Here is a 57,350-nt window from a genome sequence, read left to right as displayed (position 1 = left end):
CATGAGAAAACTGAATCTTTATTATGTTACTTTGACAAATTATGACAAAACCTTCCAAAATGTACGTGTAGTTTTTGACGAAAACGTTCTTCAGGAAACTATGGGTGAAGTTTTAGAAAGAAACGGCAAAACTCAAATCAGAATCGCCGAAACAGAGAAATATCCTCACGTTACATTTTTCTTTTCAGGAGGAAGGGAGGAAGAGTTTAAAGGCGAAAAAAGATTGCTTTGCCCGAGCCCGAAAGACGTTCCTACTTATGATTTAAAACCTGAAATGTCAGCTTATGATATTACAAATGCTATTGTTCCTGAGTTGGAGAATGGGACGGCAGATTTTGTTTGTTTAAATTTCGCCAATACTGATATGGTGGGACATACAGGAGTTTTTGAAGCGGCTGTAAAAGCTGCCGAAACGGTAGATAAATGCATTGAAAAAGTTGCTACCACGGCTTATGAAAATGGATATGCAGTTTTCATTCTCGCTGATCACGGGAATTCTGATGTAATGATCAATCCGGACGGAACCCCGAATACACAGCACTCAACAAATTTAGTTCCTTTCATTGTGATGGATAAAGATCACACTTGGGAATTAAAACCGGGAAAACTAGGTGATGTGGCTCCAACTATTCTAAAAGTAATGGGAATAGAAATACCGGAAATAATGACAGGAGATATTTTAGTTAAATAGTATCAAATAATAATGTTAAAAGAATACCGTTATTCTATCAGATAGCGGTATTTTTTTATGATTTATATCAGGCACAATTATTGTTATGCTTTAAATAATATAATAAATCTTATCTTTGTAAATTAAAATCTAAATTAGTATAATGTATCAAAAGCTTGTAAGGAAAGAAGTAATGGGACTTTTGGAAAAGGAAGTGAGTTCTTTTCTGGATAAATTTTTAACTCCAATTGAAAAGATTTGGCAACCTTCTGACTACCTTCCGGATCCTTCAAGCGCAGATTTTAAATATGATTTAGAAGAAATCCAGACTTTTGCCCGTGAAATGCCGTACGATTTATTCGTAACATTGATTGGTGACTGTATTACGGAAGAAGCTCTTCCATCGTATGAGTCTTGGCTGATGGGAGTAGACGGTGTGAATCAGGAAGAAAAAGTAGGTTGGGCAAACTGGGTAAGAGCCTGGACTGCTGAAGAAAACAGACATGGAGATCTATTGAATAAATATCTTTATCTGTGTGGAAGAGTAAATATGAGAGAAGTTGAAATTACCACTCAATATTTAATCAATGACGGTTTTGATTTAGGAACAAGTATGGATCCTTACAGAAACTTTGTATACACCAGTTTTCAGGAAACAGCTACTAATATTTCTCACAGAAGAGTAGGAACTTTAGCAAAACAATCCGGAAACGGAAAATTAGCAAAAATGTGTGGTGTAATTGCTGCAGACGAGGCGAGACATGCAAAAGCTTACAAACATTTCGTGGCAAAAATCCTTGAAGTAGATCCTTCGGAAATGATTTTGGCGTTCGAAGATATGATGCGTAAAAAGATCGTTATGCCGGCTCATTTAATGAGACAATCGGGGCAAAAAGCAGGAGAACTTTGGGGACATTTCTCAGATGCGGCTCAGAGATGTATGGTATACACAGGTCAGGATTATATCAATATTATGAAAGATTTGTTGGATGAATGGAAGATTGAACACGTGAAAGGTCTTACAGAAAAGGCTGAAAAAGCCCAGGAATACTTAATGAAACTTCCTGCAAGGTTGCAGAAAATCACAGATAGAGTTTCTACTCCGGATTTACAGTTTCAGTTCAAGTGGGTAAAAAGTTAGTTCCATATTATCATTAAATTATAAAAGTAAGAGTGCTGGAGTTTTTTGGCACTCTTTTTATTTCTTATCTTTGCACTTCTAAATCATAAAAGAATGATGAATAATAAAAAAATTGCTGTTGATTTTGACGGAACTATTGTAGATGACGCATATCCGGCAATTGGTAAGGCTAAAATTTTTGCATTCGAAACTCTAAGAAGACTTCAGGCTGAAGGGTATAGATTGATTCTTTGGACGTACAGGCACGGAAAAACATTAGACGAAGCTGTGGAATTCTGCAGACAAAACGGAATCGAGTTTTATGCGGTAAATTCGAGTTTTGAAGGTGAAGTTTTTGATGCTGCCACTCAATCTAGAAAATTAGATGCAGATTGGTTTATTGATGACAGGAATTTGGGAGGATTCCCGGGTTGGGGTGAAATTTACAATATTATTCAGGAAAGAATAGAATTCCGGGTGGAAGGCAAAGAAGTTTTAGCATATTCAAAACTTAAAAAAGAAAAGAAAAAAGGATTATTCTGGTAAGAATAAATCTAACAATATAGCAATGTAGCTGTTTGCCAATTTTTTAAACCGCTACATTGTTAAACTTTTAAATTGTTACATTAATTACATGATTCAATTAAAAACAATCGACGAATTACGTCTGATGAAACAAAGTGCCCAGCTGGTTTCCAGAACATTAGGAATGTTAGCAAAGGAAATTAAACCTGGGATTACCACTTTATACTTAGATAAATTAGCACATGATTTTATTAAAGATCATGGTGCTGAACCTGCATTTTTAGGATATGGAGGTTTTCCGTATTCTTTATGCATCTCTCCGAACGAGCAGGTAGTACATGGTTTTCCAAACAATGATATTTTGAAGGAAGGGGATGTTCTTTCAGTAGATTGCGGAGCTGTTCTAAATGGTTTTGTGGGAGATCATGCCTATACTTTTGAAATCGGAGAAGTAAATTCTGAGACGAAAAAACTATTGAAGGTTGCCAAAGAATCTCTTTACAAAGGGATTGCGCAGTGTATCAGAGGAAAAAGAATCGGAGATATTTCTCACGCGATTCAGGCTCATTGTGAAAAAGAAGGATATGGTGTGGTAAAAGAGCTTGTAGGACACGGTTTAGGAAGACAAATGCACGAAGATCCACAAGTTCCAAACTACGGAAGACAGGGAAGCGGTAAAGTGATTAAAGACGGTTTGGCAATTGCTATCGAACCGATGATTAACCTCGGAACTGACAAGGTGAAATTCCATAACGATGGTTGGACGGTTACGACTTTAGACAATAAACCTTCTGCTCATTTTGAACATGATGTAGCGGTAATCAACGGGAAGCCTGTATTACTTTCTACATTCAAGTATGTTTATGAGGCTTTAGGCATCCAAAGTGATGAAGAAAAGCAATTCCAACTGGATTTTTAATGAAAAAAGTAACTAAACTTTTACTAAATAAAATTCCACGCCCGATACTTATTAAAATGAGTATTTGGGCACGCCCGCTTATTTATCAGTTTTTTAAAGGAGATAAATTTGAAGATCCTATTGATGGCAGATCTTACAGGAAATTTCTTCCTTACGGATATGGAAACCAGCGTGAAAATGCTCTTTCTCCAGGAACATTAAGTCTTGAAAGACATCGTCAGATGTGGCTGTACCTTCAGAATGAAACTGATTTTTTTATTAAAAACTATAAGGTTCTCCATATTGCTCCGGAACAGGAATTTTTGAGAAAGTTTAAGAGAATGAGAAATCTGGATTATATTTCTGCTGATTTATTTTCACCGATTGTGGATATAAAAGCTGATATTCTAAACTTGCCTTTTGCGGATGAAAGTTTTGATATAGTTTTCTGTAATCATGTGTTGGAACACATTGAGGATGATGCAAAAGCAATGAGTGAGTTGTACCGGGTAATGCGTAAAGGTGGATGGGCAATCCTTCAGGTACCGATGAGAAACTCTTTAGAAAAAACATACGAAGATTTTACCATAAAAGATCCCAAAGAACGTCAGAAGCATTTTGGACAGTATGATCATGTCCGTTGGTACGGAATGGATTATTTTGAGCGCCTGAGAAAAGCTGGTTTTATAACAGAACCTAATTTTTATTCCCAAAACTTTACAGAAGAAGAAATCAAAAAATATGGATTAAGAAAAAACGAAATCTTGCCCATAGTTTTCAAAAAATAAAATAAAAATACGCCTGCAAATTCCAGGCGTATTTTTATATAACAGTTTATAATTTTCTATTCCTAATGGGAAACAAATTTTAGCCCGATTACAGAACCTATTAATGTAATGATGAAAAATATTCTCCCAAAGCTAACGGGATCTTTAAAAAAGAAAATGCCTATTAATACTGTTCCTACAGCGCCGATCCCTGTCCATACCGCATAAGCTGTTCCGATAGGTAATGTTTGAGTAGCTTTAATCAATAAAAGCATACTTACCGTCAAAGAAATAAGGAAACCTGTGAACCAATAATACATCACATTTCCCGATGTTTCTTTTACTTTTCCTAAACATGAAGCAAATGCCACTTCAAATAATCCTGCGATAATTAAGATAATCCAATTCATTTTTTTAATAATTTGTGCTGCAAAGGTCAGAATTTATAAACAGGGAAAATTTTACAATTGTTAAAAAATGAATTTATTTTATTTCGGCACGTATTCGGCTTAAACTTACCTGTGTAATTCCTAAATAAGATGCAATATGCCCTAATTGAACTCTTCTTAGAAGATTAGGTTTGTCTTTCAATAAATCTTTATAACGTTCTAAAGAGGTTTTAAACTGTCTTGAAATAATCAATTCTTCTGTTTTTACCAATTCTCTTTCAGCAAATTTTCTCCCCCAATTCGCTATATGAATATCCTCGTTAAATAATTTTCTCAGATTATCCGTTTCTAGTTTATAAAGTTCGCAATCTTCTAATAATTCTATATTTTCATAGCCGGGTTTATCCTCTACATAACTTTTCATGGAGACTATCGTCTCACCTTCGCTTCCAAACCAGAACGTAATGTCATTATCATCTCTGGATGCGTAAGCCCGAACAATACCTTTTTTAATAAAATATACATAAGAAATTATTTTATCTGCTTCCATTAAGCAAAAATTTTTCGGATGAGAAACTTCTGTTATGTATTTTTTTAATTCTGTTTTAGAATTTTCCGGTAAAATGTATATACTGTTAATGATTTGGTCGATATTCATAAATTCATGACTAATCTATTCAAAAATATTGGTTTTAGATATTAAATAAAAGAAATTTATTGTCAATTTTATAAAAAACTGAAATTTTTATCAGGTAAACGTTTAACCAAATCTACTCTAAAAATACATTTAATGATTAATATCTAAGTATTCTTCAACTCATAACAATATTAAGATTGAGCTTAAAGTGTTTATTATAAGATATTTATATTATTTTAATCTTATTTTTTTAAAATCGCGAAAATACTATTATTTTTTAGATACCCAAAAATATCATCCTATTGTTTTGTTTATGTTTTATAGAATATTTTTGTGTCATTAATTAGCTAAATGAAAAGAACTTCTATTAAAGATATAGCAAAAATTGCTGGTGTTTCTGTGGCAACGGTTTCTTATGTTTTAAATAAAAAGGAAGGAAGCAGAATCAGCGACGCTACAAAAAAGAAGATTCTGGAGATAGCTGAAGCGATTAATTATATACCCAACAAAATAGCCAGAAGCCTAAAAACGAATAAAAGTAAGCTCATAGGTTTGATTGTGGCAGATATTTCCAATGATTTTTATTCAAATATCGCCAGAAATATTGAAGATGAAGCGATGAAATTTGGTTACACGCTTCTTATCGGCAGTTCCGATGAAAATCCGGAGAAATTTAAAAAACTAACCGAACTTTTTTCTGAACAGCAGGTAGACGGAATGATTGTAGCACCTGTTGTAGATTCCGATGGTGCAATCAATAAGCTGATAAAGGAAGAATATCCGATTGTTACTATCGATCGGTATCTTAAAAATGTAAATATTCCCGGGGTGATGATCAATAATTCTGAAATTTCAGAATATGTTTGTGATTTTTTGACTGAGAAAAAATGTAATGAAATCATTTATGTAGGATATGATACTAAGTTACCTCATTTGCAAGACAGGCAGGAAGGCTTTGAAAAATGTATCGCTACTAAAAATATTACTGCTAAAAAGTTATTGATAGGGATTCATAATATTACTGAAGATATTTATCAGGGGCTTGATGAAAATTTCAGTAAAAGTAAAAATAAAACAGCAATATATTTTTCAAGTAATAAGCTTGCAGTAGCGGGTTTGAGCTATTTAAACAAAAATAATATAAGAGTTCCGCAAGATGTCTCTGTTATTGCTTTTGATGAAACTGAAGCATATAAGCTTTTTCCTACAGAGATTGATTACGTCCGGCAGCCATTGATGGAAATGGCAAAAGAATCAGTGAAACTACTTGATGCACAAATTAATAATTATGTTCCTAATGGAAAGAAAGTTGCATTTTCTGCTCAATTAATTAATAAAAATTCAGTATAAAAAATTTAATTGATAATTTAAACGTTTAACCTATGATAAAAGAAAATCCATATGTGGTTTGTTTTGGTGAAGTTCTTTGGGATATATTTCCGGAAGAAGCAAGAGCCGGAGGAGCACCATTTAATGCTGCATACAACATTTATAAAACAGGTACTGATGTAAAAATGCTAAGCAGAATAGGAAATGACGAATTTGGACAAAAGCTTTTGAAACTGATTAAAAGTTGGGGAATCACAACTGATTATATTCAGGTTGACAACAAAAATCCTACCAGTAAGGTGATTGCAAAAATTGATATACATAATGAAGCAGCTTATGAAATCATTAATCATGTAGCTTGGGATTATATAGATTTTTTGCCTGAACATGAAGAACTGATAACAAATGCAGAAGCCTTTGTCTTTGGGAGTCTGTCTGCCCGGAACGGAAAAACGAAAGAGACTCTTTTTAAGCTTTTAGAATTTGCAAAACTTAAAATATTCGATGTCAATTTCAGGCCGCCTTTTATTGATATAGACGTGATAAAGCAACTATTACACAAAGCAGATATTGTAAAAATGAATAAGGCAGAAATGAGACAAATAATGGAATTCCTGAGCGAAGAATATTCCAGCGAGGGTGAAAGTGCTGCATTTATTCAGGATCATTTCAATATAAAAGAAATTGTTCTTACAAAGGGGAGCAGGGGAGCGAGATATTTTTTGGGTAATAAAAACTACGGATTAGGCGCAATTTCTATTAAAATTGCTGATACGGTGGGAAGTGGTGATGCGTTTCTTGCAGGATTTATTTCAAAAAGAATTCAGGGGAAAAGTGCTGATGAAATTATGACAGAAGCCATATCTCTGGGTGCATTTATTACTTCAAAATCAGGAGCATGCCCGGAATATGGCTATCAAGAATTTGAGCAGTTTAAATTGATGAATTCTTTATAGATTTAATTTAGTTTTGTTCTTAAATATCTATTCAAGATCTCCTATTTTGGAAGGTTTTTATTGATAAGTTTTTAGATTAATCAGGAAAGACCAATTTTGTTTTAGTAACTTTGCAATTCGTAATAAAATTTTTATGCACAAAGCAGGATTTGTAAATATAGTTGGAAAGCCAAATGCCGGAAAATCTACTTTGCTCAATGAGCTGATGGGAGAGAAACTGGCAATTGTAACACAAAAAGCACAGACAACACGCCACAGGATTTTTGGGATTTATAATGAAGAAGATCTTCAGATTGTATTTTCGGATACACCGGGAGTACTTGATCCGAAGTATGGTTTACAGGAAAAAATGATGGATTTTGTAAAGGATTCTTTACAGGATGCAGATGTTTTTCTGTTCATTGTAGATGTTACAGACAAAGCTGAACCTTCAGAGTTTTTGATAGATAAACTGAATAAAATCCCGGTACCTGTTTTATTGCTTTTAAACAAAGTAGATCAAACCAATCAGGAAGGTTTGGAAAAATTGGTTGAAGACTGGCATAACAGAATTCCAAAGGCTGAAATTCTTCCTATTTCTGCATTGAATGCATTTAATACTGAAATTATTTTACCTAAAATAAAATCTTTACTGCCTGAAAGCCCGCCTTACTACGATAAGGATCAATTCACAGATAAGCCTGAACGGTTTTTTGTCAACGAAACTATTCGTGAGAAAATCCTTCTAAATTATGAAAAAGAAATTCCATATTCTGTAGAAGTTGTAACAGAACAATTTAAAGAAAAAGAAGGAATTATTTTCATAGATTCAATCATTTATGTTGAAAGAGACACCCAGAAAGGTATTATAATAGGACATAAGGGAGAAGCAATCAAGAAAGTAGGAACAGAATCAAGATTGGATCTTGAAAAGTTTTTTGCGAAAAAAATCCACTTAAATTTATTTGTAAAAGTGAAAAAAGACTGGCGGAAAAATGACAGAGATTTAAAGAATTTCGGGTATAGATAGACTAAAAAGTCAATATTCATCGTTGTATTAAAAGATTTTTATTATCTTTAATCAAATTTTCACTGGATGAACTATTTTAATTCAAACTCAAATTCTAATACCGTATTTAAAGACATAATTTTGTTGCTCGTTAGAGTCTTTATTGGTTTTGCTATGTTATCTCACGGGTTTCCTAAACTACAGATGTTATTGGAAGGAGGAAAGATAGAGTTTTTTGATTTCTTAGGATTAGGGCCAAAAATTTCATTGGGGCTTACTGTTTTTGCAGAATTCGCATGTTCTATTTTGCTCATCTTGGGATTATTTACAAGAATAGCTTTAGGATTTCTAATGTTCACAATGATCATTGCAGGATTTGTAATCCATGGAGCTGATCCTTTTTCGAAAAAAGAAATGAGTTTACTTTACTTATCCATTTATCTTCTTCTAATGCTTTTCGGAGCAGGAAAAATTTCAGTAGATTATATGATTGAGAAACGAAAGAGAGCCTCCGAATGGTAAAAAATAAATAATAAAAAAAGACTCGTTCTAATTAGAACGAGTCTTTTTTTATTTAAGATGTGTAAGAATTTCATTGATACTTATCAACTCAATAAAATTTTCATGTACTAAATGATTTTCATATTGCTCATGAGTCCATGTAACATGATACGGAATATGACCTGCATACCCGCCAATTTCTAAAACCGGCATAATATCCGAATTTATGGAATTGCCAAGCATTAAAAAGTTCTCAGGTTTACAGCCCAAGTGCTTCAAGAGCTTTTCATAATCAGAGTTTTTCTTATTGCTCATGATTTCAATATGATGAAAATAATCCTGTAATCCGGAGTTTCTAAGTTTTCGTTCCTGATCTAATAAATCTCCTTTTGTAGCAATTACAAGCCTGTATTTTCCTTTCAGGTTGTCTAAGGTTTCGGTAACGCCATCCAGGAGTATAATGGGTTTTTGTAAAAGCATTTTTCCTAAGTCAACCGTTTTATTTATTAATTCTAATGAAGCTGTATTTTCTGAAATCTTACTAATAGTTTCTATCATACAAAGCATAAAACCTTTTACACCATAGCCATACAAGTGTAAATTTTCCATTTCGGTTTTAAATAATTCCTGAGAAACGGAATGTTGTGGAAGATAATCTTCAAGAAGTTTGCAAAACTCATTTTCAGTTTCCTGAAAGTATGGTTCATTCACCCAAAGAGTATCATCAGCATCGAAGGCAATTGTTGTGATATTATTCATTTTAGTTTCGTAATTTTCTGCTGACAAATTTCAATATAAAAGATAAATGAAAAAAGGACATTTGTCCCGATTAGAATATGGTAAGAACCAATCTGTTATTTTTAAATTATATAGATGAACTTTATGAAAAACAAGAGCGTAGAGAAGATATTATACTGAGAAAATTTTCTAAAGGTGAAAGAATCTTACAGCAAAACGGAGAATCTTCTAAAGTCATGCTTATTAAAGAAGGGATTACTAAATGTTATTTTACAGAAGAAAACGGAAAAGAATATATTATTGAATTTTTAAGTAAAGGTGAAATTGTAGGAGAAATAGAAATTATCAAAAATATTGCCTGTTTATGCAGTGTTGAAGCTATGACTGATACAACTGTTTATGCTTTGTCAAAACCTTACTTTACATCATTAATAAAAAGTAATTTAACTCTAAATAATCTTTTGCTGGACGTTTTTGCAGAACGTATTGTAAACACATCCAGCAGAGCATCTTATCAGCAGCTTTACACGACTGAGCATACGTTACGGCAATTATTAGGATTGCAGTCTCAACAAAATATTGAAATATCAAAAGAAGATATGGCTGCTTATCTGGGAATTACAATCAGAAGTTTAAATAGAGTACTTAAAAGTTTGAATAAATAAGATAAAATCAATCATAAAAAATGGAAGAATTAAAATTCAGAGACGCGAGATCTGAAGATTTAAAAAGAATTGTCGAAATTTATAATTCAACGGTAGCTTCACGAATGGTAACGGCAGACACAGAAGAAGTTTCGATAGACAGCCGACAGGAATGGTTTACGCAACACAATCCTGGCAAAAGACCACTTTGGATGATTGAAGATAGTGGAAACAATATTATTGGTTGGGTGAGTTTTTCGTCATTTTACGGAAGACCGGCTTATGATGGAACTGTTGAAGTAAGCATTTATCTTGATGATAATTGCAGAGGGAAAGGCTATGGGAAAAGGATTCTTCAATATTGTATTGATAATGCCGGAAAGTTTGGCGTAAAAACTTTGTTAGGTTTTATCTTTTTACACAATGAGCCAAGTTTAAAGCTTTTCAGATATTTCGGTTTTGAAAATTGGGGAGTTTTACCTGATGTTGCAGTTTTAGATGGGATAGAGAGAAGTCTTGTTATTTTAGGAAAAAGGATTGTATAATAAATCTTCAAATAAAAAAGCGGTCTAAAAAGACCGCTTTAGATTTATGCATTCTGTTTAATTCTCTTAGCAGACATATTTAAGAATCTTTTGACAAGCATTACTGCGGAAATTGTCAGTCCTAATCCTAAGGCAATCCACATTCCGAAAGCACCCATTTTCAAAGTTACACAAAGGAAATATCCTAAAGGAATCGTGATAATCCAATAAGCGATAAACGTATAAATAGATGGGATTTTCACGTCCTGTAATCCCCTCAGCATACCCAAAGCCGTTACCTGAATTCCGTCAGAAAGTTGAAATAACGCGGCTATAATCATCAACTTTGAAGCTAGGGCAATTACCTCTATTTCTTCTTTTTTAGTAAAGAAGGTCGGAAGGATATTTCGTCCTAAAATAAACACAGTTCCACAAATAATCATGAAAATAAAGGCTATTTTCAGGTTGTTAATTCCTACTTTTCTTAATTCAACAAAATTTTGTTCACCCAATTTTCTTCCAATCATTACCGTAGAAGCAACACTGAAACCTACGCACAAATTAAACGTAAATGAAGCCATACTCAGGGCAATCTGATGAGAAGCAATATCATGGGCAGAAATCAATCCGCAAATAAAAGCAGCACCTGCAAAAGCTGTTACTTCAAAAAACATTTGTAAAGCAGTTGGGAGTCCTAGTCTAATCATTTTATCAAACATTTTCTTTGAAAAAGTCTGAATTTTTAAAGAAAAATCTTTGATATAACGCCTTGTTCTCTTTTCTTTTAAAAGAACAAAATATAGGAAAACAACCATAAAAATTCTGGCAATCAAACTCGCTAAAGCTGAACCCTTTACACCCATTTCCGGAAAAATCCAAAGTCCTTTAATGAAAACATAGTTTAAAACGATATTAATTACGTTAGCAATAATCGTCGCTTTTGTAACCCCGATTGTATAAGATAAACCTTCAGAAACTTCTCTCAAAGTCTGAAAAGCCATAAAAGGAATTATACTTATCGCCATAATTCCCAAGAAGTCAATTGTATCGGGAATGATTTTTGCCGGCTGCCCTGAATGATGGAGTAGAGGTAATCCTAAAAGAAGAGCTCCCATTAAGATAATTCCTACAGTCATATTAATGATAAACCCGTGACTGAAAACAGCGTTTATCGTTTTGTGATCTTCCTGAGAATGTGCCTCTGAAACCAACGGTGGAATAGCAAACGAAAATCCCAATGCCAATACAAACATCGAGAAAAACACAGCATTTCCAAGAGAAACAGACGCCAAAGCATCTGCACCTAAAAGTTTCCCGACAATAATGTTATCAAACAAATTTACCGAAACCTGCCCAACCTGCGTAAGCATCACAGGAAGAGCCAGGGTTAGGCATTCTTTTGTATAATTTTTATTTAAAAAGTTCATAGTAGTTAATATTCATATAGTTTAGTTCAAAAAAAAGATTTGCAGTGAATACTGCAAATCTTTATATATTTAGAATAATAATTAAATTATTTCCTTACAAAACTTGCAACGTCTTCAGCGGAAACAGTATTGCCTCCTAAAATAATTAATCTCTCAACAACGTTTCTTAATTCTCTGATATTCCCAGTCCATGAAAGAGCTTTTAATGCATCAATAGCCTTGTCATCAAATTTTTTTGTCGCATTACCATGCTCATCTGCGATTAATGCGGAAAAATGCTCTACTAAAAGTTTGATATCATCTTTTCTCTCATCCAATGGCGGTACATAGATTTCGATTACAGAAAGTCTGTGATAAAGGTCTTCTCTGAATCTTCCTGCTTCAATTTCCGCCTGCATATTTTTATTAGTTGCTGCAAGTACTCTTACATCCACTTTTATTTCCTTATCACTTCCTACGGGTGATACTTTGCTTTCCTGTAAAGCTCTCAAAACTTTAGCCTGGGCGATAAGACTCATATCTCCAATTTCATCTAAGAAAATAGTTCCCCCGTTTGCCTGCTCAAATTTTCCTTGCTTATCCTTGATTGCTCCCGTAAAAGAACCTTTTACGTGCCCGAAAAGCTCAGATTCAATAAGTTCAGAAGGGATAGCCGCACAGTTTACCTCAATCATCGGACCTCTTGCGCGGTCGCTTTGGTTATGAATAGCATGAGCTACTAACTCTTTTCCTGCACCGTTTGGGCCTGTAATCAAAACTCTTGCGTCAGAAGCCGCAACCTTTTCGATCATATTCTGAATCTTCTGTAAACCGGCTGATTCACCGATCATTTGATACTTTTTATTAACTTTTTTCTTTAATGTTTTATTTTCAGTTTGAAGATTTTTATTTTCTTTCTTCAAAGTCTCTTTCGCTAAAGCATTTTTTACGCTCGTAATCAAACGGTTAATGTCAATAGGTTTAGAAATAAAGTCATATGCACCCTCTCTCAAGCAGGATACCGCTGAATCTATATCTGCGTGTCCCGAAATCATAATGAAAGTACTTTCAGGTTTTAGGGCTAAACTTTGCTTCAAAAGCTCAGTTCCGGAAAGTTTAGGCATCTTAATATCAGAAATCACCAAAGCGAAATCTTCTTTTTCTACCTGTTTATAACCTTCAAGGCCGTCTTCAGCGATAACAAATTCATAGTCAGTAAGTTCATCGGAAAGAATACTGTGTAGTACTCCGGAGATTGCTTTTTCGTCTTCTACAATAAGGATTTTTTGCATAGTTGCAAATTTAGATTTTTTGATTGAATTATTAGCAAAAACTATACCTAAATAATCTATATTGTGTAATCTCTGCTTCCAAAAATTGCAGAGCCTACTCTTACAGAATTAGCACCACATTCTATGGCGATCGGAAAGTCATCACTCATTCCCATGGATAGCGTTTCCAGTTTTTTGAGTTGATTTAATTCATCAAAAACTTTTTTTAATGTTGAAAATTCCTTTTTAACCTGATTTCTGTCGTCAGTAAAAGTTGCCATTCCCATCAAACCGGTGATTTCAACATTAGGAAATTTTCCATCTATATACTTTTGAAAAAGATTTTTTGCTTCTTTTATTTCTAATCCGAATTTACTTTCTTCCTCAGCAATTTTCACCTGAAGTAAAACTTTAATTTTACGGTTATATTTTCCTGCTTCTTTACTAATTTCCAAGATTAGTTTTTCTGAATCTGCACTTTGGATAGTATCGATAAATCCGGCAATATATTTTACTTTATTCGTTTGCAGATGACCAATCAAATGCCATTGAATATCTTTCGGAAGCAGGGGATGTTTTTCCATCAATTCCTGCACTTTATTTTCACCAAAAACTCTTTGACCTAAATCATAAACTTCCTGAATTGCAGAAACGGGATGTGTCTTCGAAACAGCTACCAACTGAACGTTGTCCGGAAGCCTGTTTTTTATATTGTTATAATTTTCCTGAATGCTCATAATTGCAAATTTCTGAATTTTAAAAGCAAAAAACTAATGAAATGGGAATTTATTTGAATCTAAATTCCCACAGATTATGCAGCTTTTCACAGATGATTTAGAAATAAAACATAAACATCCGTAAAAGCCCGTGTAATGTATATAAGAAAAATTAATTCAAAATCTCATTAATTTTAGGATAATCAGAAATTTTTCTAAAAACAAATCGGTTTGTTTTTTGTAATTTTTCAATAAACATATCCAATTCGTTGATAGAATCTGCATCCGTTAAGTATTGATCATGAGTAAGAAAAACAAGATGTCTTGAAGTTTTTTCCAAATCATTAAAGAAAATACTGTCAACCTTTTTCAGCATAGCTTCATGGTTTCCTTTTAAAGCCATTTTATTTGAAGGTTTCCATTCCAAATCCCAGCCAATCACTTTATAACCGGCCATTTTCAATTTGTTGGCTGCTTCAGTTGAGCTTTTTAAATCTGTTTCGTTAATATTTTTAAGTCTCCAGATATTTCTTCCGGGAGTTCTTGCTATTTTATCGTATAATTTTAAGCTGTCTTTCGCGATATCGAAATCACGGACAACAGCATCACCATTTTTATAAAAATCAGTGTATTTGTTGTGTGCATGTGTGAAGCTGTGATTGGCAAGTTCGATCAGCGGATCTTTTCTTAAAAGCTCCAGATCGTCTTTCTGTCTTTTACTTCCATAGGCGTGCTTTCCAACCAAGAAAGCAGTTGCACAAACATTTCTTTTGTTTAAAATTCTGAGAAGATTTTCTGTTCCTTGATTTGGGCCGTCATCGAATGTAAGATAAATAACTCTTTTGTTTGGAGCTGTTTCTTCATCGTCGATTTTGGGAACGATTTTTACGACGGGATGTTCTTTTGGAATCAGCTTATCTGATTCTTTGTTGTCATTTTTACGGTCACAACCATTGAATAAAATTGAAGTTGCACTCACCAATGCAAGCATCCCAAGAAAAGTCTTGTTTCGAGACTTTTCCGCAAAAGTTTTTCTCATAAATTTAAGTGGAATTTTATTGTTAAAAATTGTTAATTTTTCCAAATAATTCTTAACAAAATATATGCCACATTATTTAAAATTTTACTTTTTAAGAATATTTTAAGTAATTTATTTTCAGAACATTCTCATTCTAAAATATTCTTTAAAAACAACGAATTTTTAATTGCAGCTGTTCCCCAAGTATTATTGAAGAAGATAAATGTTTTCTTTTGTTCTTTTTTTATTTTTTCGGCTAAATCATTAAGAAATTCCTCACTGTATTCTGATTTGTAAAGAATGGGTTTTCCATGTAATCGGTAATATAGAATCTCAGAATTATTACCAATCATATCTTCAGGAAGATTTCCGGGAAAGCTTACTCCTGAAAAAATAATATTATTTTCCTTTAAAAGGTTAAAGATTTCTTTTCTCCACCATGATTCGTGACGGAATTCTATGACGTTTAAATAATTAAAATCAATACTGTTAAGAATTAAATCCATATTTTCCTCTGTATTTTTAAAGGAAGGTGGAAATTGATACAGAAAGCCAGAAAGTTTTCCTGTTAAATTAGAATGAATATGATCGCAAAATTCTGAAATTTCTTCTTTGCAATCTTTCAAACGCTTTTCATGAGAAATGGTTTTGGGAATTTTAATAAAAAATTTAAAATCAGCGGGAGTTTCATCCACCCATTTTAACAGTGTTTTTGCCGTCGGTTTTCTGTAAAAGGTAGAGTTTATTTCAACTGAGTTGAATGTTTGAGAATATAATGAAAGAAAGTCCTTACTTTTAGCATCTTGCGGATACAATGATCCTTTCCAATCATTATTATAAAACCCTGAGCATCCTATATAAAGACTTTCTTTTTTCATATTTTTTAGTTTATATTTTTCCTGCAGATTATCCAAATGAGGTAATTTTTTTATTAAAAACTAAACTTAATTACCTGCCAGCTCAATCTGTGAAAAAATTCAAAATGGTTAGCTAATATTGAGATTAACCGAATTCAATCTCAATGAATTTAAAATCACAGATAATGAACTAAAGCTCATCGCAGCTGCTGCGATCATCGGGGATAATAAGATTCCAAAAAAAGGATACAATAATCCTGCCGCAATCGGAATGCCCAAAACGTTATAAATAAAAGCAAAAAACAGATTTTCCTTAATATTTTTCAGAAGCTTTTCACTTAGTAATTTTGCTTTTGCAACGCCTAAAATATCACCCTTCAATAATGTGATTTCAGCACTTTCAATCGCAACATCAGTTCCCGTTCCCATAGCAATCCCGATATTGGCTTGAGCTAAAGCAGGGGAGTCATTGATTCCATCACCGGTCATGGCAACTATTTTTCCCTGTTGTTGAAGTTTTTTAACTTCATTTAATTTATCTTCCGGAAGGCAATTGGCTTTAAAATGTTTAATTCCCAATTCTTCAGCAACAGCTTTTGCAGTATGTTCATTATCTCCGGTCATCATGATGATATCAACCCCTTCATTTATTAATTGTTCAATTGCTTTTTTAGAACTTTCTTTGATTTTATCGGTAAAACTTATAAACCCTAAAACGGTATTTCCTTCAGCAATATAAGAAACCGTATGAGCTTTTGACTGAGCTTCAACAGCTTGTTGTTTTAAGTCTTCAGGAATTGAAATTTGGTTTGATATCAATAGATTTTCATTTCCTAAATAAACTGTTTTTCCATTGATATTTCCTTTTACACCTTTACCCGAAATATTTTCAAATTTTTCAACTTTTTCAGGCAAAATGTTTTCGTCTTTGGCTTTTTTAATAACTGCATTTGACAAAGGATGCTCCGAGTTTTGATTTAAAGAATAGGCTAATTTTAGCATTGAATTTTCATCATTATTAACCGTTTCAATATATTCTACAGATGGTTTTCCTTCTGTCAAAGTACCTGTTTTATCGGTAATTAGAACATTTACTTTATTCATCTGTTCAAGAGCTTCGGCATTTTTAATTAAAATACCATTTTTTGCCCCTTTACCAATTCCTACCATCAAAGACATAGGAGTAGCCAAACCTAAAGCACACGGACAGGCAACAATTAAAACCGCAACAGCATTCACAAATGCGAATAAAGTTTTTTTATCTTCAGGGCCAAAAAACTGCCATAGAACAAAAGTCAGAACAGCAATTAAAATAACAGCCGGAACGAAAACTTTAGCTACTTTATCAGTCAATCTCTGGATAGGTGCTTTACTTCGGCTTGCTTCATTAACCATTTTTATGATTTGCGAAAGCAGGGTTTCATCACCCACTTTTTCAGCTTGCATAATGAAAACCTGATTTCCGTTGATGGTTCCTGAAGAAACTTTATCATCAATATTTTTCTCAACAGGAATCGGCTCACCTGTGATCATACTTTCATCAACAACAGAATTTCCTTCCGTGATTTTTCCGTCAACAGGAATTTTTTCACCCGGTTTTACTTTTAATAAATCCCCGATATTAACTTGGGAAAGTAAAACTTTTTTTTCTTCACCATTTATGATAAGATTGGCTTCATCGGGAGAAAGGCTCATTAATTCTTTAATAGCATTACCCGTTTTCTTATGGGCAGCAGCTTCCATTAACTGGCCTAAAATAACAAGCGTTACAATCACAGAAACAGCTTCAAAATAAAGTGGAATTTCATGATCATGGCCCCTAATCTCATGCGGAATGATTTCCGGAAAAGCTAATGCTGCAATACTGAAAATAAATGCGGCAGCAACCCCTAAGATGATTAAGCTGAACATATTCAAATTCCATGTCTTGAAAGACACCCAGCCTCTTTTCATTAAAAACCACCCCGAATAAAATAGAACAGGAAGAGTTAAGATAAATTCAATAATTCCTTTAATCTGATGAGAAAAAGGAAAATCAGTAAACATTCCGCCCATCGAAAGAATGAAAACAGGAATAGCAAATGCTAAGGAAATAATGAATTTTCTCTTCAAAATATTGTAAGTTTCATCTTCCTCTTCCTCTTGATCGGGAATTCTTACTAAATCCATTCCGCAAATCGGGCAATCTCCGGGCTCGTCACGAATAATTTCAGGATGCATCGGACAAGTATACTTTGCTTTCTTTTTTTCAGGATATTTTACCAAATCCATTCCGCAAACAGGACACCCGACATTGCTATCATAAACTTTATCACCTTCGCAATACATTGGGCAATAGTATTTTCCGGCCATTTCATCCGTAACTTTCGGAGCTTCATGATGATGGCCTAGATTATTGGAATGCTGATGTGTTTGATGATTTGAATTTTTAACCGAATCTTCGGTTATTTTTTCCAGATGCATATGACAAACAGGACAGTCACCTTTTTCATCATAAATCTTGTCACTTTCGCAGAACATCGGGCAATAATAGGCGCCAATGTTATCTTTGAAATTTTCAGGCAAATTGGTTGAAGAGTATGTCGGTATAAAATTGGGATCTTTTGCGTGTTTTTCCTCAATCGGAACCAGATACATATTACAAACCGAACATCTTTTTCCTTGCTGAAAATATACCTTATCACCTTCACATTCCATCGGACAATAATAAACTGAAGACGGAGAAACTCTATTCTGAGGTTTTATGAAAGTCTTTTCAGGGTTATTGGGATCTTCCAGTTTATAGTTTCCAATTTCTTCTAAAGCATTATTTAAAATATTGATGTCTATTTTGTTATCGGAAATAATTGTTGCTGTATTATCTTCAAGATTGATCACAGCTTTTATACCTTCAATACTGTTCAGTTTTTCAGAAATCTTTTTCTGACAACCGGAGCAGGACATTCCGAGTATTATATATTGTTGTTGCATGATCCTTTAATTTATATACAAATTTCCAAAATACAAATGGAAGGCTGTTATAAATTTAAGGATAATGTTTATAGAATTCTGTTTGAGTTTGAGAGTTTGCGCTTACAGTAAAAACTGTAAACACGAATATGACCACATACTTACACCTGATCAAGGGGTTTGCGATTATGAATTTTCAGTTTTTTGAATTCAGTAGGAGTGAAACCTGTGCTGTTTCGGAATTGTGATGATAAATGCTGTACACTTTTATACCCGAGTTTTCCTGCAATTTCTGTTAAGGTAAATTCATTGTAAAGAAGCAATTCCTTTACCTTTTCAATTTTTTGAAGGATAAAAAACTGTTCTAACGTAATATTTTCGTTTTGTGAAAAAGTTTTGGAAAGCGAACTGTAATCTTTGTGAAGTTTTGAAATCAGAAATTCTGACAAAAGGAAATTTTCGTCGATATCAAGTTCACTGATTTTAACAATGATCAGATTTTTAATTTTCTCAATAATCTGATGAGCAGAATCTTTTATTCTTTCAAAACCGGTTTCTAAAAAACGCTTTTCAATGGATTGCAAATCGTTTTCTGAAATTTCCGATTCTGTTTCCACTTCACCAAGATTGATTGATTTAATCCTAATATTTGCTTCATTAAAAATACCTGCAACAGCAGAAATACACCTTCCGCAGACCATATTTTTTACGAAAATTTTTGTCATAAAATCTGATTATTTAACCGGTCTTTTACAAACTCAACTTTTGTCTTGCCATGAGGAGCAGGATTACCGTCTTCATCAAGGTTTACCATAACTATTTTATCTACCGTGATGATGGTTTGATGGGTCATTTTGTTTCTAACTTCACAAGCCAATGTGATAGAGGAAGAACCAAATGCCGAAACCTCAATTCCTATTTCAATAATATCTCCTTGTTTTGCAGAACTTATGAAATTGATTTCTGAAATGAATTTTGTGACAACTTTTGTGTTTTCCAGCTGAATAATAGCATAAAGCGCAGCTTCTTCATCTATCCATTGCAGTAATCTCCCTCCGAAAAGTGAGTGATTAGGATTCAAATCTTCAGGCTTTACCCATTTTCTAGTATGATAATTCATAATTCATTTATTTGTGGTGCAAATTTAGTTTTAAAATCTCGCTTTATCAAAGGTTTTGCATTTACTTATTAAAAGAGAATTATTTATTTTCTCAATTATTTTTCTTTTTTTAAGATTCACTTTTCCCTGTTTTTTTTAATGTTTTTATAGGTTTTAGCTATATTGGTGTCATTATAATGATTTTTTGATTTTAGTGAATATATTATTATGAATTTTTAATTTATTTATCAAATGCTTATATATAATTTGTAAAAAATTAATACTTTTTAACGAAACAATAAAAAGCTTGAAAATTTTGACGAAATAAATTAAAAAAAAGCTTTGTTTTGAAAATTTTAATCGTACCTTGCGTTAGTTTATATTTGGAATCAATATTTGTTCATTAATTTATGTTGTTTTTCTTTTATATACCAAATTTTTATTAATTTTTTAATTTTTATTTAAAATGAACATTTTTGTTTCAAACATCAATTACGCAACTAAAGAGTATGAGTTGCACGATTTATTCGCAGAATTTGGAGACGTAGCATCAGCTAAGATTGTTACTGACAGAGAAACTGGTCGTTCAAGAGGTTTCGGTTTTATCGAAATGGGTGACGATGAGGGTCAACAAGCTATTGAAGCTTTAAACGGAAAAGAATTTAATGGTAAAGAACTTAACGTTTCTGAGGCTAAGCCAAGAGAAGAAAAGCCAAGAAGAAGTTTTGATAACAACAGAAGTGGTGGTGGTTATGGAAACAACAGAGGTGGAAACGGTGGCGGAGGAAGCTACGGTAACAACCGTGGTGGAAACGGCGGCGGAGGAAAACGTTGGTAAAAAATATAAGCGGCTTTTTTAAGCCGCTTTTTTTATGCAAAAAAAATTATTTATTCTCAGTATCATTCAATTACTTTCCCAGATTAAAAATTCTTATATATTTGGCATACTTTTAGAAAACTTTTAACCAATCAAAAATCAATTAAAATGAGAAAATATTTCTTTACATCATTAATGATGTTTTGTGGATTATTTCTTAATGCACAAAACATTTACAACGGTCAGACTATCGAGCAAAACAGAAAATACTGGGCTGATAACAGACAGAATTATTTGATTTTCCAAGGTGATGGTAATTTAGTCTTTTATAACAGAGCAGGAAAACCTCTTTGGGAATCAAAAACTGCAAACAGGGGTACTAGAGCTGTTTTCCAGGATGATGGAAATTTGGTGGTATACACCAATAGAAATGCTGTAGCATTTACTTCCAATACAAACGGGAAAAATGCAAATAGACTGGCAATACAGGATGACGGTAACCTTGTGATTTATAATAATTCGAATCCCGTATGGGCTTCACAAGACGGAAAAGTAAGTAATAATAATGGTAATCGGTGGGGATTCCGAGGAGGAAGTATAAATCCAGGATATGAATTTCGTAGAAATAATAAAGTGTATTCGCCTAACCGTAACTATTATCTAGTATTTCAGAATGATGGCAATTTAGTACTTTCAAGGAATAATGGTCAGGCAATCTGGTCTTCAGCAACTGATAACAGAGGTAGCAGAGCGGAATTTCAAACCGATGGAAATCTGGTTGTATATGATTCCTATAATAAGGCCATTTGGGGAGCAAACAGTAACAACCGCGGAGCTACAAGATTAGAAGTACAAGATGATGGTAACCTTGTTATTTATCAAAACTCTTCTCCAATTTGGAGCTCAGGAACTCAACGATAACAATTTTTAATAGAAAAAGCATTACAAATATGTAATGCTTTTTGTTTATAGAAATAATTTTCATTCCTTTTTCTTTTTTTTCTTCTTGTCTTTACCTTTTTTATCTTTTTTAGGATTTAATATTTCATTAGCATACTCGAATTCGCGTTTTGACTCTTTACTTTTTGTTGGTTTAAGTTCAATCCTAAGGTCAAAATAGCCTTTCAAATCATCCTGAGATATTAATTTTTCATTCAATAAAAATTCTAAGATTTCTTTTCCTGAATTATCAAAAAAATTCTGTGAAAGCTCTTTTAATAAAAATTTCTTGTATTCATCGAAAGGAACAATAACTGTGTATTTGAAGATCCTTCCTTCTTTTTCGGTCGACAAATAACCTTTTTCAACCAATATTTTCAAATATGTAGAAACTGTATTTTGGTGTGGTTTAGGCTCAGGGTGCTGTTCCATTATATCTTTTAAATAAAAGGAATTCAGCTTCCAGAATAATTTCATCAAGTTTTCTTCTGCAGAGGTAAGATGATTTATTTTCATATAAAATTCTTAATGTTGAAATTGTATATTGCAATATAAGTAAATAAAAGATACCGTAAAAGCTATTGCAGCACCCATTAATACTTCTTTTGGAGTATGTCTTTTCAAAACAACCCTTGTAATTCCTACCAAAGCAGCAATTCCCAGCCAGATAATTCCCATTTTCCAGTTTAAAGCAAAGAATAATGCAGCTACAAATATATTAAAAGCCGTATGCATGGAGCTTTTAATGAAAAAATTACTGACTTGTAATGCGAAAAGCAGGATTAAAACAAACAATAATACAAAATCAATATATCCGTTTCTGAAATAATTATAAGCAATATAAGCAATGACACATGTCGCAATGAATATATATAAAGTCTTTCTCTGAATACGATTAGATACATCCATATTGGTATATCGCCCGGTTTTCACATTCCAAACAATCCAAATGATAACAGGAACAATGACTATTAATAAAATAGGAAGAAAGTATATTAAAGAATCTTTCCAAGAATATTGCCTGGCGCTCATATAAACAAAAAATATAAACAGGGAAACCAGAGGATTGAAAAAATCTGATATGATTTTTGAGACTTTATGCACAAGTGAGGGCTGTTTTTGTTCCATATTCTAGTTTGATAATGTAAATATAATACTATAACCAAAAAAACAATTGGTATGTATACAATAAAAACAAAGTTTTTTTTATAATTTTGCTCAACTATTTCATAATAAATAAGCAAAGGCTAACACATGAAAGAATTTTCTAAAGAGGTATACCTGAAGTGGTATGAAGATATGACAATGTGGAGAAGGTTTGAAGACAAATGCCGTTCTCTTTATCTAAAACAAAAAATCAGAGGTTTTTTACATTTGTATAACGGACAGGAAGCTATCCCTGCCGGTTTTACGCATGCAATGGATTTAACTAAAGATAGTATGATTACGGCGTACAGATGTCACATCCATCCAATGGCAATGGGAGTAGACCCTAAAAGAATCATGGCAGAACTTTGCGGTAAAGCAACGGGAACGTCAGGAGGAATGGGTGGTTCTATGCACATTTTCAGCAAGGAACACCGTTTTTATGGAGGTCATGGTATTGTAGGAGGACAAATTCCTTTAGGAGCCGGGATCGCTTTTGCAGATAAATTTTTCGACAGAAAAGCTGTCAACATCTGTTTCTTCGGAGATGGTGCGGCCAGACAGGGATCACTACACGAAACGTTTAACATGGCAATGAACTGGAAGCTCCCTGTAGTTTTTGTTGTTGAGAATAATCAATATGCAATGGGAACTTCTGTTAAAAGAACTGCAAACCACGAGGATATCTATAAACTAGGTTTAGGGTACGAAATGCCTTGTCTTGCTGTAGATGCAATGGACCCTGAAAAAGTAGCTGAAGCTGCTTACGAAGCTATCGAAAGAGCAAGAAGAGGGGACGGGCCTACTTTTATTGAAGCTAGAACTTACCGTTACAGAGGTCACTCAATGTCTGATGCTGAACCTTATAGATCTAAAGAAGAAGTAGCTATCCACAAAAACGATGACCCAATTGAATTGATTAAGCAAAGAATTTTGACTAACAATTGGGCTACCGAAGAAGAATTGGAAGCTATGGATAACAAATCCAGAGATTTTGTTGAAGAATGCATTGAATTTATGGAAAACTCTCCATATCCTGATCCAGATAAAGTTTATGAGTACGTTTATGCTCAGGAAAACTATCCGTTCTTAGATAAATTAGAAAACTAAAAATAATTTGCTGATAGGATGATATGGTGTGTTATTTCTTAACTTTCACTTTTATTATCATCACTTCATCACATTAACAAATTAATAAATTAAATTATGGCAGAAGTTATTACAATGCCGCGTCTTTCCGATACTATGACGGAAGGTAAAGTGGCAAAATGGCATAAAAAAGTAGGAGATAAGGTAAAAGAAGGAGATATTTTAGCTGAAATTGAAACTGATAAAGCAGTTCAGGATTTCGAATCTGAAATAGAAGGTACTCTTTTATACGTAGGTGTAGAAGAGGGTGATGCAGCTGCTGTAGATTCTGTTTTGGCAATCATTGGTAATGAAGGAGAAGATATTTCGGGATTAACCGGCGGGGCAGCAGCTCCGGACGCTGGAGGTTCTGAAGAAAAAAAATCTGAAGAAGAATCAAAAACAGAAAATAATTCTACCAGTGTTGAGCAGGTTTCTGCGGAAGTTCCTGCCGGAGTAGAAATCATTACAATGCCTCGTCTTTCTGATACAATGACGGAAGGTAAGGTGGCAAAATGGCACAAAAACGTTGGAGATACAGTAAAAGAAGGAGATCTTCTTGCGGAGATCGAAACAGATAAAGCGGTTCAGGATTTTGAGTCTGAATTCAATGGAGTATTATTGAAGCAAGGTGTTGAAGAAGGCGGTGCTGCTCCGGTAGATTCAGTTTTAGCAATTATTGGTCCTGCAGGAACAGATGTTTCGGCCGTTGGTGCTCCAAAAGCTGCTCCTCAGTCATCAGAAAAACCTGCCGAACAAAAAACTGAAGCTAAAGCAGAAGAGAAACCTGCTCCTGTGGTAAGTTCGTCATCATCTGACAGGGTTGCAATTTCTCCTTTGGCGAAAAAAATGGCTCAGGATAAAGGTGTTGACATTCACAGTGTTCAGGGTTCGGGAGAGAACGGAAGAATCGTTAAAAAAGATATTGAGAATTATCAGCCATCTGCAAAACCTGCTGCTTCAGCTCCGGCTGCAAGCCCTGCGGCACAAGCTGCATTAAGCTTTGTACAGGGTGAAGATACAGAAACTCCGAATTCACAAGTAAGAAATATCATTGCAAAACGACTTTCTGAAAGTAAATTCTCTGCTCCTCACTATTATCTGATGGTAGAGATTAATATGGATAAAGCAATTGAGGCCAGAAAAGAAATCAATTCTTTACCGGACACTAAAATTTCTTTCAACGATATGATCATTAAAGCAACTGCGGTTGCTCTAAGAAAACATCCTCAGGTAAATTCCAGCTGGGCGGGTGATAAGGTCATTCACAGAGGAAATATCAATGTTGGGGTAGCAGTGGCGATTCCTGACGGATTAGTAGTCCCTGTACTTAAAAATACAGATCAGATGAACTATACTCAAATTTCCGCTGCTGTGAAAGATATGGCTGCAAGAGCGAAGTCTAAAGGTCTTAAAGCAAACGAAATGGAAGGTTCTACATTCTCAATCTCTAATTTGGGTATGTTTGGAATTGAAACATTTACAAGTATCATCAACCAACCAAACTCTGCCATCCTTTCAGTAGGAGCAATTATTGAAAAACCAATCGTAAAAGACGGTCAGATAGTAGTTGGAAACACTATGAAACTTTCATTAGCGTGTGACCACAGAGTAGTAGATGGTGCTACAGGTGCTCAGTTCTTACAAACATTAAAAATATATTTAGAAAATCCATTAACATTGTTACTGTAATTTTTTTCTAAATTATAAAATAAAAAACCTCTCGATTCGGGAGGTTTTTTTGTTTAAACAAATTTATTGGAAGTATACAAAATGTTTACTTTGAAACATTTTGTATCATTATTTAGAATCACTATTTTTGAATCATGATTAAAGCAAGAAATGTCCATAAATTTTATGGGAATTTGGAAGTACTGAAAGGTGTTGATATCAATATAAAAATGGGTGAAGTAGTATCGATCGTCGGAGAATCCGGGGCGGGAAAATCTACGCTTTTACAGATTTTAGGAACATTGGATCAACCTTCAAATTCAGGTAAATACAATACAGAAATCACCATTGCAGGAGAATCTTTCATTAATATGAATGATAAACAGCTTTCTAGATTCAGAAACCAAAATATTGGATTTGTATTTCAGTTTCACCAATTGCTTCCTGAATTTACGGCTATGGAAAACGTTCTGCTGCCTACAAAAATTGCCGGGGCTAATGAAAAAGAAGCTATCGAAAAAGCATATGCGCTATTTGAAGATCTAAAAATAGAACAGAGAATTCACCATAAACCGAACCAGCTATCGGGAGGCGAGGCGCAGAGGGTAGCGGTTGCAAGAGCTTTAATCAATTCCCCGAAAATTATTTTTGCAGATGAGCCGACCGGGAACCTGGATTCAAAAAATGCGGATGATCTACACAGGTTATTTTTTGATTTAAGAGACAAATACAATCAGACTTTTGTCATTGTAACACATAACCCGAATCTTGCAGAAATTACAGACAGAAAACTGGTAATGAAAGACGGAATGATTATCGAATAAAATCAATTCCTGATGATGAAAAATTTTATTTTATTATTTCTTTTTACAATTTCCTGCTTCAGATATCATGCGCAGGAAACGAATAATGATTTGCCACAATCTAAAGTTTTGGAGATTAAAAACTATATAAAAGGGAAAAATTATAATCAGAATGTGGCTGTTTTTATCAATTTTAAAACACATTCAGGAAAATATCGTTATTTCGTTTACGATTTAAAGAATGATAAAATTTTACAGAAAGCAATCGTTGCTCATGGGGAAGGTTCTGTAGTGAAAAATTCAAATACTTTACAATTCAGTAATGTTAACGGTTCTCATCAGTCCTCTTTAGGAAAATATGAAATCCGCGAAAGCTATACAGGAAAATTTGGAAAAGCGTATCGTATGCAGGGACTGGATGTTACAAACAGTAATGCAATGTCAAGGGCGATAGTTCTGCATTCTTACTATTGTGTCCCCGATACAGAAAGTACAGGACAAACGTGTTTGAGTTTTGGCTGCCCGATGCTTTCTCAAAATGCTTTTAATCAGACTGCGAAATTCATTGATCAATCAAAGCAACCCATTATTTTGTATGCTTTTTATTAATGATATCCTAAATTCTAATCCTCTAATCTTAAAATATGTCCATCAAGTTCTTAGCAGAAGACGACAGACCTCGTGAAAAGTTTTTATTAAAGGGTAAAAACTCACTTTCTGATTCTGAATTATTGGCAATTATCATGGGAAGCGGAAATAGGGAAGAAACCGCAGTGGAATTAGCTCGGAAAATATTAGCTTCTGTTGATAATAATTGGCATCAGCTAAGCCTGCTTTCCATTAAAGATTTGATGAAATTTAAAGGAATAGGTGAAGTGAAAGCGATTTCTATTGCAACGGCTCTTGAAATTGGCAGAAGAAGAGCCGGTCAGGAAGTATTAGAAAAGCCTGTTATTTCAGGCAGTAAAAGCGCTTATAACATTCTGAAAAATCATTTGTCAGATTTAAGGACAGAAGAGTTTTGGGCAATTTTATTAAACCAAAGTAATAAAATACTTCATGTTTCCCAACTTACACAGGGCGGAATCAGCCAGTCAATAGTAGATATCCGGATTTTATTTAAAATCGCTTTAGAACATTTTTCAACAGGGATTATTATTGCACACAATCATCCGTCAGGAAACTTAAAACCCAGCAGGGAAGATATTGATATTACCCAACAAGTAAAGGAAGCTGGAAAAATTTTAAACATTCAGCTTTTAGATCATCTCATTATTACACAGGATTCATATTTTAGTTTCTCAGATAAAGGATTATTATGATTAGAAGATTGAAATATCGCGAAATTAATTTCAAAAAATATACTGAATGTTTAGAAAATTCCGAACAGAGAAAATACTCTGCAACGAAGGATTTTTTAGATGTGACCTCAGGGAAGAACTGGGAAATTTTGGTTTTTGGTGATTATGAGGCGGTAATGCCCATTCCTTTTGAAAGAAAGTTTGGATGTATTAAGCTGGTAATTAATCCAAAACTTTGTCAGCAACTGGGAATTTTTTCTAAGAAGGATAATGTCGAAATGAACGATGCCTTTCTAAATTCTTTTGAGAAGAAATACAACATCTGGTATTATGCTTTTAATGCTGAAAATAAATTTTCAAAACTATTAAATCAAAGGCAAAATTTTCTAATTTATCCTGATAACTATGAAAATATAAGACAAAAATATTCTCCAAAAAGAAAAAGAAAACTAAGGCTTGACGAAGAAGTTTTACAGAACTCTGAAGTTCGGGAAGTGAATATGAAAGAAGCAATTCATTTTATTTCTGAAAACACAATCGGTGCTAAAAATGAAAAGGATAAACAACAGTTTTTACAAACGTTTTCAGATTTCGAAAAAGCGCACCGTCTTAACCTTACGGCATTTTTTTACCATAAAACGATTATAAACCTTATTGCAGTGTATTCTGATGTAAAAACGTTGGCTCTTTTGGGAACGTTTAATGCTAAGGAACATATTAAACTTTCCGGTTCGTCAGTAATTATTGATCATATTATTTCTGAAAATATTCAGCATAAAATTTTTGATTTTGAAGGGAGTGATGTTCCTGCTGTTGAAGAGTTCTTCCGGGGGTTTCGCCCGACATTGCAGAAGTATCCCGTGATTTTAAATTCTAAAAAAGATATCATAAAAAAAGCTATGAAAATTTCATAGCTTCCAGTTTATTTATCTGCGAATAAAACTGAATCTTCTTCCAATTTTATTTTAAAATCAAATGGTTTTAGGTCTTGTTGTAAATTTTCTGCGGTGTAAGGTTTATGAATTTCAATGATAATATTTTTTACTTTTTTCAGCCACGAATTATTTTTACTCAATAATTCGATTTCTCCACCTTCAATGTCAATTTTAAGTAAGTCAATTTTATCCAAAGTATGTTTTTTTATTAAACTCTCTACCGTAATTGCTTCTGTTTCAATTCCTTTTTCAGAAACTTTTTGGTTATAGGAAAGCTCGTCATTTCCAAAGTTTACGATTCCGTCTTCAAAATAAGCAGCTGCATTGATACATTGTATGTTTTTGAATGAAGAGGTGTTTTGTTCCAACAGTAAAAAATTCTCCAGAGAAGCTTCTACCGAAATGATTTTGGAATCAGGATATTTCAACGCAAAATAAATAGAAGTCATGCCAATATGAGCCCCTAAATCAACAATTATTTCAGGTTTTTTTTTAATAAGATTTAACGGCTTATCATATGTTTTCTTCCAGAATATTTCATAGAAAATATCAATATCGCCTTTAAATGTTCTTAAGAAAAGAGTGAATTTTTTTCTGTTACTTTTAAAATTATATACAAAAGTTTCATTATTACTTAAATCCAGCTTGTTTTCTTTAAACTTTGAACTGTATCTCTTCGAATTGACAATGAAAGCAACAAGTGTTTTAATATTGTCGCTCATTGTATTGCTGAAAGCCAGTTTTGATATATAATTTTTGAAAGACACGTCTGTTTTTATTTATTAAAATACAAATTAATGGTATTTAAATGTATTGAAGAGCATTTTTAAAGTAAAAAATTAAATTTAAAGTTTAAAAAAGAAGAATTGCTAAAAACTTCTTCAAAAAGTACCAAATTATTAGTAATTTTGCAACCTCAATTATGGCTAGTTTTTCAGAATACCTACCGTATGCTTTTGCATTAATTATCGCAATACCCTTTTTGGTTTTGCTGAGACAGTTCGTACATTCTTACATTAATCTTAAAAATCAGGAAATTAAACTTCTTTCCGTAAAGTCAAATTCTGAGAATAAAGCACAGGCTTATGAAAGAATGACTCTCTTTCTGGAAAGAATCAAGCCTTCCAACCTTATTCAGAGATTTGATAAAGATTTAGCCATCCATGAATTCATTTTTCTTACCGAGAAAACAATCAACGAGGAGTTTGAATATAACTCTTCTCAACAGCTTTACCTGGGAAAAAATTCATGGCAAAATATTATTGATTCTAAATTGGCTTTGATAGACCTGCTTCACAAAACATATGAAGGGTTAGGGAGTAATGCCAATCTTGAAGAGTTTAAAACTATTTTTATCGTAAATTATATGAATGATGATGATTATATTTCGGCGACGATAGAGGATTTGAGAAGAGAAATTTTAATAGTAGCATAATAAACGTAAAAAAAAATAAATATATAAATGATTCCAAATTTTAAAGCACATCCATGGCACGGAATTTCTGCAGGAGAAGATGCGCCAAATGTTGTAAACGTATTCGTGGAAATCGTTCCTTCTGATACTATCAAATATGAAGTAGATAAAGAAACAGGTTTTTTAATGGTTGACAGACCTCAAAAGTTTTCAAACATTATTCCTGCATTATATGGTTTCGTTCCAAGAACGTACTGTGATACAGCTGTAATGAATTTAGCAGTCGAAAGAGGAGCTACAGACGTTACTATGGGAGATCATGATCCGCTTGATATCTGTGTTTTGAGTTCTCATAATATCCATTCCGGAGGTTTATTGATGAAAGCTATTCCAATCGGAGGTTTTAAAATGATCGATGGAGGTGAAGCTGATGATAAAATCGTAGCAGTAATGATTGGTGACCACGCTTTCGGACATTTCAGAGATATTTCAGAATTGCCTGAAGCTGAAGTGAAACGATTAATGCACTATTTCTTGACGTATAAAAACTTACCGGACGAGCCTGCAAAATGTAGAATCCAGGAAGTGTACGGAGCTGAACATGCTAAAAAAGTAATCAAAGCTTCTCAGGAAGATTATGCTAACAAATTCGGAGGATAAAATTCTCTGTTTTAATAATATAAAAAAGGATAAATGAGTTTTCATTTATCCTTTTTTTTATTGCAAGAAATTATAGTACTAAGCAAATAATGGTAAAGATTTGGTTAAGCGTTTAAACATTTATTTTTAAATGGTTATAAATATTTTTAGACAATTTCATGAGAATTATTCATTATATTTAATTTTCTATTACCAAAAAAATATTAAACTATGAACCTATTTATGTTAGTACCAATTTTTGGGGTAATTGCTTTACTTTACACATTTATTCAGAGCAATTGGGTAAGTAAGCAAAACGCCGGAAATGAAAAAATGAAGATTATCAGCGGACATATTGCTGACGGTGCGATGGCCTTTCTAAAAGCCGAGTACAAGATTTTAACCTATTTCGTAGTAGTTGTAGCCATTTTATTAGCTGTAATGGGGATGAGCAATGTCAATTCTCACTGGAGCATAGGGCTTGCATTTGTAGTTGGGGCAATATTTTCGGCTTTGGCAGGCTTTATCGGGATGAAAATTGCTACAAAAGCCAACGTAAGAACAGCAGAAGCGGCAAGAACATCACTTTCAAAAGCGCTTAAAGTCTCATTCACAGGAGGTTCTGTCATGGGGATGGGAGTTGCTGGATTAGCTGTTTTAGGGTTGGGAACTTTATTTTTGGTGATAAAACAAATCTTTGCACCAGATTCTACCGTAGATTCCCACGAAATGGAAAGAACAATTGAAATCCTTACAGGGTTTTCTTTGGGAGCAGAATCGATCGCTCTTTTTGCAAGAGTGGGAGGAGGGATCTACACAAAAGCGGCAGATGTGGGAGCCGATTTGGTTGGGAAAGTGGAAGCCGGAATTCCGGAAGATGATCCTAGAAATCCAGCAACAATTGCGGACAACGTAGGTGATAATGTAGGTGATGTGGCAGGAATGGGAGCCGATTTATTCGGTTCTTATGTGGCAACTGTTTTAGCGACAATGGTTTTAGGAAGAGAAACGATTTCTGAGGATTCCTTTGGTGGATTTGCGCCTATTCTTTTACCGATGCTGATTGCAGGAACAGGAATTATTTTTTCAATGATAGGTACTTTATTTGTAAGAATTAATGACAATGACAGCTCATCAACCTCGAGTGTTCAAAATGCCTTAAATCTGGGGAATTGGGGAAGTATTGTCATTACAGCAATTGCTTCCTATTTCCTGGTTACTTACATTTTACCTGAAAAAATGGTCTTGAGAGGTCATGAATTTACTAAAATGGGGGTTTTTGGAGCAATCATGGTAGGTCTGGTAGTGGGTACTTTAATGAGTATTATTACAGAATACTATACTGCGATGGGTAAAAGGCCTGTTTCGAGTATCGTAAGACAATCTTCGACTGGGCATGCGACGAATATTATCGGCGGACTTTCCGTAGGTATGGAATCAACTTTACTTCCAATTCTTGTTTTAGCCGGCGGAATCTATGGCTCTTACTTATGCGCAGGGCTTTACGGTGTTGCAATTGCAGCAGCAGGAATGATGGCAACTACAGCAATGCAATTGGCAATTGATGCTTTCGGACCGATTGCAGACAATGCCGGAGGTATTGCCGAAATGAGTGAATTACCCAAGGAAGTACGCGAAAAAACAGATATCTTAGATGCTGTAGGAAATACTACCGCCGCTACAGGAAAAGGCTTTGCAATCGCTTCGGCAGCGCTGACAGCATTGGCATTATTCGCTGCATTCGTAGGAATTGCAGGGATTGATGGAATTGATATTTACAGAGCCGATGTGCTGGCCGGACTGTTCGTAGGCGGAATGATCCCTTTTATCTTTTCATCTTTGGCAATTACTGCGGTAGGACAAGCAGCTATGGCAATGGTAGAGGAAGTCCGCAGCCAGTTCCGTGAAATTCCGGGAATTTTAGAAGGAAAAGCCCAGCCTGAATATGAAAAATGTGTTGCGATTTCTACCGATGCTTCTATCAGAAAAATGATGCTCCCGGGTGCGATTGCTATTGTTTCGCCACTTTTGATTGGATTTATTTTTGGTCCTGAAGTTTTAGGAGGATTTTTAGCAGGAGCTACAGTTTGTGGTGTTTTAATGGGAATGTTTCAAAATAACGCAGGCGGAGCTTGGGATAATGCTAAAAAATCTTTCGAAAAAGGAGTTGAAATCAATGGGCAAATGTATTATAAAGGTTCTGAACCTCATAAAGCTTCCGTAACGGGAGACACCGTTGGAGATCCATTTAAAGATACTTCAGGACCTTCGATGAATATTTTAATTAAATTAATGTCCATTGTTTCACTGGTTATTGCCCCTACTTTGGCGGTTCTGCATAAAGATAAAATTGAATCTAACAGACAGGCTAAAATTGAAGCATTAACAGGAATAACCGGTGTACATTCTGTTTCGGGGGCCAATGCAGTCTCTTCAATTCCGACAGAAATTAAAGGGCATTTGAATGAAGATGGTGATTTTGTATATGAAACAGGAAATATTGAAGAAATACAATTAAAAGGCGGAAAGAAAATTTCTTTAGGCCAGGGAAGCCAACTGTTTGGAATGTATACTGCAATTAAACAAAAAGATCAATCCGTTTTAGATCCCAATAAATGGTTTACGATTGAAAACCTTTATTTCCAGACAGGATCCAGTGATTTGAAGCCCGGTTCGGAAGTCCAGTTAATAAATTTAGCAGAACTTATGAATGCTTATCCCGGTTTGAAATTGAAATTAGGAGGTTACACAGACAATACAGGAAACGATGAAGGCAATCAAAAACTTTCCAATTTAAGAGCTCAGACAGCAAAACTTAAACTGCTTGAAATGGGAATTGCAGGAGACAGGATAGAGGCAGAAGGTTATGGCTCGCAATATCCCGTGTGTGAAGCAAATGACACTGATGAGTGTAAAGCAAAAAACAGAAGAATTGATGTGAGGGTTTTAGCTCTTTAAATCCAATTTAGAAATATGAAAGCACCGCAATTTTGCGGTGCTTTTGGTCTAAATATAATCATCTGTGAAAATCTGTAATCTGCTGCAGGATAAACAACTATAAAACTCTTCTTAAATGTTCCAAAGCCTGAATAATCAGTTCATCTTTTTTAGCAAAACTAAACCTTATATAATCCGAATTATTTTTAGAATTATAAAAAGCAGAAAGCGGAAGACAAGATACTTTTTTGTCAATCGTAAGCCATCTTGAGAATTCTATATCACTCATTGTTTTAGAAACATTTCTAAAGTTAACAACCTGAAAGAAAGCACCCTCTGACTTATACTCGACTACCAATGGAGTTTCTTTAATCAATTCACAGAAAATATTCCTTTTATTTTCCATGATTTTTTTATTCTCCTGCGCATCAAAAACTTCCAGATACTTAGCAATAGCATACTGAGCCGGCGAATTGGCACTGAAAGAAATATATTGCTGATGTGCCCTGAAGTTTTTCAAAAGCTCCTCAGAAGCAAGCAAATAACTGACTTTCCAGCCTGTTGCATGAAACATTTTCCCAAAAGAAAAAATACAGAAAGTCCTTTTTTTGAGTTCGGGATGATGAAACGAACTGTAATGCTCGATTTCATCATAACAGTAAATATCATAGATCTCTTCTGAAATAAGATAAATTTCGCGATCTTTTATTAATTCATATAGCATATTCCATTCAGATTCAGTCCACATTTTACCTGTTGGATTTTGTGGAGAATTGATAATAATTGCTTTAGTTTTTTCAGAAATACAATTTTGAAGATTTTCCCGGTTTATATTAAAATCTTTATCAACGTCACAATATACAGGAATGCCTCCATTCAGGCAAATTGACGGGGCATAAGTATAATATGAAGGTTCAATAATGATCACTTCATCCCCTTGATTTAAAATAGATGTAAGAGAGGTATATAAAGCAAAAGTAGAGCATGGAACAATATTTACTTCTGCCTGTTTTATTTTTAAGCTGTTTTTTCTTTTAGCATTAAACCTGACAATGTTTTCTATCAGCAAAGGGTTTCCTGCAAGTGATTCATAACTATGACTTAAGATATCTGCGGATTCTTTTAGATAATATCTTAAACGGGGATCAATTTCAAAATCGGGTAAGCCGAGAGACAAGTCAAAACTATTATATTTTGAAGCAAGCTCTGCCATTTCAGTGAAGAAAGTATAATGATTAAATCCGTAAATTTTTTCCATATCCTTTGCATTTATATCAAATATAATAAAATTTCTCATCTGTCAGAGATTAAATAAAAATTGTTATTTTTAAATCAAATTATTTTAAAAATGAATAAAATACTTATCCCGCTATTTTCTGCTGCCGTTATGGTAAGCTGTGGAACAGCCAACATTTCTAACGATGAAAAAACAGTACAGAATTCTGTTGCTCAAAATATAAAAGGTGATAGAGCTTTTCTTTCTGCATATAAGTCTATTAAAGCGGATGATTTAAAGAAAAACTTGTATGTAATTGCTTCTGACGAAATGGAAGGGAGGGACACAGGAAGTCCGGGGCAAAAAAAAGCAGGAGAGTATATGGTTAATTACTATAAAAATCTTGGAATTTCTTTTCCAAAGGCTTTAGGTTCCTATTATCAAAAAGTTCCTGCTGATTTTATGAAAAAAAGAGGCGGTGGCAATCTTCCTGATTCTGAAAATATTTTAGCCTTTATTGAAGGAAGCGAAAAACCTGAAGAAATTGTGGTAGTATCAGCTCATTACGATCATGTGGGAACCAGAAATGGAGTGGTTTACAATGGTGCGGATGATGACGGAAGCGGTACTGTGGCGGTAATGGAGATCGCTAAGGCTTTTCAAAGTGCAAAAAAAGAAGGAAAAGGGCCTAAAAGATCAATTTTGTTCCTTCACGTAACAGGTGAAGAACATGGTTTGTTTGGCTCTGAATATTATACGGATAATCCTGTATTTCCGCTTGCAAACACGGTGGTCGATTTAAATATTGACATGATTGGCCGTGATGATCCGGAAAACAGAGGGAAACAGTACGTTTATGTGATTGGGTCTGAAATGTTAAGTTCAGAATTAAAAGTAATCAACGAGGCTGCCAACAAAAAAACGAACAATCTTGAGTTGAATTACAGATATGATGATCCGAACGATACTGAAAGGTTATATTACAGGTCAGATCACTATAATTTTGCCAAAAATAATGTTCCCGTAGCATTTTTCTTTGACGGAATCCACGAAGATTATCATAAACCTACAGATGATGTAGAGAAAATCGATTATAATTTGCTTGAAAAAAGAACGCAGCTTATCTTCACCACAGCTTGGGAAATTGCAAACAGACCAGCAAGAATTATTGTTGATAAAAAGTAATATCAAAAATACTTTAAATATATGATATATAGTATATTATAGGCTTTTATTCAATGAAAAATTAAACATACATCTATGAAGCAAAATATAAAATCACTGCGCCCGTTTATTGGCTCGGAAAACTTTGAAACCAGCCGTAATTTTTACAAAGATTTAGGGTTTGAAGAAATAGCTCTGGAACCCAAATTATCTCTGTTTACATGGCAGGAAGTTGCTTTTTATCTTCAGGATGCTTATGTAAAAGACTGGATTGACAATACCATGCTTTTCATTGAAGTTGAAAATCTGGAGGAATTTTGGGAAATGCTTTTATCCTTAAATCTCACTGAAAAATATGAAGGTGTGAGATTGACACCCGTACGTACAATGCCTTGGGGAAAAGAATGTTTTGTACATGATCCATCAGGAATTTTGTGGCATTTTGGTGTATTTTTTCAATAATGAACTGAAGAATGATTTACGCTTTTGATACATATTATTATGATGATTATGCCAATACAATCTGCATAGCTTTTGAAGATTGGACTTCCGAAAATGAAAACGAAATTTTCAGTGAAAAGACTTCCGTTGCTTCCAGCTATGAGAGTGGTGCTTTCTACAAAAGAGAATTACCCTGTATTTTAAGTTTATTAGAAAAAATTAATTTAAAAGAAAACGATATCATCATTATTGACGGCTATGTGACACTGAATGATGAAGGAAAGATAGGATTAGGCGGCTATCTTTATGAAGCGTTGGATAAAAAGTATCCCGTTATTGGACTTGCCAAAAATGAATTTACTACTCCTGATTCTCAAAGAAGAGTTATTTTAAGAGGTGAAAGTAAAACACCACTATTTCTTACGGCAAAAGGTGCTGACGTAGATGAAATTAAACCAAAAATTGAGCAAATGCACGGGAGTTTCAGGATTCCCGCTTTACTTAAAAAACTAGATCAGCTGACCCGGGTTTATTAAGTAATTTGATTTTAGCTTCAAATGATTTAATTATTAAAATAATAAAAATACAGAATATTTTGAATTTAATCTGAATGTTTTGTTTATAGAATCAATCTCATGTATAAAAGCTACTTTACCGGTAGCTTTATTTTTATATTTAAATTTTTGGTTCAGATAAAGGTTTTCAGGAAATTTCCATTACCTGATAAATGTCATTGGTATTATTATTTTTATTAATTCTAAATAAATATAAATTTGTAATCAATAAAAATGAAGTATAAATGAAAAAATTATCTCTACTTTTTGCCATTAGCGTTTCTGTTGCTGCTTTTGCACAAAACCCGTACTGTATTCCAACGTTTCAATATGGGGCAGACAGTAATATGATTACCAATATTGCATTTGGAAGTATAAACAATACATCTCCGTTTCAGTCTGGTTCTACACCTGTTTACGAAAATTTTACAGGGATATCGGCTGATATACAGGCTGGAAGTAGTTTAAGTATCTCTGTGAAAGGTCCTTCAAGTACTTTCCCCAGTGATGTTGTGGTATTTATTGATTTTAATAAAAATGGCAGTTTCGATGATGCTGGTGAGAGCTTTTATATTGGTCGCCTTGCTCCTGCAAATCCTGCAAATGCATATACAATTACGAGTAATATCACCATTCCGGCTAATGCAATTTCCGGAATGACAAGAATGAGAGTTCTTAAGAATACCAATACAGCAGCATATTCAGATCCGAATGCTCCCAATTCTATAGCAAGCGCCTGTCAGAGCTTAAGATCCGGACAGGCGGAAGATTATTCTGTTAATATTTTAGGAAATAATACTGTTTTTCCTGCTCCATATTGTGGTGATGAAGGTATCACAACGCTTACTGTAAGTGAAATCAGCAAAGTAGAATTTGCAGGAATTACAAAAGACAGTAATATCGATGGAAATTCTTCTACAATAGAAGACTTTACAAGTACAATTTTTAGTGTAAACAGAGGAAATTCATATCCCATCAATGTTACAGGCGGAACCCACGGCCAGTCAACGGTTTCTGCTTATGCGTATATTGATTTTAACCATAATAATATTTTTGAAGCAGATGAAACCTTTAATTTGGGGTATTTAGACAATTCTGATCCGGTTTCCAATACAGAATCCGGAATGGTTTCAGGAAATATTATAATCCCTTCTACAGCAATGTTGGGAGAGACACGTTTCAGAATAGTAAAAGCTTATGAATCAAATTCATGGATGGGAACCTTGGAAAATTTACCTTGCCCTACAGGCTGGTTTATCGGCCAGGTAGAAGATTATACCGTTAATATTTCCCCGACTGTGCTGTCTACGGCTGAAATTCACAAAAATAATCTTGCAGTTTATCCGAACCCAACCACCGGAATTGTAAATATTCAGACTTCCGATAAAATTGAAAAGTATGAAATTTACAGTGTATCAGGTCGAAAAATAGGAGAGGGAAATAACAAAACCATTGATTTAAACGATTTCCCTGAGGGAACATATTTAGTTAAAATCCAGTTTGATAATCAAAAGACAGTAACTCAAAAAATTATCAAAAAATAAAAACACATATCTAATCATATCCATATCAATTTTTGTTTTTTTCAAACCGGCGAGCCTTATTCGCCGGTTTTTATATTGATTTTAGAAAATAAATACTGGAAGAAAAGAAGCTTCTATATTAGTCCGGCCTGTCGAAGATAATGCTAATCTCTTATCAAGAATACAACAAAAAATTTTTTGACGAAAAGAAAAAGTATTAAGAGAATTTCCTGTTGAAGATTCTAAGATTATTTGGAAATGACAAAAAAGCGATTCATGCCAGTGGCACAAAGATTATAGGCCTCTTAGTGAGTAGCTTTTTTATATGTTTTCATTTTGGCTACATCATAATCCGTTTTGGCAACTTTAGTCTTTCTGTGAAGTCGCAACTTTGTCATGTAAAAATTAAATAAATAAAAAAATGAAAACAATTTTCATAACAGGCGCATCTACAGGATTAGGAAAAGCTGCCGCAAAATTATTTCAAAGCAGAGGATGGAACGTAATTGCAACGATGAGAAATCCGGAATCTGAAACAGAACTTACACAAGTTGAAAACATAACGCTTCTTCCATTAGACGTTACAAATTTAGAGCAAATTCAGACGACAGTAAAAAATGCTTTAGAAATCAGTGATATCGACTTAGTTTTTAATAATGCGGGTTATGGTTTGATTGGTCCTTTGGAAGCTTTGAATGATGATCAGATTTTAAGACAACTGGATACTAATTTATTGGGCGTAATTCGTGTGACAAAAGAATTTATCCCTTATTTCAGAGAGAGAAAAAGAGGAATGTTTATTACTACAACTTCTATCGGCGGATTGATCGCTTTTCCCTTAGGCTCTGCTTATCATGCCACAAAATGGGCATTGGAAGGATGGAGCGAAAGTTTGGCTTATGAATTAAACAAATTCGGAGTAGATGTGAAAACTGTTTCTCCGGGAGGTATCAAGACAGATTTTATCAGCCGTTCTTTGGACATGGCAACAAGTCCTGAATATGATGAAATGGTAAAAGCAATGTTTTCAAACACTGAAACGATGATGGCAGGTGCTTCTGAACCGGAATTAATCGCTGAAGTAGTATATGAAGCTGCAACGGACGGTAAAAAGCAATTGAGATACGTTGCCGGAGAAGATGCAAAAGCTTTGTATGCCCAACGTATAGAGAAAGGTGCTGAGGCTTTCAGAGAAGAGTTTGGAAAACAATTTATCTGATTTTAACCAGGAATAAATTGCACGGTTTTTTATTGGGCTGTGCAATTTTCTAAAATTACCTACCTTTATAATATGGAAAAGAAAGACTCTCCAACTAAAATTTCTTCTGTTTCGGAATTGCATGCCATTTTGCAGCTTCCCAAACCGTTGCATCCGTTGATTAGCTTGGTTGATAACAGCAAAATGAGTATCAATAAAGAATTTCTTTACAAAAGTTTTCATTTGGGGTTTTATAAAATTTCTTACAAATTTTCTGAAAACGGAAAGATGGGTTACGGACAGGGATATTATGATTTTAATGAAGGAGGAATGATGTTTACATCTCCCAATCAGATTATTTCAACCGATGAAGATGCTGAGTATTATGGTTACACATTATTTATTCACCCTGATTTTATCAGAAATTATCCTTTAGCCAAAAACATCAAAAAGTATGGTTTCTTTTCTTATGATACGAATGAAGCCCTGCATTTATCTGACAAAGAAAAAACACTGATTGTTGGTTTGCTAAACAATATTGATGGAGAATTAAACACATCAATTGATGAAGTAAGTCAAGATGTTATCATATCTTATATTGAGGTTTTGCTGAATTACAGCAATCGTTTTTATAAAAGGCAGTTTATCACCCGAAAAACCATAAATCATGATCTTCTTTCCAAAATGGAACGAATTTTAGAAGACTACTTCAACCAACAGGAAACCTTAACGAAAGGCCTTCCCACAGTGGAATTTATGGCTTCACAAATGAATCTGTCCCCACATTATTTAAGTGATATGCTTCGAAATCTGACAGGTCAGAATGCCCAACAACACATTCATGAAAAGCTAATTGAGAAGGCAAAAGAATACCTTACGACAACTAACTTATCGGTTTCAGAAGTCGCATATTATCTGGGTTTTGAGCATTCTCAGTCATTTAATAAATTATTTAAAAAGAAAACGAATACTACTCCCTTGCATTACAGATTGTCTTTTAATTAGATTCTATTCCTCATAAGGCAAGCCAAGTTTATGATTGACAAATCTATACATCTCATATCGATCCTTAGGCATGGCGAGCATTGTCTTTATAATTGCTGAAGTCTCACTTTTGGGATTTTCTTTGAGAAACCTTTGAAATTCCTTTAAATTTTCAGCTGTAAAACCACCGCCATCATTTTGAGTCGGAGTATTGTCATATCCTAAAAGATAGGCTGCCCGATATTCCTGCAATTCACCTTGTACTTTTTTATCTAACTTTGAAGCAGGAAAATCATTTAAAAAACTTTCACGAGCAAGGACACGTTTCGCCACATCACTCCAGGGGATTGAAATAGAAGCATCTGAAACAAATAATACTTTATTCTCCTCTGAGACAAATCCCAGATATCTTTGATAATCCGGAGTCAGTTTTCCGTTAAATATTTTAGAATAAAAATCAGGAAACATGCGAAGTTCTGTGATAGCTTCACCTATATCCCAAAATTCTATTCCACTCTGCCCATAAGAGCGTACAGTCTCTTTTTCTGATTCAGGGATTTTTAAAATTGATTTTTCAGTTTCGGGATTATAGTCATAAAATTCATAGAATTTTTCTAATAATCCGGCTTGTTTGCCTTCTAACAAAACCAAAGCAGAATCATTTTCTTTTCTGTAGTTTTCATAGATCAGATCATTTTCTTCAGGAGAAGAAGAATTTTCCAGCAATTTTATGATTTCCTTTTTTCTTTGTTGGAGATGATTTAAAATTTCCTTTTCAGATTTTAATGAATCGAGATAAACGGGAGGCAGATTAAAATTGATTTTAATACTCGCAGTCTCATTATTTTTAGACGTTATTTCTGCTGTTTTTTCTTCTTTTTTACAAGAATATAATAAAGAAATAAGCGTAATGCTTACTATTATTTTTTTCATGAAGCTTATTATAATATAAATTTTAAAGACTTAACAATCATTCATTTCATAATTTACCTGGTCGTACTTTTCATCATACGATTGAATTACTTTACTGTTTGTCGGGATTTTTTTAAGATTCACATTTAGTTTTTTGTTTCCATCCGGGGAAATCCAATACCCTTTAAGAATATCATTTGTTTTTTTAACACTGATAATTCCTGTAATTCCGCCTTCTACCATTACCATACGATTCTCTTCATCGTCAGCTATTTCAAGGTAAAGCCAATTGCTCACGTTATCATATTTATACATTCCCCTGTAACTTGTAGTAGGGCATCCTGAAATTTCTTCTATAAGATACATGGTAACAGGAAATTTATCAATCGTTCCCTTATAAAGATATTTTTTAATTTCCTGTGCAGTAATCTTTCCAAACGGGAAAAGCAATACCGCTACTAATAGACATTTAATTTTCATAGTAATATCTGAATTTTAATGCCAAGATATGAAAACCTCTAAATTTGGGAAAATAACAGAAAAAATTTATTATTCGAAAAAAAATCATATTTTTTATAAAGATTTGAATACGATTTATTAATGAAAAACAATCCGTTTATTACTGTTTTCCTTCTGTTTTGCATAGAAGCAACGCTGCTTATCTTTCTTGATTATATTGATTTTATGCCTGTTGACGGAGAGCTAATGCTGATTTTTCTGTGTTTTACAGTTCCTGTTATTTCAGTTTTAATATCCGTTTTCAGCAAAGATTTAGCAAATAAAAAAGCATTCAGATATTTTTCCTTTTTTATTTTAATGGTTGCTATTATCATATTTGCGGCATTATCTTATTTATCCGCTTTAGGAAAAGCTTATCAACACTAAATGATTATGAAAAGAACAAAAATAGATTATATTAATATTTTTCTAGCGGCAGTTTTGGTGCTCCTGATCATTATCAATTCTGAAGCCAGAATTAAAAATAAAGAACAGGATAAAATATATTGGAATGCAGAAATTCACAGTATATCAGAAAATTCTTCAAAAACAGGTTTAAATATTATTAAGGTTGTAGACGCTGTTTTTTACAATAATTTTAATCATTCTACAATCTATATTGATTATGACTCAAAAGAACTTATGAGTTCTAAGAGCAGGGATTCTATCTACTTCAGAACCCAAAAGGAACTTTTACCGGATTCTTTAAGTTTAAAATATTTCTCAATAGATGAACGAAAATTTTACTTGTTGACCACCAAACTTTCCTATTTAAAGATGAAAGATTGGGTAAAAAACATTGAAATGGCATCTACTTTACGATTGGAAATACAGTCAAGAGGGAAAATTCTATTAAAAATAGGTCAACTTGAAGATAAAAATTCTAAGTTTCAACTTATAGAAAATTTTCAGGCCGAAGAAACTATTGGAAGTATAGACATGTTGGTTTACAAAAAATCTTTAGGGTCATAAATACAATGATTATAAAGGCATCCAAAATATCATCGACTTTTCAGACTTACTTGAAAATGAATATAATTGGACTTTCAAAGCTGAGATGGAAGATGGCGATGTACTAAAAGATGTTTATGCAAATTCTTATAGTGACGAAGCAATAGATATTCCAGAAGATAATGAAGTATCAAGAATGCGAAATATTCCAAGAACTATTTACATAGATTGGGGAAAGAAGAAGAAATATGGTATTCAGTATAGTTTTAATCCTAATGAAATCTTGAATGCATTTAGAAAACTTAATGAAGTAGATACCGAACCTATTGAAATAAAATTTAAATTATTTCAAAATAAATATCCCCAATGTGAAATTTCCAAACGTGGAATTATTATTCCTTTGAAAGAACTGTATCCGCATTTACCTACAAAATACGTTGATTAGATGTAAAAACATTAAAAATAGCCTCACCAAGAATCGAACTTGGATCTAAAGTTTAGGAAACTTCTATTCTATCCATTGAACTATGAGGCCATAATTTCCATAAAGTTATTAATTTATCTGTAAAAATTAATTGAAATATGATATAGAATAAAAGAATCCGTTCTTTAGGAACGGATTCAGTAGATAATACATCTCATTTTTTTTAATTAGACAACAATAAAAAGCACAGCCGACAATGCTGTGCTTAAATTTTTATAAATTTAATTGCAATTTCAAAACTGAAAAAAGCAAAATATATTTCCACCTCAGTAATTATTACATAGTAAATGTAGTAATAATTTTAATACGATATATAAATTTAATGTTAAAATTAACAACTTATCCACATTTTTTTGTGGATAAGTTGTTGAGCTTATTTTTCATTCAAATACCCTTCAATAAAAGAATTCAGTGTTTTTCTTTCTTCATCATTCCCTTTATCATCCATTGTTCCATGATTGATATTTGTAAATTGAATGGTAATGTTAAACTTTTCCTGCTCGGCTTCATTGGGCAAAACCCCTTCATCTGCAGGATAATCATTTGATCTTAAAGTATAAATCTTTGGAATTGCCGTCTTGGGAAGATACATTCTTCTGTTATCCATTGTAATAATTTTATAAATTAAATTTGGATATTTATTGGCAAATAAAGCGGTCATATCGCCACCGTTAGAATGTCCGATTAAAGTCAGGTGCCTATAATCAAGTTCGGGTTTTGATTTTTTTATTTCCTTTAAAACAAATAAAATATTTTCAACACCCCGCTCCCAAAAAGGCATTCTTACAGTTTGTGGTTTTCCTTCCATAGGAATCAATGCATCAGTAGGCAGTTCATGTTGAATACTTACTACAAAATATCCTTTTGATGCTAAGTTTTCTGTTAAATAAGAATAAATTAAATAATCTCCACCATGATTTGCCCCATATCCATGACTGAAAATTACAACCTGCTGACCCGGGATTTTCTTTTCTGTTTTCGGACTGAAAAATGCAACCGGAATTTTCCGGCCTCTGGCTTTGTCAAACATGGTTAAAGTATCCAGCTTCACTTCATAAATATTGGTTGAGCCTATATCTTTCTTCACTGAACAATTAATTAAAAATAACAAAATCGCTAAAAGGGGAAGAAATTTGTATTTCATGGTTTAATTTATAAGAATGTTATATTTTTTGATTTTAAAAATAAGAAAAATTAACAGCCTTTTGTTATCAGGATAAAGGTTAGCATTTTGGAAAACTATAAATAGGATACTGTTTGTAGTTTATAAAAAAATAGATAATTTTGTTCTATTAAAATCTCTTTATAAATATTACCCACATTCAGGCAAATTCTAAAGCTTGAAACTTAAAGGTTCAAAGTTGCTGTACCTCTGTTAACCTATTATCATAAACGAAAGCGTAAAAAAAACAATATACTTATGTGCTTTTTTACTTTTTCCCAATCAATAATAAAGAGAACTATTATGAAAACAAATACAATAGCCGTAATCGGCGGAACAGGAAAATCCGGAAAATATCTTGTTCAAAATCTTTTAGATAAAAGCTATCCCGTTAAATTATTACTTAGATCTCCCGAGAGTTTTACTTTTGAAAATCCTTTAATTGAAATTGTAAAAGGAGATGCAAGAGATTATGATTCAGTTGAGAAACTCATTAAGGATTGTAATATCGTGATAAGCACTTTGGGGCAGCCAAAAGGAGAGAAATCAATCTTCAGTGATGCTGCTGAAAATATCATTAAAGCAATGAATTTTTATGGAATTAAAAGATATATTGTTACAACCGGTCTAAGTGTAAACACTCCTTTTGATAATAAAAATGAAAAGGTAAAAATGGCAACCGACTGGATGTACCAAAACTATCCCGAAACTACAAATGACAAACAGAAAGAATATGATCTTTTTACAGAAAGTAACCTAGACTGGACTTTGGTAAGGCTTCCTTTAATTCATCTCACTTCTGAAAGTTTTAAAACCGAAACAAATCTTGAAGATTGTAAAGGAGAAACTATTTCTGCAACAGACTTAGCCGAATTTTTAATTTCTCAGATTGATGATAAAACCTTTCTCGGGAAAAGTCCTTTTTTGTATAATATTTAGAATTTTAGGAATAGGACGCTTAACATCTTAAATCACCTTAATGATTTAATAAAAGAGAGAGTCATTTTTTGACTCTCTTGCTATTTTAATTCTCCAGCTTTTCTTTAATATACTTTGCTGTATGGGATTTTTTATTTTTTGATAAATCTTCCGGTGTTCCGGTAAAAACAACTTCACCACCATGTTTTCCTGCTTCCGGGCCAATGTCGATAATATAATCAGCAGATTTTATAATATCCGGCTGATGCTCAATAACAATAACGGAATGTCCTAAATCAATCAATGCCTGTAATGACTTTAATAATTTTTGAATATCATGGAAATGCAGCCCTGTAGAAGGTTCATCAAAAATAAATAAAGTTTTATCTGTCGTTACACCTTTTACCAAGAATGAAGCCAACTTCACACGCTGAGCTTCACCTCCGGAAAGGGTAGAAGAGCTTTGTCCTAATTGCAAATATCCCAACCCGACATCCTGTAAGGGCTTCAGCTTAGTTACAATTTTGTCTTCATTATTATCTTTGAAAAATGCCAATGCTTCATCTACGGTCATGTGAAGGATATCCGAAATGTTTTTTTCGTCATATTTTACTTCAAGAATTTCGTTTTTAAAACGTGTTCCTTTACAGACTTCACATTCAAGCTCAATATCTGCCATGAACTGCATCGAAACATTGATAACGCCTTCTCCCTTACATTCGTCACATCTTCCTCCGTCTACATTGAAAGAGAAGTGCTTGGGCTTGTAACCCATCATTTTCGCAATCTTTTGTTTAGAAAACAAATCTCTGATGTCATCATAAGCTTTCAGATAAGTCACAGGATTGGAACGGGAAGATTTTCCGATGGGATTCTGATCGATTAATTCGATATGTTTAATCAGTTTTTTCGGAAATTCCACAGAATCATAATCTCCTTTTTTACCACCCATCCCTAATTGAATCTGAATGTCGTTTGTCAGAATTTCTTTCATCAAAGTAGATTTTCCACTCCCGGAAACTCCGGAAATCACGACAAGGCTTTCCAAAGGTACATCTACATCAATGTTTTTAAGATTGTTTTGACGTGCACCTTTTATATGAATCCATTCTTTGCCTTTTCTGCGTTTTGCAGGAACTTCAATTTCTAATCTTCCTGTCAGATATTTTGAAGTTAGGGTATCTGCATCTTTTAATTCTTTATAATCTCCTGCGAAAACTAATTCACCTCCCAGATAACCCGCTTCCGGACCAATATCAATAATATAATCTGCAGCTTTCATCACATCTTCATCATGTTCTACCACAATGACAGTATTTCCAAGGTCACGAAGATTTTTTAAAACTTCAATTAAATTTTCTGTGTCTCTTGAATGAAGACCGATTGACGGCTCGTCTAATATATATATAGAACCTACCAAAGAACTTCCTAAGCTCGTGGCGAGATTAATTCTCTGGCTTTCTCCTCCTGAAAGTGTATTTGAAGTTCTGTTCAGAGTTAAATATCCTAACCCAACTTTTAATAAAAATTCCAGACGGGTTGTGATTTCATATAATAACCTTTTTGCAACCTCCTGGTCATGTTCAGATAGTTTTAAATTATTAATCAAAGGGAAAAGCTCATCCAACGGAAGCTCAATCATTGACTGAATATTATGTCCGTCAATTTTCACCCAGGTCGTTTCTTCACGCAGTCTCAAACCTTCACAGGTAGGGCAAAGCGTTTTTCCTCGGTATCTGGAAAGCATCACTCTGTATTGGATTTTGTATAAATTTTCTTCAAGCATTTTGAAGAAATTATCAATTGATGGGAATGTACTTTTTCCGTCACCTTTCCAAAGGTATTTTTTCTGCTCTTTGGTTAATTGATGGTAAGGCTTATGAATAGGGAAATCTTTTGCTTTTTTAATGAAATCTTTTTTCCATTCGCTCATACTTTCACCTCTCCATGAAGCGACTGCATCTTCGAAAATTGATAAAGTCTTATTAGGAATTACCAAATCTTCATCAATTCCTATTACTTTTCCGTACCCTTCACAGGTCGGGCAGGCTCCGTAAGGATTATTAAAGCTAAAGAAATGAACGTTTGGTTCAAGAAATTCAATTCCGTCAAGCTCAAATTTATTTGAAAATTCTTTTACTTTTTCCGTTTCAATATTCTTTAGAGAACAATATCCACGGCCTTCATAAAAAGCCATTTGAATAGAATCTGCCAAACGCTGAAGGAAACTTTCATCTTCTTCATAAGCAAAACGGTCTATAACCAAATTGATAGTCATTCCTTTTTCAGGAATAAATCCAAAACTTTCCAAATCCTCAATTCCTGCTACATTTCCATTGATTTCCAACCTTGTAAAACCGGCTAGTTTCAGAACATTGAGATTCTCACCGAAATTGGCAATATCATATTCCAAAGGTGCTGTCAACAAAAATGAAGCATCTTTTTTGGAAGTTTTAATGAAGTCTACCACATCAGAAACCGAGTCTTTTTTCACCTCTTCACCGGAAACAGGAGAAAATGTTTTCCCGATTCTTGCAAAAAGAAGTTTCATATAATCGTAAATTTCTGTAGAAGTTCCTACGGTAGAACGGGGATTCGAAGAAATTACTTTCTGCTGAATGGCAATGGAAGGCGCTAAACCTTTAATATCATCCACTTTTGGTTTTTCTAATTTTCCCAAAAACTGACGTGCGTAAGAACTCAGACTTTCAACGTACCTTCGCTGTCCTTCTGCATAAATGGTATCAAAAGCAAGAGAAGATTTCCCACTTCCGGAAACCCCTGTGATAACAATCAGCTTATTTTTCGGAATGAGTACATCTATGTTTTTCAGGTTGTTAAGATGTGCATTTTTAACAAAAACCTGTTTCTTTATATCTATTTCTGTTGTATTAGCCATAGTAAATTTAAGACTAACAAAATTACGAATTTTTAGCGGATCTTTTCTGATTTAATTATAGACAAATCTAGTAATCATTTTAAGTAAAATACAATAACATTTTTTTTAAAAAATTAATAAAAAAATTGATAATTTAACATTGGCAATATGTTAAACGTACTAAAAATTAAATAAATATCAATCAAAATGAATTATCCGATTGATATAATTTACAGTCAATATTAAATTTTATGATTTTTGTTATCTTTTTCATTTATCCTATTGTTTTATGTTTTAAAATTATTTAAAATTGTATTCATAAATATGTAATATAGAAATGAGAAAATTGTTCAGAGATCTAGTTACACATTTAATGAGAAAAAGATAAAAATTCAACAGTTATTCCCACACAAGATGCAGCCTTCCCTGCATCTTTTTTTATGATAATTATCATTTTCTAGTCTTATATAACTCCACTATTTTTGGAACTGTAAAAAAGAAACTAACCGGTAATAAACTAATTGGGGTATGATAAAAAAAATAGGAAGTGTTTTTTTCATTGGATCAATGCTTTTCATGAAGGCTCAGGAAAAATCCACCGACATTGAAACGATTGAATTTCAGGGAAAATTTATTTCCACACCTTATAAGGCAGCTAATCAAAATATTACTGTTATCACGAAGGAAGAAATTGCCAATTCGCCTGCAAAAAGTATCGATGAAATGCTTCAGCAGGTTGCCGGTATGGATATCAGAAGGAGGGGAGCGAATGGTGTACAAAGCGATGTTTCCTTTAGGGGGAGCTCTTTTGAACAGGTCCTTCTCCTTATTAACGGAATCAGAATGAATGACTCCCAAACAGGACATAACTCCTTAAATATTCCTGTAGATTTAGAAGATGTAGAAAGAATAGAAGTGATAAAAGGTCCCGCGGCAAGAAGGTTTGGACAAAATGCTTACGCCGGAGCCATCAATATTATTACTAAAATTAATCCCGGTAAAAAGGTGAAGATAAATGCAGAAGCAGGAGATTACGAAACCTATGGATTAGGTCTAAATGCTAATTTGGGAGGAGAAAAGTTTTCAAATTCACTGACTGTAAATTCCAACTCGTCACAAGGTTATATGCACAATACAGATTATGAAATCCGTAATATTTTTTATCAAAACCAGCTGAAAATAAAGAACGGAGATTTGAGATTACAGGCAGGTTTTTCCGAGAAAAAATTCGGTGCAAACGGATTTTATTCTTCATCACAGGCAACCGAGCAGTATGAGGAACTTCAATCTTCCATCATAAGTTTGGCTCACAGACAGAGCTTCGGAAACTTTAAACTGAATTCAAATGTATATTGGAGAAGAGGGCAGGATATGTATTTATATAACCGTGAAAAGCCTGAAATTTATAGAAATATGCATATCGGGAACAATGTAGGTGGTGAAGTGAACTCAAGCTATACCTGGGGATTGGGGACGACCGGTTTAGGTGTTGAACTGAGAAAGGAATTTTTAGCAAGTAATAATTTAGGTAATAGAGAACGTTTTGTATCACAGGTATTCTTTGAACATTATTTCTCTTTCTTTAAGAAGAAACTTAACATTTCTCCGGGAATTTCCTGGGCAAATTATTCTAATGAGGGAAACTTCTTTTATCCAGGTTTAGATGTCGGATATAATTTTAACGATAATAATAAGATCTACGGAAATATTTCAAAAGTCCACAGGGTTCCTACCTTTACCGATTTATATTATTCAAGTAATACAGAGCAGGGAAATGCTCTTTTAGTACCTGAAAATGCAGTTTATGCAGAAGTTGGATATCAATATCAGACAAAGAATATTTTAGCAAAAGTAAGTGGATTTTTAAGAAGCTCGAACAACTCAATTGACTGGATAAAAATGTCTGTAAATGATCCTGTCTGGTATGCTCAAAATGTAGGGGACACAGAAATAAAAGGAGTGGAAATAGAAGTAAATCATCAATTGACAGATTGGCTGAAATATTCTATAGGTTATACTTATTTGGATAATGATTTTAAAGAACCTAAAGACTTTGTTTCAAGATATACCTTAGATAATTTGAAACATCAGTTTGTAGCAAAATTAGAAACAAAATTCCTGGAATACTTTACCAATGAACTTGTTTACAGATATAACGATCGATTGAATTTAACAAGCTATAATCTTTTAGATGAAAAAATAAGCTTTGCTAAAAAAGATTTTTCGGTGTATGTTTTAATCAATAATTTGACAAATACAAAATATACGGAAGCCTTTGCTGTTCAAATGCCTAATAGATGGTTTCATGTAGGGGTTACCTATAATATTAATATTAAGTAAACTTAACATTACCGAATTATTAAATAATTTACTTTTGCAAAAATTTTTTATGAAACTGTTTATAAGCTTAAGTTTACTTCTCAGTATTACATTTTTTAAAGCACAGGAGCATATTTCCAGCTTCAATGCAGTGACTCTTACCTATAAGTTTCATCCAAAATTTTTCCTTTATGCAGAAGGCCAGTTGCGCGGAAATGAAGACTATACATATCCTGATTACTACGAAATAAAAGGGGGATTGGGATATAATCTTACTAAAAATCATAAGCCATTTGTAGGTTTGGGAAGATATGTAAACTACAAAAATCATGATCTTAGCAGAGAAGAATTCAGAGTGTGGCTTCAGGACGTTATCGACATAAAAAAAGGGATTGTGAAATTCGAAAATCGTTTCCGTGCCGAAAAAAGCTGGTTTTACGAGCCAAATACAGACAAGACTTCTCAAAGGATGCGTTACCGCTACCGTTTGAATATAAGTGTTCCTTTAAATACTAAAGAAGTGAAAAAAGGAACAATCTTCGCAAATGCTTATGATGAAATATTTTTGGTAAGCCCCATGAAACCTACTTTTGCAAGAAACAGAGTTTATGGAGGTTTCGGATACCAAATTGATGATTATTTCGGTATCGTAACAGGCTACCTTTGGCAGAGAGAATTTGAAGCAGCAGGAAATAAAAACCTTCATTTTATTTATCTGGCCTTAAATATCAATATCGACGGAACAAATCATCCTGTAAAAACATATGATTATCCGGGAGCGGATTAGGATACCTTTTCTAATTTTAATTGAAAATCAAGCAATTCTTCTTTAAAATCTATATAGGATTTACTAATTAAAGCTCGATATTCATTTACTACAGCAAACACAGTGTCAACTTCATTTTGCAGATATCTGTCATTATTAAAATAAATATAATGTGAATTGAGATACTGTTTTAGCATATCCCTGTTTTTATCATTTAGTAACTCTCTGTAACTAGAATGTTCAATGAAATCATTAAGTTTTTGTTTAAAAGGTTTTTCTTCTCTTAGTAATATAGCTCTGTACCTACGAATTTCCTCATGAGATAACTGAAAGCTCATAAACTGTAAATGATTTACGAATTTATTAATTGAGTTTTGAAATTCATCATATTCTTTATCAATTACAGCAAATTTTTTATATTTATTTTTAAGGATTTCTTTATTTTGACTATCTGCAATATTGTAGAAATATTTGAAAATCTGTTTATAAAATCTTTCGAAAATTTTGGAATAAGAATTTTAGCTTCTCCTGATTTATACAGTTTTCCATTAAATTTGAAGGTTTTTATAACCTTAGGATTAACCGTAAGATGATTTAAAGTATAAATATCATTTTCAAGTCCTATTTTCTCATGAATAAGCGAAACATTCTCATCATTAAAAAAATCATTATTTGTAATATCTGTAGTTTCATTTATTAATGATTCAACATCTTCTAAAACGGGATTATGCCTCTCATAATATCCATTAAAATTTATATTCATTACCTGATTAGGGTATTTTATCAGATAAAGTTCCATAAACGTTTCATTGTCAATCACCTCACCTGTATTTTTTATATTATGAAGTGTTAGGAATTTTTTAGTTAAAGCCTTACCAATTTCATTAAAACCATTAATAATACTTTTCGCCAGATCATGATTTTCAGGATTATTTTTAGTTTTATTCTTCCCAATCATCTCGATTCTCTTTTCAGTTTCAGGATGAGATGCCCACTGATCTTCTATTTCAATTCTAGCTTTATTATAACGTTTTAAATCGTCAAAATTTACTTTTGGTAAATCATGTTCATAGTAATGATTATTTCTTTCACTAATAATCTTCATTACTGAAGTCTGATTATCATATAAATTCTCAGGAAGATAATTTTGCTCGTCATCAGTATAAAATAAAAATGAACTATTGAAAGCTGTTTCGCTTAATTCTAGCCTTAATAAAGAAGAAACCTGTTCTTTAGGATTAGTAATATAGGTTGCGATAGCATCCGCATGGAACTCCATCTCCCTTCTTAAAGAAGCATGGTTTTTAAAAAGGAAATCTGACAGATTTTTTAAAATATATTGAAATACATTAATAAAGCCAATAGAGATCATTCCAAAAAATTTAAAAGCCCAATGTTCATAGCCGTGCAATAAAAAATTTTCATAATTTTTATTATTATAAACTGTATCGAAAATAATTTTTTCCGCCTGATTTACATATCCTCCAACTTTCATACTACGTTCAGAAAAATGTCCAAATTCATGAGCCAAAACGGTCTTCAATTCACCTATAGTGACAGAATTAATTAGTCCCATTCCAATAGTAAGATTTTTCTTTACAGGTAAAAACATACTCCAAAATATAGAATTGTAACTTACGCTCGCGTTGACATCAGGAGAAAGAAAAACCTTTTTAGGTTGTTGCACATTTGTTTCTGTTACAATTTCATCTATAATAGCAAACAATTCTGGTTGATGTTGTCTGTTAATTTCTACTAAATGTGTTGTATTATAATTACTTTTTGAAAAAATGAATTTAATTAAAAAATAAAAAACAAATATTCCTATACTAAATAATCCTAGTGCAACAATTCCGGTAAGATAATTTACTTTAAAAGACAGAATTTTTACAGCTCCAAAACCTAATAAAAAAATTAAAAGGAGAGAAATTAGAATTAGAATGATATAGATTACAAAAAATATTGAAATTGATATGATTGAAGAAATCAGCTTAGTTTTATAAGCTGATGAAATTTTAGGTAGGTTATTAATTATGTGTTTTTTATTTTAATACTTTTCTATCAAATAATGATAAGCTTTTAAATACTTATTAAACCTTTTAATATCTTTTGGTGTAAGCTCACGATTTACTCTTCGTAAATCCATATTATCACGTAGATCATTTAGTTTTACGGCAACAGCAAGAGGGGAGCGTTCTGTTCTTTTTACAAAATCATCATATTCTTCCTCAGGATCAAATTTTGTCAGACAGCTAATCGCAAAAATAATGTATTCAGGAAAACCTTCTCCTCTCAAGTAATCAAGGCTGAAATTTTCAGGATGATCTTCTACAACGTCGTGTAAAACTCCAACGATTTTTTCGTCTATCGTTTTACCATATTCCATAACACGCATAACATGAGCAATATATGGGGTATGGTATTTATCTGTTTGACCTTTATGTGCTTTATCAGCTATTTTTATGGCTCTGTTTAGTAGTTCTTCTTTTGTCATTCCAATGGAAATAGATTACAAAAATAAAAAATGCCTCAAAATCTGAAGCATTTTTTTTATAAATTATTTTACATAATATTATGGTTTGGTTTCATCTTCCACAGATGCATTAGGAGCATTGTTCTGTACAGATTCAATTCCGTTTTCCATTCCGTTTTCGGATTCGTACATTTGACTGGTTCCGATGATTTGCCCGTTTGAAGCTTTTAGGGTGAAGTAGCAACGCTCATCTTTAGCTTTTTTCCTTTCAAATTTTGAATCATCTTGAGAGTTTTTCTTTACAGATTCTATTCCGTTTTCACATCCTGATTTTGAATTGTACCCCTGGCTCGTCAAAATAACTTGTCCATTAGCTGCTTTTAAATTAAATTGAAAATCATCATTTGATCTTTTGGTAATAATAAATTTTCCCATTGTTTATATTTTAAGGTTTTTCATTTTTAGTTTTCTTTTTATTATCCGTTTCTTAGCATGATAAAATTTTACATTATCCCTTTTTTTCAGATTTCATTTTTGAGTAGAAACTGTCTAGAAATTAAAATTAACATAATAAAAAATGTTTTATCCGTGTTGAATTTTTTAATAAAAATAAATAAAAAATTTGAAATTAAACGGTTTAGAATCCTATCTATTATCATTTAAAAGCAATTCATGTTCTTTTATTATTATTTTTTCATAAAAAACAACTTTAAGTTATTTAAATTCATAATTACATCAATTTTGTTTAAAAATAAAAAGCGCCTCAAAAATGAGACGCTTATATCAAATTTATGTTATCAAAGACTAATAAGCTCCTTTATTGATATAATGTGCTGCAACTTTTTCAGTTAAAGCTACAACATTCGGATTATTTGTATATTTCGTAAACCTTCTTAATCCGGAAAGCATCATTCTTTGTTCGTCACCTTCTGCGAAAGAGATAATTCCTTCTTTTGCTGCAGAAATGATTTTCTCTACAGCTTTATAAAGGTTTAGTTGAGCCATTGCAGCTTCCACAGAATCAGGAGAAAAATGTTTTTCAGCCCTTAAAACGGCTGATTCTGCCATATAAATCTGGTTAAGAATCTCAGAGGCATTTAATAATAAATGTTGCTGCTTCTCAATATCCATCATATATTTTTGAAGAGCAGCACCTGAAACCATTAAGAAAACTTTCTTAAGATTGGCAATAATTGCTTTTTCCTCACTCATAAATGCAGAATAATCAGGAACTTCAAATGAAGGAATTCCCATCAATTCTTTACTGATTGCCATTGCAGGAGATAATAAATCTAATTCACCCTTCATTGCTCTCTTGATCAACATCCCAACAGCTAAAAGTCTGTTGATTTCATTGGTTCCTTCATAAATTCTTGATATTCTTGAATCTCTCCATGCAGCTTCCATTGGTGTGTCTTCAGAGAATCCCATTCCACCATATACCTGAATTCCTTCATCAGCAGTATTCTGAGCCAAATCAGAAACGAAAACTTTAAGAATTGAACATTCAACTGCAAATTCTTCAACACCTTTCAATTCAGCTTCCTGATGGCTTAATCCATCGGCAACCAATTCATTAATTTTATCTTCAACATTTTTTGCAGCCCTGTAAGAACCGGATTCACTTACGAAAGTTCCTGTCGCCATTTCAGCAATTTTCTTTCTGATAGCCCCGAAAGTTGAGATAGAAACTCCAAACTGTTTTCTCTCGTTCGAATATTGGATAGAATGATTTAAAATTCTTCTTTGAGCATCCAGACAAGCCGCAGCTAATTTGATACGGCCAACATTAAGAGCATTCAAAGCGATTTTAAAACCGTTATTTCTCTCTCCTAAAAGGTTCTCAACAGGAATTTTCATATCATTAAAGAAAACCTGACGGGTAGAAGAGGCACGAATCCCCAATTTATGTTCTTCCTCACCGAAAGTTAAGCTTTCAGGATTTTCTAATTCTGAGCGGTTGATTACAAAACCTGTAATATTTTTATCATCATCAATTTTCGCAAACAATGTGAAAGTATCTGCAAACCCGGCATTGGAAATCCACATTTTCTGCCCGTTGATGATATAATGTTTTCCGTCTTCGGAAAGTTTGGCTCTTGTTTTTCCTGAGTTGGCATCAGAACCGGCATCCGGCTCTGTCAAACAATAGGCTCCGAACTTTGTTCCGGTTGCTAAATCCGGAAGATATTTCTGTTTTTGAGCTTCAGTTCCGTAAAGAACAATCGGAAGTGTACCAATTCCGGTATGAGCCCCATAGGCCGTTGCCAATGAGCCTGTTGTTCCTGAAATATAATCACAAGCCAGCATAGTGGTCACAAACCCCATTCCAAGACCGCCGTATTCTTCGGGAACGGCAATTCCTAAAAGTCCCATTTCTCCCAATTTACGCATCGTTTCCTCGGTAAATGCATAATCTTTTTTCTCGAAACGTTCTTTTTGCGGAACAACTTCTCTGTCAATAAATTCTTTTGCAGAATCCCGAAGCATTTTTTGTTCTTCTGAAAGTTCTTCCAAAGAGAAGATTTCATTGGCAGGAATTTCTTTGATTAAGAATTCACCGCCTTTCAATGTTTTATTAAGTGTAGTCATTATTTTATGATTTTAAATTTTAGATTATAAATTTTAAATTACTGATTCCCTGTTATAAATTTTAAGATGAAGTTTTAATGATTTTAGTCAAAATATTAATGATGCTTTCAATTTCCTTCAAATAAGAATTAACTTCAATTTGAACCAAGTTTGAAGATTGATAAAGTCTTAGCCAATATCTTATTTCTCTTGCTCCTTTATTTGCAATTGAAAGGTTTTGAAATCTTTCTTAGATTGAGCTGCAATTGCTTCTTCTACATTTGCGCCAATTGAAGTTCCACAACGTAGAATCTGCCTTGATCAAATAAATTCATTTTAAGATTTACATTGAGTATAAAATTTAATTATTCTTAAAGCAAATCCGAATGTTTTTATTGGAATCAAATTATCTACTTTGAAACCCATTACATCTAAAATTTATAATTTAATTATAGAAGTTCAAAAATACTTGCGGCTCCCTGGCCGGTTCCCACACACATGGAAATCATTCCGTATTTGTTTCCGCGTTTTCTCATTTCGTCAAGAAGCTGAACAGTTAATTTTGTTCCGGTACATCCAAGTGGGTGCCCCAAAGCAATGGCGCCT

The 57,350-nt window shown here is 33.2% G+C and carries 59 protein-coding genes, 1 tRNA gene and 1 pseudogene (2 of these 61 cut by a window edge); 34 read left to right on the top strand and 27 right to left on the bottom strand.

All coding sequences use genetic code 11. The features are described 5' to 3' along the window. From gpmI to ACM39_RS07995, 5 genes are all read left to right on the top strand, one after another. Positions 1-691 carry the 3' portion of a 2,3-bisphosphoglycerate-independent phosphoglycerate mutase gene (gene gpmI / locus ACM39_RS08015; RefSeq protein ID WP_048510514.1) on the top strand. It extends 851 nt beyond the left edge of the window, so only the last 691 of its 1,542 coding nucleotides appear in the window; its start codon lies beyond the left edge, outside the window; it ends in the stop codon at positions 689-691. Between the two features lie 142 nt (positions 692-833). Beyond that, complete coding sequence (locus ACM39_RS08010) at positions 834-1,811, top strand: acyl-ACP desaturase (RefSeq protein ID WP_048510513.1); 978 nt, start codon at positions 834-836, stop codon at positions 1,809-1,811. A gap of 93 nt (positions 1,812-1,904) precedes the next feature. Further along, positions 1,905-2,336: a BT0820 family HAD-type phosphatase gene (locus ACM39_RS08005; protein ID WP_048510512.1), complete on the top strand. Its 432-nt coding sequence runs from the start codon at positions 1,905-1,907 to the stop codon at positions 2,334-2,336. A gap of 88 nt (positions 2,337-2,424) precedes the next feature. Further along, complete coding sequence (gene map, locus ACM39_RS08000; protein WP_048510511.1) at positions 2,425-3,234, top strand: type I methionyl aminopeptidase; 810 nt, start codon at positions 2,425-2,427, stop codon at positions 3,232-3,234. Beyond that, positions 3,234-4,001 (top strand): class I SAM-dependent methyltransferase, encoded by a 768-nt coding sequence (locus ACM39_RS07995; protein WP_048510510.1) that lies wholly within the window; start codon positions 3,234-3,236, stop codon positions 3,999-4,001. The genes map and ACM39_RS07995 overlap by 1 nt, the downstream gene beginning before the upstream one ends. Positions 4,002-4,063: 62 nt before the next feature. On the opposite strand, the gene ACM39_RS07990 is transcribed toward ACM39_RS07995, so the two are convergent. Both ACM39_RS07990 and ACM39_RS07985 read right to left on the bottom strand, forming a co-directional pair. Beyond that, positions 4,064-4,390: a DMT family transporter gene (locus tag ACM39_RS07990; RefSeq protein WP_048510509.1), complete on the bottom strand. Its 327-nt coding sequence runs from the start codon at positions 4,388-4,390 to the stop codon at positions 4,064-4,066. Positions 4,391-4,463: 73 nt separating this feature from the next. Further along, positions 4,464-5,027: a Crp/Fnr family transcriptional regulator gene (locus ACM39_RS07985; RefSeq protein WP_048510508.1), complete on the bottom strand. Its 564-nt coding sequence runs from the start codon at positions 5,025-5,027 to the stop codon at positions 4,464-4,466. A 330-nt stretch (positions 5,028-5,357) separates the two neighbouring features. Between ACM39_RS07985 and ACM39_RS07980 the strand changes: the two genes are divergently transcribed. The 4 genes from ACM39_RS07980 (at position 5,358) to ACM39_RS07965 (ending at position 8,801) form a co-directional block, all read left to right on the top strand. Next, positions 5,358-6,356, top strand: a complete 999-nt coding sequence (locus ACM39_RS07980) for a LacI family DNA-binding transcriptional regulator (protein ID WP_048510507.1) — start codon at positions 5,358-5,360, stop codon at positions 6,354-6,356. Positions 6,357-6,388: 32 nt separating this feature from the next. Further along, positions 6,389-7,291: a carbohydrate kinase family protein gene (locus ACM39_RS07975; RefSeq protein WP_082140549.1), complete on the top strand. Its 903-nt coding sequence runs from the start codon at positions 6,389-6,391 to the stop codon at positions 7,289-7,291. 133 nt (positions 7,292-7,424) lie between these two features. Beyond that, positions 7,425-8,300, top strand: coding sequence for a GTPase Era (gene era / locus ACM39_RS07970; RefSeq protein ID WP_048510506.1), 876 nt, complete (start codon positions 7,425-7,427; stop codon positions 8,298-8,300). A 66-nt stretch (positions 8,301-8,366) separates the two neighbouring features. Continuing rightward, on the top strand, positions 8,367-8,801 hold the full coding sequence (locus ACM39_RS07965; protein WP_048510505.1) for a DoxX family protein: 435 nt from the start codon (positions 8,367-8,369) through the stop codon (positions 8,799-8,801). A 48-nt stretch (positions 8,802-8,849) separates the two neighbouring features. Here the strand turns inward: ACM39_RS07965 and ACM39_RS07960 are convergent, their stop codons facing one another. Then, positions 8,850-9,539, bottom strand: coding sequence for an HAD family hydrolase (locus ACM39_RS07960; RefSeq protein ID WP_048510710.1), 690 nt, complete (start codon positions 9,537-9,539; stop codon positions 8,850-8,852). A 77-nt stretch (positions 9,540-9,616) separates the two neighbouring features. On the opposite strand from ACM39_RS07960, the gene ACM39_RS07955 reads away from it, so the two are divergent. Further along, positions 9,617-10,183, top strand: coding sequence for a Crp/Fnr family transcriptional regulator (locus ACM39_RS07955; protein ID WP_048510504.1), 567 nt, complete (start codon positions 9,617-9,619; stop codon positions 10,181-10,183). A 20-nt stretch (positions 10,184-10,203) separates the two neighbouring features. Next, the gene (locus ACM39_RS07950) at positions 10,204-10,707 is read left to right on the top strand and encodes a GNAT family N-acetyltransferase (RefSeq protein ID WP_048510503.1); all 504 of its coding nucleotides are present in this window, start codon (positions 10,204-10,206) and stop codon (positions 10,705-10,707) included. A 44-nt stretch (positions 10,708-10,751) separates the two neighbouring features. Here ACM39_RS07950 and ACM39_RS07945 read toward each other — a convergent pair whose 3' ends face one another. The 8 genes from ACM39_RS07945 to ACM39_RS07910 all read right to left on the bottom strand — a co-directional run bounded on the left by ACM39_RS07945 (position 10,752) and on the right by ACM39_RS07910 (position 20,023). Then, positions 10,752-12,113, bottom strand: coding sequence for an MATE family efflux transporter (locus ACM39_RS07945; protein ID WP_048510502.1), 1,362 nt, complete (start codon positions 12,111-12,113; stop codon positions 10,752-10,754). An 86-nt stretch (positions 12,114-12,199) separates the two neighbouring features. Then, positions 12,200-13,384 (bottom strand): sigma-54-dependent transcriptional regulator, encoded by a 1,185-nt coding sequence (locus tag ACM39_RS07940; RefSeq protein ID WP_048510501.1) that lies wholly within the window; start codon positions 13,382-13,384, stop codon positions 12,200-12,202. Between the two features lie 56 nt (positions 13,385-13,440). Beyond that, on the bottom strand, positions 13,441-14,100 hold the full coding sequence (locus ACM39_RS07935) for a YggS family pyridoxal phosphate-dependent enzyme (protein WP_048510500.1): 660 nt from the start codon (positions 14,098-14,100) through the stop codon (positions 13,441-13,443). A 151-nt stretch (positions 14,101-14,251) separates the two neighbouring features. Then, positions 14,252-15,118, bottom strand: a complete 867-nt coding sequence (locus ACM39_RS07930) for a polysaccharide deacetylase family protein (protein WP_048510709.1) — start codon at positions 15,116-15,118, stop codon at positions 14,252-14,254. Between the two features lie 128 nt (positions 15,119-15,246). Continuing rightward, entirely contained in the window at positions 15,247-15,975 is a 729-nt protein-coding gene (locus ACM39_RS07925; protein WP_048510708.1) for a DUF72 domain-containing protein, read from the bottom strand. Between the two features lie 108 nt (positions 15,976-16,083). Then, the gene (locus tag ACM39_RS07920) at positions 16,084-18,924 is read right to left on the bottom strand and encodes a heavy metal translocating P-type ATPase (protein ID WP_048510499.1); all 2,841 of its coding nucleotides are present in this window, start codon (positions 18,922-18,924) and stop codon (positions 16,084-16,086) included. A gap of 140 nt (positions 18,925-19,064) precedes the next feature. After that, a complete protein-coding gene (locus ACM39_RS07915; protein ID WP_048510498.1) occupies positions 19,065-19,628 on the bottom strand; it encodes a helix-turn-helix domain-containing protein in 564 nt (187 codons plus the stop codon). Further along, the gene (locus ACM39_RS07910; protein WP_048510497.1) at positions 19,625-20,023 is read right to left on the bottom strand and encodes an acyl-CoA thioesterase; all 399 of its coding nucleotides are present in this window, start codon (positions 20,021-20,023) and stop codon (positions 19,625-19,627) included. The genes ACM39_RS07915 and ACM39_RS07910 overlap by 4 nt, the downstream gene beginning before the upstream one ends. 445 nt (positions 20,024-20,468) lie before the next feature. Between ACM39_RS07910 and ACM39_RS07905 the strand changes: the two genes are divergently transcribed. After that, positions 20,469-20,840, top strand: a complete 372-nt coding sequence (locus ACM39_RS07905) for an RNA recognition motif domain-containing protein (RefSeq protein WP_048510496.1) — start codon at positions 20,469-20,471, stop codon at positions 20,838-20,840. Positions 20,841-20,987: 147 nt separating this feature from the next. Then, positions 20,988-21,740, top strand: coding sequence for a PQQ-binding-like beta-propeller repeat protein (locus tag ACM39_RS07900; protein WP_082140548.1), 753 nt, complete (start codon positions 20,988-20,990; stop codon positions 21,738-21,740). A 60-nt stretch (positions 21,741-21,800) separates the two neighbouring features. Here ACM39_RS07900 and ACM39_RS07895 read toward each other — a convergent pair whose 3' ends face one another. Both ACM39_RS07895 and ACM39_RS07890 read right to left on the bottom strand, forming a co-directional pair. After that, a complete protein-coding gene (locus ACM39_RS07895; RefSeq protein WP_048510494.1) occupies positions 21,801-22,274 on the bottom strand; it encodes a BlaI/MecI/CopY family transcriptional regulator in 474 nt (157 codons plus the stop codon). Positions 22,275-22,283: 9 nt separating this feature from the next. Continuing rightward, the gene (locus tag ACM39_RS07890; protein WP_228377079.1) at positions 22,284-22,790 is read right to left on the bottom strand and encodes a phosphatase PAP2 family protein; all 507 of its coding nucleotides are present in this window, start codon (positions 22,788-22,790) and stop codon (positions 22,284-22,286) included. 222 nt (positions 22,791-23,012) lie between these two features. Between ACM39_RS07890 and pdhA the strand changes: the two genes are divergently transcribed. From pdhA to ACM39_RS07860, 6 genes are all read left to right on the top strand, one after another. After that, entirely contained in the window at positions 23,013-24,014 is a 1,002-nt protein-coding gene (pdhA, locus tag ACM39_RS07885; protein ID WP_048510492.1) for a pyruvate dehydrogenase (acetyl-transferring) E1 component subunit alpha, read from the top strand. 96 nt (positions 24,015-24,110) lie between these two features. Then, positions 24,111-25,724 carry a 2-oxo acid dehydrogenase subunit E2 gene (locus ACM39_RS07880; RefSeq protein ID WP_048510491.1) on the top strand — a complete coding sequence of 538 codons (1,614 nt, stop codon included), beginning with the start codon at positions 24,111-24,113 and terminating at the stop codon, positions 25,722-25,724. Between the two features lie 134 nt (positions 25,725-25,858). Then, positions 25,859-26,527, top strand: a complete 669-nt coding sequence (locus ACM39_RS07875) for an ABC transporter ATP-binding protein (RefSeq protein WP_048510490.1) — start codon at positions 25,859-25,861, stop codon at positions 26,525-26,527. Between the two features lie 12 nt (positions 26,528-26,539). Next, positions 26,540-27,115 (top strand): murein L,D-transpeptidase catalytic domain-containing protein, encoded by a 576-nt coding sequence (locus ACM39_RS07870; RefSeq protein ID WP_048510489.1) that lies wholly within the window; start codon positions 26,540-26,542, stop codon positions 27,113-27,115. A 35-nt stretch (positions 27,116-27,150) separates the two neighbouring features. Further along, complete coding sequence (gene radC, locus ACM39_RS07865; RefSeq protein WP_048510488.1) at positions 27,151-27,828, top strand: RadC family protein; 678 nt, start codon at positions 27,151-27,153, stop codon at positions 27,826-27,828. Continuing rightward, positions 27,825-28,721: a hypothetical protein gene (locus ACM39_RS07860; RefSeq protein ID WP_048510487.1), complete on the top strand. Its 897-nt coding sequence runs from the start codon at positions 27,825-27,827 to the stop codon at positions 28,719-28,721. Before radC ends, ACM39_RS07860 begins: the two co-directional genes overlap by 4 nt. Positions 28,722-28,729: 8 nt before the next feature. On the opposite strand, the gene ACM39_RS07855 is transcribed toward ACM39_RS07860, so the two are convergent. Beyond that, positions 28,730-29,464: an FkbM family methyltransferase gene (locus ACM39_RS07855; RefSeq protein ID WP_131701427.1), complete on the bottom strand. Its 735-nt coding sequence runs from the start codon at positions 29,462-29,464 to the stop codon at positions 28,730-28,732. 200 nt (positions 29,465-29,664) lie between these two features. On the opposite strand from ACM39_RS07855, the gene ACM39_RS07850 reads away from it, so the two are divergent. The 3 genes from ACM39_RS07850 (at position 29,665) to ACM39_RS07840 (ending at position 33,753) form a co-directional block, all read left to right on the top strand. Further along, positions 29,665-30,177, top strand: coding sequence for a hypothetical protein (locus tag ACM39_RS07850; RefSeq protein WP_048510485.1), 513 nt, complete (start codon positions 29,665-29,667; stop codon positions 30,175-30,177). 27 nt (positions 30,178-30,204) lie between these two features. Next, positions 30,205-30,816: an inorganic pyrophosphatase gene (locus tag ACM39_RS07845; protein WP_048510484.1), complete on the top strand. Its 612-nt coding sequence runs from the start codon at positions 30,205-30,207 to the stop codon at positions 30,814-30,816. Positions 30,817-31,026: 210 nt separating this feature from the next. Continuing rightward, positions 31,027-33,753, top strand: coding sequence for a sodium-translocating pyrophosphatase (locus ACM39_RS07840; RefSeq protein ID WP_048510483.1), 2,727 nt, complete (start codon positions 31,027-31,029; stop codon positions 33,751-33,753). A gap of 97 nt (positions 33,754-33,850) precedes the next feature. On the opposite strand, the gene ACM39_RS07835 is transcribed toward ACM39_RS07840, so the two are convergent. After that, positions 33,851-34,990 (bottom strand): aminotransferase class I/II-fold pyridoxal phosphate-dependent enzyme, encoded by a 1,140-nt coding sequence (locus tag ACM39_RS07835; protein ID WP_048510707.1) that lies wholly within the window; start codon positions 34,988-34,990, stop codon positions 33,851-33,853. A gap of 90 nt (positions 34,991-35,080) precedes the next feature. Between ACM39_RS07835 and ACM39_RS07830 the strand changes: the two genes are divergently transcribed. From ACM39_RS07830 to ACM39_RS07805, 6 genes are all read left to right on the top strand, one after another. Next, positions 35,081-36,133 carry a M28 family metallopeptidase gene (locus ACM39_RS07830; protein WP_048510482.1) on the top strand — a complete coding sequence of 351 codons (1,053 nt, stop codon included), beginning with the start codon at positions 35,081-35,083 and terminating at the stop codon, positions 36,131-36,133. A 75-nt stretch (positions 36,134-36,208) separates the two neighbouring features. Then, positions 36,209-36,574, top strand: coding sequence for a glyoxalase (locus tag ACM39_RS07825; protein WP_048510481.1), 366 nt, complete (start codon positions 36,209-36,211; stop codon positions 36,572-36,574). An 11-nt stretch (positions 36,575-36,585) separates the two neighbouring features. Then, positions 36,586-37,089: an endonuclease V gene (locus ACM39_RS07820; RefSeq protein ID WP_048510480.1), complete on the top strand. Its 504-nt coding sequence runs from the start codon at positions 36,586-36,588 to the stop codon at positions 37,087-37,089. A 263-nt stretch (positions 37,090-37,352) separates the two neighbouring features. Next, positions 37,353-38,651, top strand: coding sequence for a GEVED domain-containing protein (locus ACM39_RS07815; RefSeq protein ID WP_048510479.1), 1,299 nt, complete (start codon positions 37,353-37,355; stop codon positions 38,649-38,651). A gap of 400 nt (positions 38,652-39,051) precedes the next feature. Continuing rightward, complete coding sequence (locus tag ACM39_RS07810; RefSeq protein ID WP_048510478.1) at positions 39,052-39,849, top strand: SDR family oxidoreductase; 798 nt, start codon at positions 39,052-39,054, stop codon at positions 39,847-39,849. A 72-nt stretch (positions 39,850-39,921) separates the two neighbouring features. Continuing rightward, positions 39,922-40,833 (top strand): helix-turn-helix domain-containing protein, encoded by a 912-nt coding sequence (locus tag ACM39_RS07805; protein ID WP_048510477.1) that lies wholly within the window; start codon positions 39,922-39,924, stop codon positions 40,831-40,833. A gap of 3 nt (positions 40,834-40,836) precedes the next feature. On the opposite strand, the gene ACM39_RS07800 is transcribed toward ACM39_RS07805, so the two are convergent. Together ACM39_RS07800 and ACM39_RS07795 are read right to left on the bottom strand one after the other, a co-directional pair. Next, on the bottom strand, positions 40,837-41,745 hold the full coding sequence (locus tag ACM39_RS07800; RefSeq protein WP_048510476.1) for a hypothetical protein: 909 nt from the start codon (positions 41,743-41,745) through the stop codon (positions 40,837-40,839). Positions 41,746-41,775: 30 nt separating this feature from the next. Beyond that, the gene (locus tag ACM39_RS07795; RefSeq protein WP_053073307.1) at positions 41,776-42,204 is read right to left on the bottom strand and encodes a hypothetical protein; all 429 of its coding nucleotides are present in this window, start codon (positions 42,202-42,204) and stop codon (positions 41,776-41,778) included. Positions 42,205-42,324: 120 nt separating this feature from the next. On the opposite strand from ACM39_RS07795, the gene ACM39_RS07790 reads away from it, so the two are divergent. The 3 genes from ACM39_RS07790 to ACM39_RS19425 all read left to right on the top strand — a co-directional run bounded on the left by ACM39_RS07790 (position 42,325) and on the right by ACM39_RS19425 (position 43,618). Continuing rightward, positions 42,325-42,609: a hypothetical protein gene (locus tag ACM39_RS07790; protein WP_048510475.1), complete on the top strand. Its 285-nt coding sequence runs from the start codon at positions 42,325-42,327 to the stop codon at positions 42,607-42,609. A 6-nt stretch (positions 42,610-42,615) separates the two neighbouring features. Beyond that, positions 42,616-43,194, top strand: a complete 579-nt coding sequence (locus ACM39_RS19430) for a hypothetical protein (protein ID WP_228377078.1) — start codon at positions 42,616-42,618, stop codon at positions 43,192-43,194. A gap of 85 nt (positions 43,195-43,279) precedes the next feature. After that, positions 43,280-43,618, top strand: a complete 339-nt coding sequence (locus tag ACM39_RS19425) for a hypothetical protein (protein ID WP_048510473.1) — start codon at positions 43,280-43,282, stop codon at positions 43,616-43,618. An 18-nt stretch (positions 43,619-43,636) separates the two neighbouring features. Here ACM39_RS19425 and ACM39_RS07775 read toward each other — a convergent pair. Both ACM39_RS07775 and ACM39_RS07770 read right to left on the bottom strand, forming a co-directional pair. Then, positions 43,637-43,708: transfer RNA gene (locus tag ACM39_RS07775), tRNA-Arg, on the bottom strand. A 322-nt stretch (positions 43,709-44,030) separates the two neighbouring features. After that, entirely contained in the window at positions 44,031-44,744 is a 714-nt protein-coding gene (locus ACM39_RS07770) for an alpha/beta hydrolase family protein (RefSeq protein WP_048510705.1), read from the bottom strand. 378 nt (positions 44,745-45,122) lie between these two features. On the opposite strand from ACM39_RS07770, the gene ACM39_RS07765 reads away from it, so the two are divergent. After that, positions 45,123-45,758, top strand: a complete 636-nt coding sequence (locus tag ACM39_RS07765) for an NAD(P)-dependent oxidoreductase (RefSeq protein ID WP_048510472.1) — start codon at positions 45,123-45,125, stop codon at positions 45,756-45,758. An 85-nt stretch (positions 45,759-45,843) separates the two neighbouring features. Here the strand turns inward: ACM39_RS07765 and uvrA are convergent, their stop codons facing one another. Continuing rightward, positions 45,844-48,636, bottom strand: coding sequence for an excinuclease ABC subunit UvrA (uvrA, locus tag ACM39_RS07760; protein WP_048510471.1), 2,793 nt, complete (start codon positions 48,634-48,636; stop codon positions 45,844-45,846). Positions 48,637-49,143: 507 nt separating this feature from the next. On the opposite strand from uvrA, the gene ACM39_RS07755 reads away from it, so the two are divergent. Both ACM39_RS07755 and ACM39_RS07750 read left to right on the top strand, forming a co-directional pair. Continuing rightward, on the top strand, positions 49,144-50,955 hold the full coding sequence (locus tag ACM39_RS07755) for a TonB-dependent receptor plug domain-containing protein (protein ID WP_048510470.1): 1,812 nt from the start codon (positions 49,144-49,146) through the stop codon (positions 50,953-50,955). Positions 50,956-51,004: 49 nt separating this feature from the next. Continuing rightward, on the top strand, positions 51,005-51,721 hold the full coding sequence (locus ACM39_RS07750; protein ID WP_048510469.1) for a DUF2490 domain-containing protein: 717 nt from the start codon (positions 51,005-51,007) through the stop codon (positions 51,719-51,721). Here the strand turns inward: ACM39_RS07750 and ACM39_RS19420 are convergent. From ACM39_RS19420 to ACM39_RS07725, 7 genes and pseudogenes are all read right to left on the bottom strand, one after another. Further along, positions 51,718-52,038 carry a hypothetical protein gene (locus ACM39_RS19420; RefSeq protein ID WP_228377077.1) on the bottom strand — a complete coding sequence of 107 codons (321 nt, stop codon included), beginning with the start codon at positions 52,036-52,038 and terminating at the stop codon, positions 51,718-51,720. The two genes, ACM39_RS07750 and ACM39_RS19420, sit on opposite strands and share 4 nt — an antisense overlap. A gap of 62 nt (positions 52,039-52,100) precedes the next feature. Continuing rightward, positions 52,101-53,426, bottom strand: a complete 1,326-nt coding sequence (locus ACM39_RS07745; protein ID WP_228377076.1) for a M48 family metallopeptidase — start codon at positions 53,424-53,426, stop codon at positions 52,101-52,103. Positions 53,427-53,747: 321 nt separating this feature from the next. Next, positions 53,748-54,194: a phosphohydrolase gene (locus tag ACM39_RS07740; RefSeq protein WP_048510468.1), complete on the bottom strand. Its 447-nt coding sequence runs from the start codon at positions 54,192-54,194 to the stop codon at positions 53,748-53,750. Between the two features lie 78 nt (positions 54,195-54,272). Further along, entirely contained in the window at positions 54,273-54,608 is a 336-nt protein-coding gene (locus ACM39_RS07735) for a YegP family protein (protein ID WP_048510467.1), read from the bottom strand. Between the two features lie 369 nt (positions 54,609-54,977). Continuing rightward, positions 54,978-56,765 carry an acyl-CoA dehydrogenase family protein gene (locus tag ACM39_RS07730; RefSeq protein ID WP_048510466.1) on the bottom strand — a complete coding sequence of 596 codons (1,788 nt, stop codon included), beginning with the start codon at positions 56,763-56,765 and terminating at the stop codon, positions 54,978-54,980. A gap of 61 nt (positions 56,766-56,826) precedes the next feature. Beyond that, positions 56,827-57,056 (bottom strand): annotated as a pseudogene (locus ACM39_RS18840) (four helix bundle protein). 137 nt (positions 57,057-57,193) lie between these two features. Next, positions 57,194-57,350 carry the end of an acetyl-CoA C-acyltransferase gene (locus ACM39_RS07725; RefSeq protein WP_048510465.1) on the bottom strand. 1,025 nt of this gene lie beyond the right edge of the window, so 157 of the gene's 1,182 nt are visible here — the last part of the coding sequence; its start codon lies beyond the right edge, outside the window — the gene reads right to left on this strand; the stop codon is at positions 57,194-57,196.

This window comes from Chryseobacterium sp. FH2, assembly GCF_001045455.1.
GTDB lineage: Bacteria > Bacteroidota > Bacteroidia > Flavobacteriales > Weeksellaceae > Chryseobacterium.
Note: the sequence above shows the minus strand (reverse complement) of the source record. Positions and strands in the feature narration are given on the sequence as shown.

Excerpts from the sequence above, each read along its gene's own strand:
- ACM39_RS07965 (WP_048510505.1), top strand. The coding sequence starts at position 8,367 with ATGAACTATTTTAATTCAAACTCAAATTCTAATACCGTATTTAAAGAC.
- ACM39_RS07895 (WP_048510494.1), bottom strand. The coding sequence starts at position 22,274 with ATGAAAATAAATCATCTTACCTCTGCAGAAGAAAACTTGATGAAATTA.
- map (WP_048510511.1), top strand. The coding sequence starts at position 2,425 with ATGATTCAATTAAAAACAATCGACGAATTACGTCTGATGAAACAAAGT.
- ACM39_RS07975 (WP_082140549.1), top strand. The coding sequence starts at position 6,389 with ATGATAAAAGAAAATCCATATGTGGTTTGTTTTGGTGAAGTTCTTTGG.
- ACM39_RS07820 (WP_048510480.1), top strand. The coding sequence starts at position 36,586 with ATGATTTACGCTTTTGATACATATTATTATGATGATTATGCCAATACA.
- ACM39_RS07805 (WP_048510477.1), top strand. The coding sequence starts at position 39,922 with ATGGAAAAGAAAGACTCTCCAACTAAAATTTCTTCTGTTTCGGAATTG.
- ACM39_RS07825 (WP_048510481.1), top strand. The coding sequence starts at position 36,209 with ATGAAGCAAAATATAAAATCACTGCGCCCGTTTATTGGCTCGGAAAAC.
- ACM39_RS07875 (WP_048510490.1), top strand. The coding sequence starts at position 25,859 with ATGATTAAAGCAAGAAATGTCCATAAATTTTATGGGAATTTGGAAGTA.
- ACM39_RS07735 (WP_048510467.1), bottom strand. The coding sequence starts at position 54,608 with ATGGGAAAATTTATTATTACCAAAAGATCAAATGATGATTTTCAATTT.
- ACM39_RS07915 (WP_048510498.1), bottom strand. The coding sequence starts at position 19,628 with ATGACAAAAATTTTCGTAAAAAATATGGTCTGCGGAAGGTGTATTTCT.
- ACM39_RS07750 (WP_048510469.1), top strand. The coding sequence starts at position 51,005 with ATGAAACTGTTTATAAGCTTAAGTTTACTTCTCAGTATTACATTTTTT.
- ACM39_RS07985 (WP_048510508.1), bottom strand. The coding sequence starts at position 5,027 with ATGAATATCGACCAAATCATTAACAGTATATACATTTTACCGGAAAAT.
- ACM39_RS07790 (WP_048510475.1), top strand. The coding sequence starts at position 42,325 with ATGAAAAACAATCCGTTTATTACTGTTTTCCTTCTGTTTTGCATAGAA.
- ACM39_RS07740 (WP_048510468.1), bottom strand. The coding sequence starts at position 54,194 with ATGACAAAAGAAGAACTACTAAACAGAGCCATAAAAATAGCTGATAAA.
- radC (WP_048510488.1), top strand. The coding sequence starts at position 27,151 with ATGTCCATCAAGTTCTTAGCAGAAGACGACAGACCTCGTGAAAAGTTT.
- ACM39_RS07830 (WP_048510482.1), top strand. The coding sequence starts at position 35,081 with ATGAATAAAATACTTATCCCGCTATTTTCTGCTGCCGTTATGGTAAGC.
- ACM39_RS07870 (WP_048510489.1), top strand. The coding sequence starts at position 26,540 with ATGATGAAAAATTTTATTTTATTATTTCTTTTTACAATTTCCTGCTTC.
- ACM39_RS08010 (WP_048510513.1), top strand. The coding sequence starts at position 834 with ATGTATCAAAAGCTTGTAAGGAAAGAAGTAATGGGACTTTTGGAAAAG.
- ACM39_RS07990 (WP_048510509.1), bottom strand. The coding sequence starts at position 4,390 with ATGAATTGGATTATCTTAATTATCGCAGGATTATTTGAAGTGGCATTT.
- ACM39_RS07995 (WP_048510510.1), top strand. The coding sequence starts at position 3,234 with ATGAAAAAAGTAACTAAACTTTTACTAAATAAAATTCCACGCCCGATA.
- ACM39_RS07910 (WP_048510497.1), bottom strand. The coding sequence starts at position 20,023 with ATGAATTATCATACTAGAAAATGGGTAAAGCCTGAAGATTTGAATCCT.
- ACM39_RS07890 (WP_228377079.1), bottom strand. The coding sequence starts at position 22,790 with ATGAGCGCCAGGCAATATTCTTGGAAAGATTCTTTAATATACTTTCTT.
- ACM39_RS07945 (WP_048510502.1), bottom strand. The coding sequence starts at position 12,113 with ATGAACTTTTTAAATAAAAATTATACAAAAGAATGCCTAACCCTGGCT.
- ACM39_RS19420 (WP_228377077.1), bottom strand. The coding sequence starts at position 52,038 with ATGAGCTTTCAGTTATCTCATGAGGAAATTCGTAGGTACAGAGCTATA.
- ACM39_RS07925 (WP_048510708.1), bottom strand. The coding sequence starts at position 15,975 with ATGAAAAAAGAAAGTCTTTATATAGGATGCTCAGGGTTTTATAATAAT.
- uvrA (WP_048510471.1), bottom strand. The coding sequence starts at position 48,636 with ATGGCTAATACAACAGAAATAGATATAAAGAAACAGGTTTTTGTTAAA.
- ACM39_RS07730 (WP_048510466.1), bottom strand. The coding sequence starts at position 56,765 with ATGACTACACTTAATAAAACATTGAAAGGCGGTGAATTCTTAATCAAA.
- ACM39_RS07960 (WP_048510710.1), bottom strand. The coding sequence starts at position 9,539 with ATGAATAATATCACAACAATTGCCTTCGATGCTGATGATACTCTTTGG.
- ACM39_RS07855 (WP_131701427.1), bottom strand. The coding sequence starts at position 29,464 with ATGAGCGACAATATTAAAACACTTGTTGCTTTCATTGTCAATTCGAAG.
- ACM39_RS07930 (WP_048510709.1), bottom strand. The coding sequence starts at position 15,118 with ATGAGAAAAACTTTTGCGGAAAAGTCTCGAAACAAGACTTTTCTTGGG.
- pdhA (WP_048510492.1), top strand. The coding sequence starts at position 23,013 with ATGAAAGAATTTTCTAAAGAGGTATACCTGAAGTGGTATGAAGATATG.
- ACM39_RS07755 (WP_048510470.1), top strand. The coding sequence starts at position 49,144 with ATGATAAAAAAAATAGGAAGTGTTTTTTTCATTGGATCAATGCTTTTC.
- ACM39_RS07815 (WP_048510479.1), top strand. The coding sequence starts at position 37,353 with ATGAAAAAATTATCTCTACTTTTTGCCATTAGCGTTTCTGTTGCTGCT.
- ACM39_RS19425 (WP_048510473.1), top strand. The coding sequence starts at position 43,280 with ATGGAAGATGGCGATGTACTAAAAGATGTTTATGCAAATTCTTATAGT.
- era (WP_048510506.1), top strand. The coding sequence starts at position 7,425 with ATGCACAAAGCAGGATTTGTAAATATAGTTGGAAAGCCAAATGCCGGA.
- ACM39_RS07980 (WP_048510507.1), top strand. The coding sequence starts at position 5,358 with ATGAAAAGAACTTCTATTAAAGATATAGCAAAAATTGCTGGTGTTTCT.
- ACM39_RS07900 (WP_082140548.1), top strand. The coding sequence starts at position 20,988 with ATGAGAAAATATTTCTTTACATCATTAATGATGTTTTGTGGATTATTT.
- ACM39_RS07840 (WP_048510483.1), top strand. The coding sequence starts at position 31,027 with ATGAACCTATTTATGTTAGTACCAATTTTTGGGGTAATTGCTTTACTT.
- ACM39_RS07950 (WP_048510503.1), top strand. The coding sequence starts at position 10,204 with ATGGAAGAATTAAAATTCAGAGACGCGAGATCTGAAGATTTAAAAAGA.
- ACM39_RS07810 (WP_048510478.1), top strand. The coding sequence starts at position 39,052 with ATGAAAACAATTTTCATAACAGGCGCATCTACAGGATTAGGAAAAGCT.
- ACM39_RS07940 (WP_048510501.1), bottom strand. The coding sequence starts at position 13,384 with ATGCAAAAAATCCTTATTGTAGAAGACGAAAAAGCAATCTCCGGAGTA.
- ACM39_RS07920 (WP_048510499.1), bottom strand. The coding sequence starts at position 18,924 with ATGCAACAACAATATATAATACTCGGAATGTCCTGCTCCGGTTGTCAG.
- ACM39_RS07835 (WP_048510707.1), bottom strand. The coding sequence starts at position 34,990 with ATGGAAAAAATTTACGGATTTAATCATTATACTTTCTTCACTGAAATG.
- ACM39_RS07955 (WP_048510504.1), top strand. The coding sequence starts at position 9,617 with ATGGTAAGAACCAATCTGTTATTTTTAAATTATATAGATGAACTTTAT.
- ACM39_RS08005 (WP_048510512.1), top strand. The coding sequence starts at position 1,905 with ATGATGAATAATAAAAAAATTGCTGTTGATTTTGACGGAACTATTGTA.
- ACM39_RS07795 (WP_053073307.1), bottom strand. The coding sequence starts at position 42,204 with ATGAAAATTAAATGTCTATTAGTAGCGGTATTGCTTTTCCCGTTTGGA.
- ACM39_RS07935 (WP_048510500.1), bottom strand. The coding sequence starts at position 14,100 with ATGAGCATTCAGGAAAATTATAACAATATAAAAAACAGGCTTCCGGAC.
- ACM39_RS07800 (WP_048510476.1), bottom strand. The coding sequence starts at position 41,745 with ATGAAAAAAATAATAGTAAGCATTACGCTTATTTCTTTATTATATTCT.
- ACM39_RS07850 (WP_048510485.1), top strand. The coding sequence starts at position 29,665 with ATGGCTAGTTTTTCAGAATACCTACCGTATGCTTTTGCATTAATTATC.
- ACM39_RS07860 (WP_048510487.1), top strand. The coding sequence starts at position 27,825 with ATGATTAGAAGATTGAAATATCGCGAAATTAATTTCAAAAAATATACT.
- ACM39_RS07880 (WP_048510491.1), top strand. The coding sequence starts at position 24,111 with ATGGCAGAAGTTATTACAATGCCGCGTCTTTCCGATACTATGACGGAA.
- ACM39_RS07845 (WP_048510484.1), top strand. The coding sequence starts at position 30,205 with ATGATTCCAAATTTTAAAGCACATCCATGGCACGGAATTTCTGCAGGA.
- ACM39_RS07905 (WP_048510496.1), top strand. The coding sequence starts at position 20,469 with ATGAACATTTTTGTTTCAAACATCAATTACGCAACTAAAGAGTATGAG.
- ACM39_RS19430 (WP_228377078.1), top strand. The coding sequence starts at position 42,616 with ATGAAAAGAACAAAAATAGATTATATTAATATTTTTCTAGCGGCAGTT.
- ACM39_RS07765 (WP_048510472.1), top strand. The coding sequence starts at position 45,123 with ATGAAAACAAATACAATAGCCGTAATCGGCGGAACAGGAAAATCCGGA.